57 protein-coding genes (1 of these 57 only partly in view) are annotated in these 55574 nt (G+C 62.6%); 24 read left to right on the forward strand and 33 right to left on the reverse strand.

Annotated features, from left to right (window positions below; genetic code table 11):
- The first annotated feature begins 232 nt into the window (after positions 1 to 232).
- The 3 genes from gltB (at position 233) to JQ628_RS07490 (ending at position 8532) form a co-directional block, all read left to right on the forward strand.
- Positions 233 to 4966 (forward strand): glutamate synthase large subunit, encoded by a 4734-nt coding sequence (gltB, locus tag JQ628_RS07480; RefSeq protein ID WP_212221452.1) that lies wholly within the window; start codon positions 233 to 235, stop codon positions 4964 to 4966.
- Between the two features lie 245 nt (positions 4967 to 5211).
- Positions 5212 to 6663 carry a glutamate synthase subunit beta gene (locus JQ628_RS07485; protein ID WP_212221454.1) on the forward strand — a complete coding sequence of 484 codons (1452 nt, stop codon included), beginning with the start codon at positions 5212 to 5214 and terminating at the stop codon, positions 6661 to 6663.
- 153 nt (positions 6664 to 6816) lie between these two features.
- A complete protein-coding gene (locus tag JQ628_RS07490; protein ID WP_212221456.1) occupies positions 6817 to 8532 on the forward strand; it encodes a DUF262 domain-containing protein in 1716 nt (571 codons plus the stop codon).
- A gap of 45 nt (positions 8533 to 8577) precedes the next feature.
- Here the strand turns inward: JQ628_RS07490 and JQ628_RS07495 are convergent, their stop codons facing one another.
- Positions 8578 to 10302 (reverse strand): outer membrane beta-barrel protein, encoded by a 1725-nt coding sequence (locus tag JQ628_RS07495; protein ID WP_433996115.1) that lies wholly within the window; start codon positions 10300 to 10302, stop codon positions 8578 to 8580.
- A 183-nt stretch (positions 10303 to 10485) separates the two neighbouring features.
- On the opposite strand from JQ628_RS07495, the gene JQ628_RS07500 reads away from it, so the two are divergent.
- Entirely contained in the window at positions 10486 to 11481 is a 996-nt protein-coding gene (locus JQ628_RS07500) for a KpsF/GutQ family sugar-phosphate isomerase (RefSeq protein ID WP_212221468.1), read from the forward strand.
- Positions 11482 to 11623: 142 nt separating this feature from the next.
- Here the strand turns inward: JQ628_RS07500 and JQ628_RS07505 are convergent, their stop codons facing one another.
- From JQ628_RS07505 to hemH, 4 genes are all read right to left on the reverse strand, one after another.
- Positions 11624 to 12163, reverse strand: a complete 540-nt coding sequence (locus tag JQ628_RS07505) for a carboxymuconolactone decarboxylase family protein (RefSeq protein WP_212221470.1) — start codon at positions 12161 to 12163, stop codon at positions 11624 to 11626.
- Positions 12164 to 12431: 268 nt separating this feature from the next.
- The gene (locus tag JQ628_RS07510) at positions 12432 to 12878 is read right to left on the reverse strand and encodes an NfeD family protein (protein ID WP_212221472.1); all 447 of its coding nucleotides are present in this window, start codon (positions 12876 to 12878) and stop codon (positions 12432 to 12434) included.
- A 25-nt stretch (positions 12879 to 12903) separates the two neighbouring features.
- Complete coding sequence (locus JQ628_RS07515; protein WP_212221473.1) at positions 12904 to 13902, reverse strand: SPFH domain-containing protein; 999 nt, start codon at positions 13900 to 13902, stop codon at positions 12904 to 12906.
- 227 nt (positions 13903 to 14129) lie between these two features.
- Positions 14130 to 15164, reverse strand: a complete 1035-nt coding sequence (gene hemH, locus JQ628_RS07520) for a ferrochelatase (protein WP_433996119.1) — start codon at positions 15162 to 15164, stop codon at positions 14130 to 14132.
- A gap of 90 nt (positions 15165 to 15254) precedes the next feature.
- On the opposite strand from hemH, the gene JQ628_RS07525 reads away from it, so the two are divergent.
- Positions 15255 to 15653, forward strand: coding sequence for an MAPEG family protein (locus JQ628_RS07525; protein WP_212221477.1), 399 nt, complete (start codon positions 15255 to 15257; stop codon positions 15651 to 15653).
- 103 nt (positions 15654 to 15756) lie between these two features.
- Here the strand turns inward: JQ628_RS07525 and JQ628_RS07530 are convergent, their stop codons facing one another.
- From JQ628_RS07530 to JQ628_RS07555, 6 genes are all read right to left on the reverse strand, one after another.
- Positions 15757 to 18138 carry an FG-GAP repeat domain-containing protein gene (locus JQ628_RS07530; RefSeq protein WP_212221479.1) on the reverse strand — a complete coding sequence of 794 codons (2382 nt, stop codon included), beginning with the start codon at positions 18136 to 18138 and terminating at the stop codon, positions 15757 to 15759.
- A 137-nt stretch (positions 18139 to 18275) separates the two neighbouring features.
- Complete coding sequence (locus JQ628_RS07535) at positions 18276 to 19196, reverse strand: DUF1127 domain-containing protein (RefSeq protein WP_212221481.1); 921 nt, start codon at positions 19194 to 19196, stop codon at positions 18276 to 18278.
- Between the two features lie 203 nt (positions 19197 to 19399).
- A complete protein-coding gene (locus tag JQ628_RS07540) occupies positions 19400 to 20488 on the reverse strand; it encodes a helix-turn-helix transcriptional regulator (RefSeq protein ID WP_212221483.1) in 1089 nt (362 codons plus the stop codon).
- 39 nt (positions 20489 to 20527) lie between these two features.
- Positions 20528 to 21604, reverse strand: coding sequence for a nickel/cobalt transporter (locus JQ628_RS07545; protein WP_212222216.1), 1077 nt, complete (start codon positions 21602 to 21604; stop codon positions 20528 to 20530).
- Positions 21605 to 21666: 62 nt separating this feature from the next.
- Complete coding sequence (locus JQ628_RS07550) at positions 21667 to 22302, reverse strand: DUF1007 family protein (RefSeq protein ID WP_349628040.1); 636 nt, start codon at positions 22300 to 22302, stop codon at positions 21667 to 21669.
- A 4-nt stretch (positions 22303 to 22306) separates the two neighbouring features.
- Positions 22307 to 24397: a M3 family metallopeptidase gene (locus tag JQ628_RS07555; RefSeq protein WP_212221487.1), complete on the reverse strand. Its 2091-nt coding sequence runs from the start codon at positions 24395 to 24397 to the stop codon at positions 22307 to 22309.
- A gap of 128 nt (positions 24398 to 24525) precedes the next feature.
- Here JQ628_RS07555 and JQ628_RS07560 point away from each other — a divergent pair, with 128 nt between their 5' ends.
- The 7 genes from JQ628_RS07560 (at position 24526) to JQ628_RS07590 (ending at position 29892) form a co-directional block, all read left to right on the forward strand.
- Entirely contained in the window at positions 24526 to 24786 is a 261-nt protein-coding gene (locus JQ628_RS07560; protein ID WP_212221489.1) for a hypothetical protein, read from the forward strand.
- Between the two features lie 654 nt (positions 24787 to 25440).
- Positions 25441 to 26583 (forward strand): type III PLP-dependent enzyme, encoded by a 1143-nt coding sequence (locus JQ628_RS07565; RefSeq protein ID WP_212221491.1) that lies wholly within the window; start codon positions 25441 to 25443, stop codon positions 26581 to 26583.
- A gap of 120 nt (positions 26584 to 26703) precedes the next feature.
- Positions 26704 to 27303, forward strand: coding sequence for a GNAT family N-acetyltransferase (locus JQ628_RS07570; RefSeq protein WP_212221493.1), 600 nt, complete (start codon positions 26704 to 26706; stop codon positions 27301 to 27303).
- Positions 27304 to 27314: 11 nt separating this feature from the next.
- Positions 27315 to 27485 (forward strand): hypothetical protein, encoded by a 171-nt coding sequence (locus JQ628_RS07575; protein ID WP_212221495.1) that lies wholly within the window; start codon positions 27315 to 27317, stop codon positions 27483 to 27485.
- 72 nt (positions 27486 to 27557) lie between these two features.
- Positions 27558 to 27947, forward strand: a complete 390-nt coding sequence (locus tag JQ628_RS07580; protein ID WP_212221497.1) for a RidA family protein — start codon at positions 27558 to 27560, stop codon at positions 27945 to 27947.
- A gap of 88 nt (positions 27948 to 28035) precedes the next feature.
- Complete coding sequence (locus tag JQ628_RS07585) at positions 28036 to 29478, forward strand: homospermidine synthase (protein WP_212221499.1); 1443 nt, start codon at positions 28036 to 28038, stop codon at positions 29476 to 29478.
- A 141-nt stretch (positions 29479 to 29619) separates the two neighbouring features.
- A complete protein-coding gene (locus JQ628_RS07590; RefSeq protein ID WP_212221501.1) occupies positions 29620 to 29892 on the forward strand; it encodes a hypothetical protein in 273 nt (90 codons plus the stop codon).
- Between the two features lie 108 nt (positions 29893 to 30000).
- Here the strand turns inward: JQ628_RS07590 and JQ628_RS07595 are convergent, their stop codons facing one another.
- From JQ628_RS07595 to JQ628_RS07645, 11 genes are all read right to left on the reverse strand, one after another.
- Positions 30001 to 30741, reverse strand: coding sequence for an acetoacetate decarboxylase (locus JQ628_RS07595; protein WP_212221502.1), 741 nt, complete (start codon positions 30739 to 30741; stop codon positions 30001 to 30003).
- 127 nt (positions 30742 to 30868) lie between these two features.
- Positions 30869 to 31204 carry a hypothetical protein gene (locus tag JQ628_RS07600; protein WP_212221504.1) on the reverse strand — a complete coding sequence of 112 codons (336 nt, stop codon included), beginning with the start codon at positions 31202 to 31204 and terminating at the stop codon, positions 30869 to 30871.
- Positions 31205 to 31306: 102 nt separating this feature from the next.
- Positions 31307 to 32023, reverse strand: a complete 717-nt coding sequence (locus JQ628_RS07605) for an MgtC/SapB family protein (protein WP_212221506.1) — start codon at positions 32021 to 32023, stop codon at positions 31307 to 31309.
- Positions 32024 to 32050: 27 nt separating this feature from the next.
- Positions 32051 to 33067: a WD40 repeat domain-containing protein gene (locus JQ628_RS07610; RefSeq protein WP_212221509.1), complete on the reverse strand. Its 1017-nt coding sequence runs from the start codon at positions 33065 to 33067 to the stop codon at positions 32051 to 32053.
- Positions 33067 to 34119 (reverse strand): CobW family GTP-binding protein, encoded by a 1053-nt coding sequence (locus JQ628_RS07615; RefSeq protein WP_212221511.1) that lies wholly within the window; start codon positions 34117 to 34119, stop codon positions 33067 to 33069. The genes JQ628_RS07610 and JQ628_RS07615 overlap by 1 nt, the downstream gene beginning before the upstream one ends.
- A 55-nt stretch (positions 34120 to 34174) precedes the next feature.
- Entirely contained in the window at positions 34175 to 35044 is an 870-nt protein-coding gene (locus JQ628_RS07620; RefSeq protein ID WP_212221512.1) for a metal ABC transporter substrate-binding protein, read from the reverse strand.
- A 202-nt stretch (positions 35045 to 35246) separates the two neighbouring features.
- A complete protein-coding gene (locus JQ628_RS07625) occupies positions 35247 to 36116 on the reverse strand; it encodes a metal ABC transporter permease (protein ID WP_212221514.1) in 870 nt (289 codons plus the stop codon).
- A 5-nt stretch (positions 36117 to 36121) separates the two neighbouring features.
- Positions 36122 to 36880 carry a metal ABC transporter ATP-binding protein gene (locus tag JQ628_RS07630; RefSeq protein WP_212221516.1) on the reverse strand — a complete coding sequence of 253 codons (759 nt, stop codon included), beginning with the start codon at positions 36878 to 36880 and terminating at the stop codon, positions 36122 to 36124.
- Between the two features lie 2 nt (positions 36881 to 36882).
- Positions 36883 to 37071 (reverse strand): hypothetical protein, encoded by a 189-nt coding sequence (locus tag JQ628_RS07635; RefSeq protein WP_212221518.1) that lies wholly within the window; start codon positions 37069 to 37071, stop codon positions 36883 to 36885.
- A 626-nt stretch (positions 37072 to 37697) separates the two neighbouring features.
- On the reverse strand, positions 37698 to 37895 hold the full coding sequence (locus JQ628_RS07640) for a zf-HC2 domain-containing protein (RefSeq protein ID WP_212221520.1): 198 nt from the start codon (positions 37893 to 37895) through the stop codon (positions 37698 to 37700).
- A 91-nt stretch (positions 37896 to 37986) separates the two neighbouring features.
- On the reverse strand, positions 37987 to 38709 hold the full coding sequence (locus tag JQ628_RS07645) for a hypothetical protein (protein WP_212221522.1): 723 nt from the start codon (positions 38707 to 38709) through the stop codon (positions 37987 to 37989).
- A gap of 228 nt (positions 38710 to 38937) precedes the next feature.
- Here JQ628_RS07645 and JQ628_RS07650 point away from each other — a divergent pair, with 228 nt between their 5' ends.
- The gene (locus tag JQ628_RS07650; RefSeq protein ID WP_212221524.1) at positions 38938 to 39318 is read left to right on the forward strand and encodes a hypothetical protein; all 381 of its coding nucleotides are present in this window, start codon (positions 38938 to 38940) and stop codon (positions 39316 to 39318) included.
- A gap of 80 nt (positions 39319 to 39398) precedes the next feature.
- Here JQ628_RS07650 and JQ628_RS07655 read toward each other — a convergent pair whose 3' ends face one another.
- From JQ628_RS07655 to JQ628_RS07665, 3 genes are all read right to left on the reverse strand, one after another.
- Positions 39399 to 39614 carry a hypothetical protein gene (locus JQ628_RS07655; protein ID WP_212221526.1) on the reverse strand — a complete coding sequence of 72 codons (216 nt, stop codon included), beginning with the start codon at positions 39612 to 39614 and terminating at the stop codon, positions 39399 to 39401.
- A gap of 262 nt (positions 39615 to 39876) precedes the next feature.
- The gene (locus tag JQ628_RS07660; protein ID WP_212221528.1) at positions 39877 to 40017 is read right to left on the reverse strand and encodes a hypothetical protein; all 141 of its coding nucleotides are present in this window, start codon (positions 40015 to 40017) and stop codon (positions 39877 to 39879) included.
- Positions 40018 to 40211: 194 nt separating this feature from the next.
- Positions 40212 to 40610, reverse strand: a complete 399-nt coding sequence (locus JQ628_RS07665) for a RidA family protein (RefSeq protein WP_212221530.1) — start codon at positions 40608 to 40610, stop codon at positions 40212 to 40214.
- A gap of 336 nt (positions 40611 to 40946) precedes the next feature.
- On the opposite strand from JQ628_RS07665, the gene JQ628_RS07670 reads away from it, so the two are divergent.
- The 3 genes from JQ628_RS07670 (at position 40947) to JQ628_RS07680 (ending at position 43425) form a co-directional block, all read left to right on the forward strand.
- The gene (locus tag JQ628_RS07670; RefSeq protein ID WP_212221532.1) at positions 40947 to 41789 is read left to right on the forward strand and encodes an ABC transporter substrate-binding protein; all 843 of its coding nucleotides are present in this window, start codon (positions 40947 to 40949) and stop codon (positions 41787 to 41789) included.
- 45 nt (positions 41790 to 41834) lie between these two features.
- Positions 41835 to 42275: a VOC family protein gene (locus JQ628_RS07675; protein WP_212221534.1), complete on the forward strand. Its 441-nt coding sequence runs from the start codon at positions 41835 to 41837 to the stop codon at positions 42273 to 42275.
- A gap of 676 nt (positions 42276 to 42951) precedes the next feature.
- Complete coding sequence (locus tag JQ628_RS07680; RefSeq protein WP_349628033.1) at positions 42952 to 43425, forward strand: hypothetical protein; 474 nt, start codon at positions 42952 to 42954, stop codon at positions 43423 to 43425.
- A 38-nt stretch (positions 43426 to 43463) separates the two neighbouring features.
- On the opposite strand, the gene JQ628_RS07685 is transcribed toward JQ628_RS07680, so the two are convergent.
- Positions 43464 to 43916 carry a universal stress protein gene (locus tag JQ628_RS07685; RefSeq protein WP_212221535.1) on the reverse strand — a complete coding sequence of 151 codons (453 nt, stop codon included), beginning with the start codon at positions 43914 to 43916 and terminating at the stop codon, positions 43464 to 43466.
- Between the two features lie 248 nt (positions 43917 to 44164).
- Here JQ628_RS07685 and JQ628_RS07690 point away from each other — a divergent pair, with 248 nt between their 5' ends.
- The gene (locus tag JQ628_RS07690; protein ID WP_212221537.1) at positions 44165 to 45001 is read left to right on the forward strand and encodes a hypothetical protein; all 837 of its coding nucleotides are present in this window, start codon (positions 44165 to 44167) and stop codon (positions 44999 to 45001) included.
- Between the two features lie 32 nt (positions 45002 to 45033).
- On the opposite strand, the gene JQ628_RS07695 is transcribed toward JQ628_RS07690, so the two are convergent.
- The gene (locus JQ628_RS07695; protein WP_212221539.1) at positions 45034 to 45684 is read right to left on the reverse strand and encodes a glutathione S-transferase family protein; all 651 of its coding nucleotides are present in this window, start codon (positions 45682 to 45684) and stop codon (positions 45034 to 45036) included.
- A 345-nt stretch (positions 45685 to 46029) separates the two neighbouring features.
- Between JQ628_RS07695 and JQ628_RS07700 the strand changes: the two genes are divergently transcribed.
- Positions 46030 to 46536, forward strand: coding sequence for a nuclear transport factor 2 family protein (locus JQ628_RS07700; protein WP_212221541.1), 507 nt, complete (start codon positions 46030 to 46032; stop codon positions 46534 to 46536).
- 321 nt (positions 46537 to 46857) lie between these two features.
- A complete protein-coding gene (locus JQ628_RS07705; protein ID WP_212221543.1) occupies positions 46858 to 47571 on the forward strand; it encodes a hypothetical protein in 714 nt (237 codons plus the stop codon).
- A gap of 390 nt (positions 47572 to 47961) precedes the next feature.
- Here JQ628_RS07705 and JQ628_RS07710 read toward each other — a convergent pair whose 3' ends face one another.
- The gene (locus JQ628_RS07710) at positions 47962 to 48501 is read right to left on the reverse strand and encodes a TetR/AcrR family transcriptional regulator (protein ID WP_249127601.1); all 540 of its coding nucleotides are present in this window, start codon (positions 48499 to 48501) and stop codon (positions 47962 to 47964) included.
- Between the two features lie 155 nt (positions 48502 to 48656).
- Between JQ628_RS07710 and JQ628_RS07715 the strand changes: the two genes are divergently transcribed.
- On the forward strand, positions 48657 to 49394 hold the full coding sequence (locus JQ628_RS07715) for an SDR family oxidoreductase (protein WP_212221545.1): 738 nt from the start codon (positions 48657 to 48659) through the stop codon (positions 49392 to 49394).
- Positions 49395 to 49573: 179 nt separating this feature from the next.
- Entirely contained in the window at positions 49574 to 50008 is a 435-nt protein-coding gene (locus JQ628_RS07720) for a cupin domain-containing protein (RefSeq protein WP_212221547.1), read from the forward strand.
- A gap of 45 nt (positions 50009 to 50053) precedes the next feature.
- Here the strand turns inward: JQ628_RS07720 and JQ628_RS07725 are convergent, their stop codons facing one another.
- Positions 50054 to 50308, reverse strand: a complete 255-nt coding sequence (locus JQ628_RS07725; RefSeq protein WP_212221549.1) for a hypothetical protein — start codon at positions 50306 to 50308, stop codon at positions 50054 to 50056.
- 89 nt (positions 50309 to 50397) lie between these two features.
- Complete coding sequence (locus JQ628_RS07730) at positions 50398 to 51216, reverse strand: hypothetical protein (RefSeq protein ID WP_212221551.1); 819 nt, start codon at positions 51214 to 51216, stop codon at positions 50398 to 50400.
- Between the two features lie 359 nt (positions 51217 to 51575).
- Here JQ628_RS07730 and JQ628_RS07735 point away from each other — a divergent pair, with 359 nt between their 5' ends.
- From JQ628_RS07735 to JQ628_RS07745, 3 genes are all read left to right on the forward strand, one after another.
- A complete protein-coding gene (locus JQ628_RS07735) occupies positions 51576 to 53162 on the forward strand; it encodes a hypothetical protein (RefSeq protein WP_212221553.1) in 1587 nt (528 codons plus the stop codon).
- A 76-nt stretch (positions 53163 to 53238) separates the two neighbouring features.
- Positions 53239 to 53751, forward strand: coding sequence for a hypothetical protein (locus JQ628_RS07740; RefSeq protein WP_349628034.1), 513 nt, complete (start codon positions 53239 to 53241; stop codon positions 53749 to 53751).
- A 250-nt stretch (positions 53752 to 54001) separates the two neighbouring features.
- Positions 54002 to 54211 (forward strand): cold-shock protein, encoded by a 210-nt coding sequence (locus tag JQ628_RS07745; protein ID WP_212221554.1) that lies wholly within the window; start codon positions 54002 to 54004, stop codon positions 54209 to 54211.
- 97 nt (positions 54212 to 54308) lie between these two features.
- Here JQ628_RS07745 and JQ628_RS07750 read toward each other — a convergent pair whose 3' ends face one another.
- From JQ628_RS07750 to crcB, 3 genes are all read right to left on the reverse strand, one after another.
- Positions 54309 to 54809, reverse strand: coding sequence for a hypothetical protein (locus JQ628_RS07750; RefSeq protein WP_212221556.1), 501 nt, complete (start codon positions 54807 to 54809; stop codon positions 54309 to 54311).
- On the reverse strand, positions 54806 to 55408 hold the full coding sequence (locus JQ628_RS07755) for a permease (protein ID WP_212221559.1): 603 nt from the start codon (positions 55406 to 55408) through the stop codon (positions 54806 to 54808). The genes JQ628_RS07750 and JQ628_RS07755 overlap by 4 nt, the downstream gene beginning before the upstream one ends.
- Before the next feature lie 116 nt (positions 55409 to 55524).
- Positions 55525 to 55574: the 3' portion of a fluoride efflux transporter CrcB gene (gene crcB / locus JQ628_RS07760; RefSeq protein ID WP_212221561.1), read on the reverse strand. Its footprint extends 325 nt past the window's final position; the window shows 50 of its 375 coding nt (coding positions 326-375); the start codon falls outside the window, past its right edge — the gene reads right to left on this strand; it ends in the stop codon at positions 55525 to 55527.

Consider the following 55574-nt stretch of genomic DNA (forward strand, 5'->3'; position numbering starts at 1 on the left):
TCCCTGTCTCAATTTTTGTGGCTTTCCCGGCATAGGGATTGCAACGAAAACCCGGCCCTCTGACGCCGGGAAGTGCAGGCAAGGCCGTTCGCCGGGGACGTTGAACGCCCAAGCCTGAATTTAGGACATTGCGGCTCGCGAGGACGAGCGGTGGCCCGGTGGGTGCCGCAAGCGCCCAAGGTGCGCCGGGAGACGACGGTGAGGCCCTTGCCGAACTGAGAGGACGAAAGAGATGAGCGGGTCGGAATTCGAGCGCGAGAGCATGCCCAGCAGTGCAATGTCGTCGGCTACGGATTCGAAACCGGCCGACACCACGCGCGAACATACTTGGCGTCCGCCGGCCGAGGGCCTTTACGACCTCAGCCTGGAAAAGGATTCCTGCGGCGTCGGCTTCATCGCCAACATCAAGGGCCGCAAGTCGCACCAGATCGTTTCAGACGCGATCAACATCCTCTGCAATCTCGAGCATCGCGGCGCGGTCGGTGCTGATCCGCGCGCCGGCGATGGCGCGGGCATCCTGGTGCAGATCCCGCACGCTTTCTTCTCGCGCAAGGCCGCCGAGATCGGTTTTCAGCTGCCGGCGCCCGGCGAATACGCGATCGGCGCGCTGTTCATGCCGCGCGACGCCGCATGGCGCAACGTCATCAAGAGCATCGTCGCCGAACAGATCAAGGCCGAGGGCCTGATGCTGCTCGGCTGGCGCGACGTGCCGACCGACAACTCCTCGCTCGGCGTCACCGTCAAGCCGACCGAACCCAACCACATGCAGGTGTTCATCGGCCGCAACGGCGCTGCGAAGACCGAGGACGAGTTCGAGCGGCGGCTCTACATCCTGCGCAAGTCGATCTCGCAGGCGATCTACCAGCGCCGCGACCGCGGCATGGCCGGCTACTACCCGGTGTCGTTCTCGTGCCGCACCGTGATCTACAAGGGCATGTTCCTCGCCGACCAGCTCGGCAAGTATTATCCCGACCTGCACGAGCCGGATTTCGAGAGCGCCCTTGCGCTGGTGCATCAGCGCTTCTCGACCAACACCTTCCCGACCTGGTCGCTGGCGCATCCCTACCGCTTCATCGCCCATAACGGCGAAATCAACACGCTGCGCGGCAACGTCAACTGGATGGCGGCGCGGCAGGCGTCCGTGCATTCCGAGCTGTTCGGCAAGGACATCTCCAGGCTCTGGCCGATCTCCTATGAAGGACAGAGCGACACCGCCTGTTTCGACAACGCGCTCGAATTCCTGGTGCAGGGCGGCTACTCGCTGCCGCACGCCGTGATGATGATGATTCCGGAAGCGTGGGCCGGCAATCCGCTGATGGATGAAGAGCGCCGCGCCTTCTACGAATATCATGCCGCGCTGATGGAGCCGTGGGACGGCCCGGCGGCGATTGCCTTCACCGACGGCCGCCAGATCGGCGCGACGCTCGACCGCAACGGCCTGCGCCCGGCGCGCTACCTCGTCACCAAGGACGACCGCATCGTGATGGCGTCCGAAATGGGCGTGCTCAAGATTCCGGAGGATCAGATCGTCACCAAGTGGAGGCTCCAGCCCGGCAAGATGCTGCTGGTCGACCTCCAGCAGGGCCGGCTCATTCCCGACGACGAGATCAAGGCCTCGCTCGCCAAGAGCCATCCCTACAGCGAGTGGCTGCATCGCACCCAGATCGTGCTGGAAGAGCTGCCGGACGCGGCGACCAAGAGCGTGCGCTCGAACCTGCCGCTACTCGACCGGCAGCAGGCGTTCGGCTATTCGCAGGAAGACATCAACATCCTGATGACGCCGATGGCTGCGACCGGCGAGGAAGCCGCGGGCTCGATGGGCAACGACACGCCGATCTCGGCGCTGTCTGATCGGCCGAAGCAGCTCTTCACCTACTTCAAGCAGAACTTTGCGCAGGTCACCAACCCGCCGATCGACCCGATCCGCGAAGAGCTCGTCATGAGCCTCGTCTCGATCATCGGGCCGCGGCCGAACCTGTTCGACCTTCAGGGCCTTGCCTCGACCAAGCGGCTCGAAGTGCGCCAGCCGATCCTGACTGATGCAGACCTCGAAAAGATCCGCTCGATCTCAGAGGTCGCCGACACCCATTTCAAGTCGCGCACGCTCGACACCACCTTCCACGCCGGCTTCGGCGCGGCGGGCATGGAGCAGGTGCTCGACGAACTCTGCGGCCGGGCGGAAGGGGCGGTGCGCGAAGGCGTCAACATCATCATCCTGTCCGACCGCATGGCGGGTACCGACCGGATCCCGATCCCCTCGCTGCTGGCCTGCGCCGCCGTGCATCATCATCTGATCCGCACGGGCCTGCGCACCTCGGTCGGCATCGTGGTCGAGTCGGGCGAGCCGCGGGAGGTGCATCACTTCGCGTGCCTCGCCGGCTATGGCGCCGAGGCGATCAATCCGTATCTGGCGTTCGAAACCATCATCGCGATGAAGGACCGCCTGCCCGGCGCGCTCGACGACTACGAGATCGTCAAGCGCTACATCAAGTCGATCGGCAAGGGCCTGCTCAAGGTGATGTCCAAGATGGGCATCTCGACCTATCAGTCCTATTGCGGCGCGCAGATTTTTGACGCCGTCGGCCTGAAGGCCGATTTCGTCGCCAAGTATTTCGCCGGCACGCATACCCGCATCGAGGGCGTCGGCCTCGCCGAGATCGCGGAAGAGACCGCGCGGCGTCATACCGATGCGTTCGGCGATGCGCAGGTCTACAAGAGCGCGCTCGACGTCGGCGGCGAATATGCCTACCGCACCCGCGGCGAGGACCACGCGTGGACGGCCGAATCCGTCTCCGCGCTCCAGCACGCCGTGCGCGGCAATTCGCAGGAGCGCTACCGCGCCTTTGCAAAAATCCTCAACGAGCAGTCCGAACGGCTGCTGACGCTGCGCGGCCTGTTCCGGATCAAGACGGCCGAGGACGAGAAGCGCAAGCCGGTGCCACTCGACCAGGTCGAGCCGGCCAAGGAAATCGTCAAGCGCTTCGCTACCGGCGCCATGAGCTTCGGCTCGATCTCGCGCGAGGCGCACACCACGTTGGCGATCGCGATGAACCGGATCGGCGGCAAGTCCAACACCGGTGAAGGCGGCGAGGAAGCCGACCGCTTCAAGCCGATGGCGAACGGCGATTCCATGCGCTCGGCAATCAAGCAGGTCGCCTCCGGCCGGTTCGGCGTGACGACGGAATATCTCGTCAACTCCGACATGATGCAGATCAAGATGGCGCAGGGCGCCAAGCCCGGCGAAGGCGGTCAGTTGCCCGGCCACAAGGTCGATGCGACGATCGCGCGTGTGCGGCATTCGACGCCGGGCGTCGGCCTGATCTCGCCGCCGCCGCATCACGACATCTATTCGATCGAGGATCTGGCGCAGCTCATCTACGACCTCAAGAACGTCAATCCGGACGGTCAGGTCTCGGTCAAGCTGGTGTCCGAAATCGGCGTCGGCACGGTGGCCGCGGGCGTTGCGAAGGCACGCGCCGACCATGTGACCATCGCCGGCTTCGAGGGCGGCACCGGCGCCTCGCCGCTCACCTCGATCAAGCATGCCGGCTCGCCTTGGGAAATCGGCCTTGCCGAAACCCACCAGACGCTGGTGCGCGAGCGGCTGCGCAGCCGTATAGTCGTGCAGGTCGACGGCGGCTTCCGTACCGGTCGTGACGTCGTGATCGGCGCACTCTTGGGCGCGGATGAGTTCGGCTTCGCCACCGCGCCGCTGATCGCGGCCGGTTGCATCATGATGCGCAAGTGCCATCTCAACACCTGCCCGGTCGGCGTCGCGACGCAAGACCCCGTGCTGCGCAAGCGCTTCACCGGCCAGCCCGAGCACGTCATCAACTACTTCTTCTTCGTCGCCGAGGAAGTCCGCGAGATCATGGCGCAGCTCGGCTACAAGAAGTTCGACGACATGGTCGGCCAGACCCAGATGCTCGACCAGTCCACGCTGGTGGCGCACTGGAAGGCCAAGGGCCTCGACTTCTCAAAACTGTTCGTGCGGCAGAAGGAAGAGAAGGGCCAGAAGATCTATCACTCGGAAGCCCAGAACCATCATCTGGAAGCCGTGCTCGACCGCCGCCTGATCGCGAAAGCGCAGGCTGCGCTCGACCGCGGCGCGCCGGTCAGGATCGAAGAGGAGATCAACAACACCGACCGCAGCGCCGGCGCGATGCTGTCGGGTGCGGTGGCCAAGATCTATGGCCATGCCGGACTGCCGCTCGACACCATCCATGTCAGCTTCAAGGGCACCGCCGGACAAGCATTCGGCGCGTGGCTGGCGCACGGCGTCACCTTCGACCTCGAAGGCGAAGGCAACGACTATGTCGGCAAGGGCCTTTCCGGCGGACGCCTCATCGTCAAGCCGCCGCGCGACGGCGGCATCGTGCCGGAAGAGAGCATCATCGTCGGCAACACCGTGATGTACGGCGCGATCGAGGGCGAATGCTATTTCCGCGGCATTGCCGGCGAGCGCTTTGCCGTACGCAATTCCGGCGCGGTCGCGGTGGTCGAGGGCGCCGGCGATCATTGCTGCGAATACATGACCGGCGGCATCGTGGTGGTGCTCGGCAAGACCGGGCGCAACTTTGCGGCCGGCATGTCCGGCGGCATCGCCTATGTGCTGGACGAGGCCGGCGATTTTGCAAAGCTCTGCAACCTGTCGATGGTCGAGCTCGAGCCGGTGCTCTCGGAGGAGATGATCAACGCCAACACTTATCATCACTCGGGCGACCTCGAGGCGCATGGCCGTGTCGACGTGTTCCAGAACCTGCTCGATTCGGATGTCGAGCGGCTGCATGTCTTGATCACCCGTCACGCCAAGCTGACGGGCTCGCGCCGTGCCGCCGAGATCCTCGCGAACTGGAAAACGTGGCTGCCGAAATTCCGGAAAGTGATGCCGGTGGAGTACCGCCGCGCGCTGAAGGAGATGAAGGCGAACGCCGACGCCGAGCCGAAGATCGCGATCGGGGCGTAGTCGAATATCCTCATGGTGAGGAGGCGCGCAGCGCCGTCTCGAACCACGAGGCCACCGAACGGGCCTTCATCCTTCGAGACGCGCCGCACGCGGCGCTCCTCAGGATGAGGAGTTAGAGTTAAGCGTCATTCCGGGCGCGCGAAGCGCGAACTCCGGAATCTCGCAAGACGATATCGAGGTTCCGAATATGCGCCTGACGGCGCATCCCGGAGCGACGGAACGAGATGCAAGGGCGTCAGGGTTTTATGGGCAAGATCACAGGTTTTCTCGAGATCGACCGGCACGAGCGCAAGTATGAGCCGGTCGCCGAGCGCGTACAGCATTACCGCGAATTCGTCATCCCGCTGAGCGAGAAGGACACCCGCGACCAGGCCGCGCGCTGCATGAATTGCGGCATCCCCTATTGCCACGGCACCGGTTCGGTGGCGCCGGGCACGCCGGGCTGCCCGGTCAACAATCAGATCCCCGACTTCAACGACCTCGTCTATCAGGGCAACTGGGAAGAAGCCTCGCGCAACCTGCACTCGACCAACAATTTTCCGGAATTCACCGGCCGCATCTGCCCGGCGCCGTGCGAGGCGTCCTGCACGCTCAACATCGACGACAATCCGGTCACCATCAAGACGATCGAATGCGCCATCGTCGACCGCGCCTGGGACAATGGCTGGCTGAAGCCGGAAGTCGCTCCCGAAAAGACCGGCAAGAAGGTCGCCATCATCGGCTCCGGCCCGGCGGGCCTTGCCGCCGCCCAGCAGCTCGCGCGCGCCGGCCATGAGGTGCATGTCTACGAAAAGTTCGCCAAGGCCGGCGGGCTGCTGCGTTACGGCATTCCCGACTTCAAGATGGAAAAGCACATCATCGACCGCCGCGTGGCGCAGATGGAAGCTGAGGGCGTGACCTTTCACTACGGCGCCCATGTCGGCGCCAATGGCTCGGTCGATCCGCGCGAACTGGTCAAGCAGTACGACGCCATCGCGCTGACCGGCGGCGCCGAGGCTCCACGCGACCTCCTGATCCCCGGCCGTGACCTGGCCGGCATCCACTTTGCGATGGATTTCCTGCCGCAGCAGAACCGCCGCGTTTCCTCCGAGCCGCTGGGCGGCGCCGCCGACATCCTGGCCGGCGGCAAGCATGTCGTCGTGATCGGCGGTGGCGATACCGGCTCGGACTGCATCGGCACCTCGTTCCGGCAGGGCGCAAAATCCGTCACCCAGCTCGAGATCATGCCGGCCCCGCCCGAGCATGAAAACAAAGGCATCACCTGGCCGAACTGGCCCTTGAAGATGCGAACGTCCTCGAGCCAGGCCGAAGGCGCCGGCCGCGAATTCGCCGTGCTGACGCAAAAGTTCTCCGGCGCGAACGGCAAGGTCGCAAAGCTTCACTGCGTCAAGGTCGACGAAAAGTTCAAGCCGCTCCCCGGCACCGAATTCGATCTCGACGCCGAGCTCGTACTGCTCGCGATGGGTTTTGTGCACCCCGTGCACGAAGGCCTGCTGAAGACGCTGGGCGTCGATCTCGACCCCCGCGGCAACGTCCGCGCCAATTTTGCGGATTACCAGACCTCGCTGCCAAAAGTGTTTTCGGCCGGCGACATGCGCCGCGGCCAGTCGCTGGTGGTGTGGGCGATCCGCGAAGGCCGGCTGTGCGCGCGGTCGATCGACACGTTCCTGATGGGAAAGACAGATTTGCCGAGGTAGGTCCTTGCGACGCTTGAAATCGCGCTAAAGGGGGCATTGCCCGGCAGACGTCGTGATCGACCAATTCCCATAGGTTCAGCTATCGCGCCCAGTCGCCAAAGAATACCATCTCTGCTAGAGTTTAGTCTTTAACACTCGCAGATATGAGTTCTTATGGTGGAAGCTTTTTCAGAATCGCCCACATTCGGCATAGCTAAAATCTTGCAAGAAGGTCGCTTCGTCGTCCCATCTCATCAGCGAGATTACTCTTGGACAGTCGACGAAGTTCAGCAGCTATTCGACGACGTCGCAGACGCTCTTGAAAAGAAGGGAGATGCTTATTTTCTTGGGCTGCTAGTTTTCCTCACCGAAGGTGAGCACTTCACAATTCTCGACGGCCAGCAAAGGCTAGCGACGACCATTATTATTTTTGCTGCAATCCGCGACTGGCTCCGTCAATACCCGGACCAGCACGACGAAGCTCGAAAGATTCAAGATGCCTATATTGGCGGTAGCGAACTTGGCGAAAAGGAGCCAACTCCGAGACTTGTACTTAACCAAGCAAACAATCAGAATTTTGTCGATTTTGTCGTCAAGGGCGCGGCGGTCGAAGATGTTATTACAGCGCTCAAGAAATTAAAGCGTCACGATTCCAATCGCGAGCTACTAGAAGCGATTATCTATTCGCATGGGCGGGTAAAGGAGATAGCCTCGAAGATTGGCGACCCCACGAAATCGGCTGCCTATTTTTTTGAAACCATCAAATTCTTCAGAGATCGTGTTCGAACAGTTCGCTTGACGGTCGCAGATGAAAATTCGGCGTACACGCTGTTCGAGACTCTAAATGATCGCGGCGTTGACCTTTCTCCTCTTGATCTAGTGAAGAATTTCCTCTTCAAGAAGGCAGCCGGACTTTCGCCGGCTGTCTTGAAGGATATGCAATTCCGCTGGGTTCAGATGATTGCTGCCCTTTCGAATGTCAAAGCGTCAAGCTTCTTAAAGGTTTTTTGGACGTCGCGTCACGGTCGAATAAGGACCAATCTTCTATTCGATACGTTTCGCACAACATACAAAGACTCCAATAAGGCAGTGAACCTTTCCAAAGATCTGCTCGGCGCGGCTGAGCAATACGCAGCTCTCGACTCTCCTGACGATGCTGTTTGGTCATCGTACTCGGCTGAAGCAAGGAGCACAGTCGTATCCCTTAAGTTGATTGGGAGCCAGCAAACTCACCCCATAATCCTTTCTGCACTAGCTCGATTTAGCGCTACTGAAATGCCACGATTGCTGAGACTACTGGAGGTCAGCATTGTCAGGTTTTTGCTGGTAGGCGGAGGAAATCCCGGTCGTTTTGAGCCGACATGTGCTCGAGTTGCTGAATTGATATTCAAAGGATCTATCACAAATACAGCAGGCGTCTTGGCCGAATTCAAATCGTCCGGAGTTTATCCATCTGATTCGGATTTTGAATCGGCATTTCGCCTCAAGACAGAGAGAAATAGCCAGAAGGCACGATACTTTCTTCGAGCTCTTGAGAGAGACGCGCAAACTCTCAAAAAAGGAAAAATGGCAAACGAGTGGGAGCCCGGCGCACTTACGTTAGAACATGTTCTACCGAAGAAGCCAAACGACGACTGGAAGCAGATATTAAAAGCAGACAAAGAGATTGTCGATGATTGCGCCGCACGATTGGGAAACATGTGCCTTCTAACGAAAATCAACAAAGATCTTGGTTCGAAGGGATTCTCGGCAAAAAAGCCGACTTATAATGCGAGCGATCTCAAGACAACGAAGGACTTGGCATCATTCACCGTTTGGGACCGAAAGGCCATCGACAAAAGGCAGGAGCAAATGGCGAAGCGCGCTCGATCTATATGGCGTTTCCCGTAAAGCGGCATCCGAACTCACACGATAATGCGGCAAGTAATGCCCACCTTAATTCTGCAACCTCACGCCCAACAGCACCACCGTCGACTTCGAGCTCGATCCGGGCGAGCTCGAATCCAGCAGGCTGTGCGTCACGTTGCCCTTGATCCAGACGTGCCGGTTCAGCTTGTAGATCAGGTCGCCGGAGAGCGTAAATATCTTGTCGGTGCGGTTGTCGCCCTGGTACTCGAGCGTGCCGTAGGTGAATTTGCCGATGGCGGTCAGCCAGCGGCGGAAGTCGTGATCGACTTCCAAAGTATGGGTGCGGACCAGCACGCCTGACGTGCCCGGCAGCGTGGTCTCCGCGAGCTGGGTGTCGGAATAGTATTTTGCCGTCGTCAGCGGCGTTGCAGTCCACACCAGCGAGGCGGTGGTAAGCAGGCCCTGTAGCCTGGGCAGGCGCGGATCGACATAGTGACGCTCGGCCCAGCCGACCGCGAATTCGCCGGTGAGAAGCCGCGAGAATTCGAACGACGAACCGGCCTTGACGTAGCCGCCGCTCGAATTGCGCGCGAAATTGTTGCGGTCGAGATAGAGGTCGTGGAAGCGGCTGTCGCCCTGCACTTCCGCGAACGGCTTCAGGCCCGGCATCACCTCATAGCTGATGCGGCCGACGCCGCCAAATTGCGAATAATTGCGGTCGTTGTTGTCGGTCGACGTGCCGTCGGTCAGCTTCGACCATTGATAGTCGGTGCGGTCGACCGTGGCGCCGGCGGAGACCTGAAGGCGGTTGAAGGTCTGGTCGATGCCGAGCGTAGAGCCGACCGTGGTGTAGATCGGATAGCGCTGCAGGCCGGCCTGGATGTTCGGGCTGCCGGGATTATCCGTCGAGACCAGCAGGCGGCCCTGGCCCAGCAGCCGCGTATCGCGCGACACGTCGAGTCGCCCATCGATATGGCCGACAAAATTCGGCCGGTCGATATCGAGCGGCGCCGGCAACGGCGTGCCGTCGGCGTTCGGCGTCAGGTTTTGGGTGTAGCCGCTGAAGGAGCCGCGCAGATCCGCAACGACGGCGTGCCGCTCCCAGTCCGACACCGCCAAAAACTCCGGCGCGATCACATAGACCGGCCTGCCCTGCGGCTTGTCGAGCCGCCCGGGGTTGGTGTCGTAGCCGACCGACGTTTCGATCGCGCCCTTGATCAGGAATGCGCCGACATAATCGCCGACCGCGCCGAACGGATCGTCGTCGATCTTGAGCCGCTTGCGCGGCGGCTGGCCGACCACCCTGCCGGCCATCGCCGGCGGCAACGGCGTCTTGTTGGCGGTCTCCGACGGCGGCACCGAGAGGCGCACGCGCCCGTTCGGATTGGCGGCGACCGGCGGCGCGGGCGTGCCCGGCCCCGGCGGCGGCTTGGGCCTGGCCTGCCCCGGATAATATTTCGGCTTCTTGCGCTTGCGGTTGAGCGAGTCGTAGCCGGAGTCCGAAGCGCCGCTCGCCGCCGGAAGACCGTAGGTCGGGATCTGGCCGACGCGCGAAGGCGCGGGCGTATCGGGACTACGCAGCCGCGGGTCGCTGGAGGGATCTGGCGGCGCCTGGCCGGTCCGATCAGGCGTCGGACGCAGCGGGGAATCCTGCGGGGCGATGAAGCCGCCGCGCACCGGGCGCAGCATGTCCGGCGTCAGGGTCTGGGCGTGGCCGGAAGTTCCACTCAGGGCGGCAAACGCAAGGCATGGCAATAGCGCGCGGACCGCAGCCGCGCGCCTTCTTTGGCCCCTTGCTGGACCCAACCCCACGATGACTAAACCTCAACTTATTCAAATACTTATCGGACGCGTTCAAACAGCACGCGAAAACGTCGTTAATGGAGTTAAAACAATTATGGTTAATGACCCGTTGCGCGGTCTTGCGCGCGTCGCCCTGTCCGTTTCGCCGTGGTAAGCAAGGGCCCGGGCGTCAGCCTCCTTCGAGACTCAGACATGGCCAATCCGAAACCGCTGATGCAGGACGTATCCCACGACGCCGTGCAATCGGCGCTCCGCACGCTCGATGCCGGCAGCAACGGCATTGCGGCGCTATCCGTCGCGCTGCGCGGTCCGCTGGGAACGCCCTTTGTCTCGGCGGTCGAGCTGATCCGGCAGGCCAGGGGCCGCGTCATCGTCACCGGCCTCGGCAAGTCCGGCCATATCGGCCGCAAGGTCGCCGCGACGCTGGCCTCCACCGGCACGCCCGCCTTTTTCGTGCACGCCGCGGAAGCCAGCCACGGCGACCTCGGCATGATCACGCCCGATGACGTGATCCTGGCACTGTCATGGTCCGGCGAGCAGCCGGAGATGAAGAATCTGGTCAACTACTCGGCGCGCTTCGCGATCCCGATGATTGCGATCACCTCGAACGCGGAATCCTCGCTCGGGTCGGCCGCACAGATCGTGCTGGAGCTGCCGAAGGTGCGCGAGGCCTGCCCGCATAATCTGGCGCCGACCACGTCCACGCTGATGCAGGCCGCCATCGGCGACGCGCTCGCCATCGCGCTTTTGGAAAGCCGCGGCTTCACGGCGGTGGAGTTCGCCAAATTCCATCCCGGCGGCAAGCTGGGGGCGATGCTCAAGCACACCAGCGATTTCATGCATACCGGCGAGGCCGTGCCGCTGAAGCCGCTGGGCACGAAAATGTCGGAAGCGCTGGCCGAAATCTCAGCCAAGGGTTTTGGCTGCGTCGCGATAACAGACGCGCGCGGCCATATTGTTGGCATCATCACCGACGGCGACGTGCGCCGGCACATGCGGCCCGACCTGATGGACGCGCTGGTCGACGACGTCATGACGCGAAACCCGAAGGTGATCGCCAGCAATTCGCTCGCGAGCGAAGCGCTGAAGCTGATGTCGTCGAAGATCAGCTCGCTGATCGTCACCGACGCCGACAGGCCGGTCGGCATCATTCATCTGCACGATCTCCTGCGCGCCGGCGTGGCGTAGCTTTCCCGTCGTCCCGGCGAACGCCGGGACCCATAACCTCAAATCTTTATTGCTGCGACGTGCGGGCAGGAAGGCAACCTACACCTCCTCTCTCACGAAGCCGCGGCGTATGGGTCCCGGCGTTCGCCGGACGACGATGGGGCTAGATCGGAAACCTCGCCCCCTTTTCCTCCAGCGTCAACGCCAGGCCGTTCGCGATGTATGACACGGTGTGATAGAAGCCACACAGCAGCATGATCTCCAGGATTTTCGCATCGTCATAATGCGCGCGTAGCGCCGTAAATTCGGCATCGCTCAGCCTCGCGCGGTGATGCAGCGCATCGACCGCCGCGATCAGCGCCTGCTCGGCGGACGACCAGCACAGTGCGTCCGCGCCGCCGCGCACGGTGGCGCGGACCTGCTCCTCGGTCAGATGCGCGGCCTGCGCAAAGGTCGTGACATGCACGCCCCATTCATATTCGCATTTTGTCAGCGCACAGGTGCGGTCGATGACAATCTCCCGCTCCCTCAGCGACAGCGGCCCGCGGTCCAAAAGGCTGCCGGCGGTGAATTTCTGCCAAGCCCGCGGACTGCCGGCGATCGCACGAAACAGCAGCAGCGGCGGCGCACCTTTCATGATGCGGTCGAACTGCTGCTGGAGTTCCGGTGCATAGGGCGGATCGAGTGGCGCGATGCGGGACATGAGGAACCTCGCTACAATAATTATAGCAATATGCTATAATATTTATAGCATTACGCAAGGGCTTTGGCGTGGAAACAGGATGGTGGAGGCAGCCCTTCCCTTCTCCCCTTGTGGGAGAAGGTGGCGCGGACGCAGTCCGCGACGGATGAGGGGTTCTATCCGCGGATACAGCAAAATCTGACGGAGAGAATCCGCCCGCGGAGACAGACCCCTCACCCGCGCTCGCTTTGCGAGCGCACCCTCTCCCTCAAGGGGAGAGGGTATTCTTTCAAGCCGCCGCCACCGTCAAACTGGCTCCGTCCGCGCTGACGATCTTTACGCGGCTACCGGCGGGGGCGTCGGGGCCGGCGATGCGCCAGATGGTGTCGTCGATCCGCACTGTGCCGGTGCCGTCGACGATCGGCTTTTCCAAGGTGAACACCCGGCCGACCAGCGCGTCGGTGCGCCGGTTGAGGAACGGATTGCTGGTGCTGGCGGCGCGGCTGGTAACCGCGAAGCGGCGCCATAGCGGGACGGCGGCGACCGCGAACACCGCGAACATGAGAAGCTGCGTCTGCCAGGATGGCTGGATCACAAACGACAACAGGCCGACCAGCAGCGCGGCGAGCCCGAGCCAGAACAGGAAGACACCCGGTGCCGCCAATTCGAGCGCCATGAGGATGAAGCCGAAAATCAGCCAGTTCCAGGTGCCGAGCGTGGTGAACATTTGGGCCATGCTGACCTCTCTATTGCTTGCGCTCTCAGCGCTGCGGCGCGATCGGCGGCGGCGTGGGGCCGGCATTCGGCACCGAGCCGCGCCGCGCGGCCGCCGCCGCTGAAGTCGCGCTTTCGCCGAAGGTAGCCTTTGCGATCTCGCCGATGCCGGCGAGCGAGCCCAACATGCCGGTGGCCTCGATCGGCAGCATCAACACCTTCTGGTTCGGCGATTCCGCAAGCTGGCCGAACGCCTTGATGTATTTGTCGGCGATAAAGTAGTTCAGCGCGGCGATGTCGCCCTTGGCAATGGATTCCGAGACCATCTGGGTTGCCTTGGCCTCGGCTTCGGCGAGGCGCTCGCGCGCCTCGGCGTCGCGGAAGGCGGCTTCGCGGCGGCCTTCGGCCTGCAGGATCTGGCCCTGCTTGGCGCCCTCGGCGCGCAGTATCTCCGACTGGCGCTGGCCTTCGGCCTGCAAAATGTCGGCGCGCTTGACGCGCTCGGCCTTCATCTGCCGGCCCATCGCCTCGACGAGGTCGGCCGGCGGCACGATGTCCTTGATCTCGATACGGTTGACCTTGAGGCCCCACGGCGAGACCGCGGCATCGACCACGCGCAAAAGGCGCTCGTTGATCTCGTCGCGGTGCGACAGCACCTGGTCGAGGTCCATCGAGCCCATCACCGAGCGGATGTTGGTCATGGTCAGCACGATGATCGCCTGCTCGAGATTGGCGACCTCGTAGCTCGCTTTCGCGGCGTCGAACACCTGGAAGAAGGCGACGCCGTCCACCGTCACGGTGGCGTTGTCCTTGGTGATCACTTCCTGCTCGGGAATGGAGATCACCTGCTCCATCATGTTCATCTTGCGCCCGACGCGGTCGAAATAGGGCACGATCAGATTGAGGCCCGGCGAGAGCGTGCGGGTGTATTTGCCGAAACGTTCGATGGTCCAGTCATAGCCTTGCGGCACGGTCTTTACACCGGCGAACAGTGTGACGATGACGAGAAGTACCAGTGCAATCGCGAAAATGTCGAAACCGCTCATAAACCCTCCAAGGCGGGAAAGGGATTTTTCCCGCACCATGTCCCCGTCAGACATTGCGTAACGGATGCCGTTTCTTTTGTCTGCCTAGCGCAGGGCCGGTTCAGCCGGCTGTTATTGCTTCTATAGGTATGGAAGCGTTTGCAAACCTGCCAGATGTACCTGCGCCAGGCGGAAGACTTATTCCCGGCAATCTGCTTGCAGTGCGGCAAGTGCTGGATGCGAGCGCATCAAATCCAGCCCTGAAGCTCGCGCAGCACGAGCTGGCGGATGACATCCATGCCGGCGTCGCTGTCGTTCAGGCAGGGGATCGCGGCAAACTGCTCGCCGCCATTGTGCCGGAAAATCTCGGCGTTCTCCTGCGCGATTTCCTCCAGCGTCTCCAGGCAATCGGCGGAGAAGCCCGGCGTCACCACCGCGATGCGGCGGATGCCGTCTTTCGCAAGCTGCTCGATGGTCTTGTCGGTGTAGGGCTGTAACCATTCGGCATTGCCGAAGCGCGACTGGAAGGTGAGCAGCAGTTTTGAGGCATCGAGCCCCAGCCGCTTGCGCAGGGCTTCCGTGGTGGCAACGCATTGCGCAAAATAAGGATCGCCCTTGTCGACATACGCTTTCGGCATGCCGTGGAAGGAGGCCACGATCAATTCGGGCTGAAACGGCAGCGTCGCCAGATGCGCGTTGATGGAGACCGCGAGCGCCTCGATGTAATCGGGATCGTCGTAATAAGGCGGCGAGATCCGCAGCGTCGGCTGGGCACGCATGCCGGCCAGCGCGCGAAACGCCTCGTCGCAGACAGTGGCGGACGTGGCGGCGGAATATTGCGGATAGAGCGGCACCACCAGGATGCGATCGCAGCCCTGCGCGGCCAGCGCTTCCAGCCGCGAGCGGATCGACGGATTGCCGTAGCGCATCGCCCAATCGACCGCGACGTGATCGTGGTCGGCGATCGCTTCGGCCAGTTTTTCCGCCTGCGAGCGCGTGATGGTCTTCAGCGGGGACTCGTTCTTCTCGTTATTCCAGATCTTTGCGTAGTCCTTTGCCTTTCGGGCGGGGCGGATTCGCAAAATGATGCCGTTGAGGATCAGCTTCCAGAGCAGGCCCTGGTCCTCGATCACGCGCGGGTCGGACAGGAATTCCTTCAGGTAGACTCGCACGCCCGCGGCGTCACAGGTATCGGGGGTGCCGAGATTGACCAGCAGCACGCCGACGCGCTGCGGCCCTGCTGCGACGGCCGCCTTGGAATTTTGATTGCGTACCGGGGTCATCATGCGAGTGGCTTCGCGCCTCGGGCCATCCTTGTCAAGATAATGGCACCTTCGCTACCCTGCCCCCAATTGCCGCGCGTCGGGTGAATCATGACGATTGCCGATTTCTGCATTTTCGGGGCGGTTGCGCTCTATCTCCTGACCATCGTGCCGATCAAATGGATCGGGCACCGCAACTACGACAATTCCAAGCCGCGCGATCCCGCCTTCTATGGCGATCCCCTGCGGGCGCGCGCTCTCGCCGCCCATCAAAACGGCATCGAGACGTTTCCGTTCTTTGCCATAGCGGTCATCTTCGCCGAATTCCGCGGCGCGCCGCAGCACCTGATCAACGAACTCGCGGTGCTGTTCCTGATCGTGCGGATCGCCTATGTGCTGACCTATATCGGCAACCGCCCGCGGCTTCGCTCGATCCTCTGGAACATCGGCTTCACCATCAACATCGCGATCTTCTTCCTGCCGCTGTGGCGAGGCTGGCTGCCGGTCTAGTCTAGAGCAGGATGACTTTTCTTCGAATCGTCATCCCGCTCTATCTTTTTGTTTGAGCATGATCTTTCTCGGAAAACCGGTACCCACTTTTCCGGATCATGCTCTAGGCGATGACGTGCCAGTTGTTCGGCACCGCGCCGAGCGCATGGGCGGTGGTTATCGCTCCGTCGTCCATTTCCCAGAGTTGGGTCACGCCATTGGTCGTGTTGCGCCAGAGAATGTCGGCGCTGGTGTCGCCGGTGTAGTCCGCGACATCAAGGGCGTCCCAGTTGGATGGAATGTTCCCGAGATTACGGGTACTCAGGATCGTGCCGTTGTTCATGTTCCAGACCGTGGTCACGCCGGTGCTGTCGTTGCGCCAGAGGAAGTCACTCCTGCCGTCGCCGTTGAAGTCGCCGATCCCCTCGATCTTGAAGTTTGAGGGAATGGCTCCGAGCGAATAGGCGTTCAGGATGGTGCCGTTGTCCATGGTCCAGATCTGGGTGACTCCGGTGCTGCTGTTGTGCCACACCAGGTCGGTCTTGAGGTCGGCATTAAAGTCGCCGGAGCCCTCGTACCGCCAGACCGCAGGCATCACGCCGAGATTTTGCGCGCCCAGGATGGTGCCGTTGTCCATGTTCCAGATCTGAGTGATGCCGGTGCTGTCGTTGCGCCACAGGATGTCGCTGAGGCCATCGGCATTGAAATCGCCGGTGTCGAGGACTTTCCAGGCCAGCGGAACCACGCCGAGCGAATACGCGTTCACGACCGTGCCGTTGTCCATATTCCAGATCTGGGTGACGCCGGTGCTGTCGTTGCGCCAGAGCAGGTCATCCTTTCCATCGGCGTTGAAATCCCCGGTGCCGGCTATCGTCCAGTTGGTGGGAACGGTTCCCAAGGGACTGGTGCCAAGCAGAGTGCCTCCGGCCATGTGCCAGATTTGAGCCGTGCCGGCGTCGTTGCGCCAGAGAATGTCGCTGAAGCCGTCGGCGTTGAAGTCCTTGGGAGGCCCGATGAGCGCCGCAGTCGCAATCGTACGGTTGCTGAACTGGAAGAACTCAGCCCCGGTGACCTTGTCGGTGCCGTCGTCGAAGCCGTTACTGGCGGCACCAAGCTTGTCGGTAACCGTAAAGGTCTTCGTGGGGGTATCGTAGCTGATGAGATAGTCGGACTGATTGGAGCTAAAATAGACCGTGTCGGTTCCACCACCGCCACCAAGCGTGTCGTTGCCGCCAAGACCTACCAAAGAATCGTTGCCACCGCCGCCGCTGAACGAGTCGCGCAAATCGTCACCGATCATAAGGTCGTTGGCGCCGTCGCCGGTTGAAGTGCGCAGCAATTCCGTGACGCTGTAGCGTATCGAGCCATCGTTGCCAGCGTCGGCGATCGTACTCGACCGCACGCTTAGCACTTGTCCGTTGTTAAGCGCGACCAGTTCGTTCTCGATCACGGCGCTGGCATCCCAAAGCTCTGTTCCGGCGATCGCCGCTCCATTGGCCGTGAAGGCCTTCTGGTAGTCAAAATTGCCGGGACCCGACCAGCCGACAACGATAAAGCCGTTGTCAAGCTGCGTCAGGGTCGGGTTGTACTGATCGCCGGCAATGGCATCGTTGACCATCACAAAGTTCGATCGCGGACTCCCATCGCTGTTGAATATCTTCAGCATGATCTCGGTGCTGCCAGTTTTCCAGCCATCGGAGGTGTAGGCGACGGCAAAGCCGCCGTCGTCGAGAGCGATCACCTGGATATCTGTTCCTGCACCGTCGATCAGGACAGAACGGGCATCCAGCGCCGTTCCCGATGCGCTGAAGCGCAGGAAGCGAACTTCCTGATTGCCGCCCCCGGCCGGCCCCTGCTGCCAGGCGACCACGAAATTACCGCCTGTCAGGCCTGCAACCGACGCGTAGTCCGCGCTAAACGTCGCACTTCCTTCGATGAAAATGGTATTGCCCACCAAACCGGCGCCATTGACGATCTGGGCGCGCAGATCAGTGTCGGTGCTGTAGACGCGTGTCCATGTCACGACGTAGTTGCCATTGGCGAGCGCGGCGACATCGGCCGAACGGTCGGGAAAAGCGTCGCCTGTGATGATGATGTCAGTCCCGCTGGGCGAACCGGAAGTGTTGATGAGCCGTGCGTGAATATCGCCACCTGAATCCACGCTGGTGTCGGTGAACGCGAACACGACGCGGCCGTCCTTCAGAAGCGCACCTGCGGGATCGGTCTGAATATTGGTCGTGGTTGCGTTGAGGAGAAACTCGCTGCCGACCGGCGCCGAAGCGGTGTTGAAAACCCGCGCCCTGATATCGCCCGGCGCCATTCCGTCATTCCACGCCGCCGCCCATCCGCCATCCCCAAAGCCGACGGCAGCCACCGAGTTCTGGGCGCCGACCGTGGTGAGATTATTGACGAAGTTGCCGGTGACGACGGTGCTCCAGTTATATGTCGTCGTTATGGCCACGATTCTTCTCCCTCTTGGAAAGGTTGTTTCTGATAATTGGAACAATTAGGTCGTGTATCCATAAAGCCGTTGGCGTGACGCGACTGAGGCTACGTCCATATCTGGACTTGTGTGCGCGCATGTCCCGTCTTGCTCCCGCGCGAGGCGGAGAAACGAAGCGACACAAAATCGAATGGCACATACTACCTGACGAATGCAGCGGGCCCTGCGGCGTTGGATAGGTTGGGCCGAACGAACACAAAACGCGACGTTACTGGTACTTCCAGATCGTCTTGGCCGTCCTGGCCGATGAGAATGAGGCCCGCTCCGCCATTGGCCACCGTCAAGATGACCGGTTCACCCGCCCATGTCCTGATCGGCTCCATGGCGATCACGAGAAACTCACCGATTGGCTGGTCGAAATACTGAAGCCTTAGCTGCGGAGCGACTTCGGCAGGTGAGAGTCGAAGACCCAGCCGTTGTGCGTGCGCATAGATGTCCCGCAGCGTTGCCGTTTCGCCCCGGAAGCCAAGTTCGGCCGGCGATACCGCAACAAGCTCGACCTCGGCTTTCTTGCCGCTGAGGGTGAAAGCGGGTCGTGCGAGGATCTCGTCAGCCGAGTTGCCCATGCTGCAGCCCACGGCAGCCATGGCGCTGCGGAGAGCGAACAAATCCGTGAAGGTCCCTATTGCAATCGTCTTCCACACCGGAATATCGGCGGCGGTCCTGACTGAAGTCCGCGGGCCGAGCGGCGGCGGAGCCGCCTTGAGCGCGAGGTGATTGCGCAGGACATCCTGCGCAGCGCATTGAGCCCTGGCCTCGTAAGCGGGTAGGAGGATAAACGCGCAATAGAGCAAGAGGCGAACAAGCGCATTGCCGCTATACCCGTCTGTCGAACGATGTGGCTTAACGATGCTTCGCTGCGAAGAGGGGTAGTCGATCTCGCCCTGCGATATACCGATGTCCACCAGTTCGCTGTCACTCTGCCGAGAAAGTTGGCTTCGCAGTTTCTGGCGTCTACGCCACCTCAGAAATGCATCCCAATAGACTTCAAGAGGGCTATAGGCCTGCCGCTTTGCGGTTGCTGATCCAAGCTCAGTGGTTCTGTGGATTGAGCTCGCCATGGCACTTAAGGTCCGGCTTGGTATCTCCGGCCGCCATTTGGACCCGCGCCGCCGTGCGGCTCCCCATCCATTTTGGGGGGCTTACCAAATATTTTCGGTTCGGCTGCTTCCGGAGGCGCGGAGGGCAACTGGCACCTCGGGAATCAACTCACAGCAGTCCGGAGCCGACCGGACGGCCCCACTCTAAGGGGGCATATGTTATCTCAAGGGTCGTTCGCGTAGCCGGGCGGCTGCAGTCCATTCAACAACGCCACGACGTCAGACTGCCGGTTGTAGCCCATTTTGCTCATTACAACTTTGACGTGCCAACGAACGGTATTCGTCGATGTGCCGCTTTCCGTCGCTATCGCCTTGACCGTCTGGCCGGCCGCCAAGCCTCGGGCGATGCGCGCCTCGGTGGGGGTTAAGTCAAAAAGGGATCGTATGAGGTCGACCGACGGAGCCTCCGGCCTGGTCACGGGTGTCAACATCAGCAGGGCGGCGCATCGGGAAAATGTGTCGCGCGCCGAACCGCGTATGGGCACGACATGCGCAATCATCGTGGAGCTGACATTGCGGACGGGAAAGGACCTTACACTTGGGGTGTCATCCCGATCCGCCGTCGCGATGGCGTCGCGCAACAGCGCGTCGGCGCGCACGTCGCTTAGCGCGATACGATCATTCATCCGCCACAAGACCAAGCCGCTCAACGCTTCGATTAGCTGATTTGCAGCGAGGACTTTCCCACTTTCCGAGAGCACGAGCGCTGGAATGCCAAGCATAGCGAGCGCCTCGCTGGCGGCCCGTGCGCGCTCCAACTGCATGCGGGCCGCAACAAACGAGGCCCTGGCCAAATGAGAGTGCACCTCGTTGAGGCTTTCGAGCACGGCAGGCGGCGCCGATCCCTGATCGTATGCCCGTTCCAACGCGATCACCATGTCGTCGCCCGTCGGCAGCGCTATCGCGGTCGCCGAGGCCCACCCCATACCGCGGGGATACAGCATGTCCCTGTAGGCCGGATCATTGCGCATTTCTTCGGGCGTATAGAGAATACTGTCCGGAATGAAACCCGTCTGTTTCGCGCGCAGCAGCCGGTTGAAGCGTTCAGATCGCGTAATCCATCCGCTCTCCATCAATGGCCGCAAGTCGTTCCTTGCCTCCTGGCTCGAAGCGGACCACCGGATGACGTTTCCGTTCGAGATACACAACCAGCCGGATAGCGCGCCGTCGATATGCACCAGTTCCGCCAGGATCTCCGGCCAAAGCTCGGGTACAAAGGCGCATTCGTAAATCCGGTCGACGAGGCGGGACATCGCTTACCCTCTTGGCGCGCGGACGCAACGATCACCCACTCAGAGACAGGTCACCCGTTCGGCGGCGAGATAGCCGAACAGCAGGCCGATTCCGAACAGCAGCACGAGGCCGGCGGCGCCGAACTCGATGCCGCGCATGATCAGCGCACCGCCGCCCTCGCTCGCGCTGCTCAGCCGGCGCGCGAGATCCTTGGCCGACACCGCGATCACCGCGATGGTCGCGACCGTGATGGCGGTGCCGAGCCCCATCACAAAGGTCGCGGCGATGCCGGCCCAGAACAGGCCCTGCGCCAGCGAGAACACCAGCACCAGGATCGCCCCCGAGCAGGGCCGCAAGCCCACCGCAAAGATGGCGCCGAGGCCGCGCTGCCAGCCGCCGGGACCGGCAAGCTGGTCCGGCGTCGGCCCGTGGGAGTGGCCGCAATGCTCGTCGTGGACATGGCCGTTCCCATGATCGTGATGATCGTGGCCGTGATCATGGTGGTGGTGGTGATGATCATGGCCATGGCCGTGATCATGGGGATGAGCGTGGTCATGGTGATGACCGTGGTCATGGTGGTGACCGAGATCGTGAGGCGCCCCGGCAAGCGCGACCGCCGGCGCAGCGCGGGGAGCCTGAAGTGCGCGAATAAAGCCGCCGCCCTTGGTCCAGACCAGGCGCGCGCCAAAGGCGGCGATCAGCGCGTAGCTGGCGATCTCGATCGCCTTCTCCGCCCCGCACATGGTCTTTGCCGTCGCATTGAGCAGCCAGGCGCTGATGCCGACCAGTACCACCGCAACGAGGGCCTGCAACAGCGAGGAGGCAAAGGACAGCACGATGCCGCGCCGGGCCGTCTCCTGGTTGGCGACCAGATAGGAGGAGATCACCGCCTTGCCGTGGCCCGGCCCGGCGGCGTGGAATATCCCGTAGGCAAAGGAGATCGCGAGCAGCGTCCAGACCGCCGAGCCGTCGGATTTGGCGGCGCGGATGGTCGTGGACATCTCGCGGTAGAATTCCGACTGTTTTGCCAAAATCCAGCCGACGATGCCGCCGACGGGTGGCTGGCTAGCTGCGCCCGGTCGCGGGCCGCCGAAAGGATTTTGTGCCAGCAGGGCATGCACGGCGCTGTCAAGCATCAGGACGGCAGCCGCCACGGCAAGGCAGACGGCAAAACTGCGCACCGCGCCTGACTGGACGCTCACGGGCAGTCCACCGTGATCTTGTTGGCGAACATCGCGCCGTAGTTCGAGTTGTCGCCGTCCATGAAATTATTCTCGCTGAGCCGCTTGGCGTTGGCGGTGGCGTCATTCGGCCGCTCGAATTTCATCTGGCAGGCGGCGGGCGCCCCAACCAGCTTGATCGGGTCCTTGTCGGCGAAACTGAAGTCGATGAAATAGCTCGGGTCGAACACCTCAAGCGCCAGTTGCTTCGGCTTCGCCGGAGTCTTCAGCGGCAGCGTGAAATGCAGCGTCAGGGATGAATCCTTGTATTCGAGGTAATAGTCGACCGGCTCCTGAAACTTCTCCTTCTTGCCGTCTGCCTTGGCGAAGGTGAAGTAGGCGAATTCCTTGAGCGACTCAACATTGACCTGCGCCAGCGGCGCGAGCTGCTCGCGGCTGTACTCCCCCTTGGTCTTGGTCTCGATGCCTTGCAAGGCATAGGTCGTGAACATGTCGTCAAAGGTCCAGGCATGACGGACGCCGGTGATCGAGCCGTCGGCGGCATAGATCAGCTCGCTGTTGCCGGTGATCCAGACATGCGGATGCGCCTCTGCCTGCGGCACGCCAAGCGCCATCAGGCTGGACAGCGCGAAGAGTAGTTTCCTGATCGATATCACCTTATGCCGCCTCTGAGGTTTCAAGCAGGCCACGTCGGCGCAGCAGCGCGTCGGGCTCGGGATCGCGGCCGCGGAAGGCGACATAGGCCTCCTCCGGATCGCGCGAGCCGCCGGACGAATAGATATCGTCGTGCAGCCGCTTGGCCGTGGCGGGATCGAAGATGTCGCCGGCCTCCTCGAACGCGCCGAACGCATCCGCGTCCATCACCTCCGACCACATATAGCTGTAATAGCCGGAGGCATAGTGGTCGCCGGAGAAGATATGGCCGAACTGGGTCGGCCGGTGCCGCATCGCGATTTCCGCGGGCATGCCGATCTTCTCCAGCTCCGCCTTCTCGAACGCGGCGACATCGCGGCTGGCGTCAGCCGGCTGGGTGTGGAATTCGAGGTCGAGCAGCGCCGAGGAGACGAACTCGACGGTGGCAAAACCCTGGTTGAATTTTCGCGCGGCAAGGAAGCGCTGGAGCAGGTCGTCCGGCAGCGGCTCGCCGGTCTGGTAATGCCTGGCGAACTGCCGCAGCACCTGCGGCTGCTCCTGCCAGTGCTCGTAGAGCTGCGAGGGCAGCTCGACGAAGTCGGTAAACACGGAGGTGCCCGACAGCGACGGATACGTCACATCCGAGAGGATGCCGTGCAGGGCATGGCCGAACTCATGGAACAGCGTCCGGGCGTCATCCGGCGAGAGCAGCGGCGGCTGGCCGTCGGCGCCCTTGGCAAAGTTGCAGACATTGATGATCAGGGGCGCGATCGCGCCGTCGAGCTTTTGCTGGTCGCGCAGCGAGGTCATCCAGGCGCCGGAGCGCTTCGAGGGCCGCGCGAAGTAGTCGCCATAGAACAGGCCCTTGTGACTGCCATCGGGATTTTTGATCTCCCAGACCCGGACGTCGGGATGCCAGACCGGGATATCCCTGCGCTCGGCGAAGGTGATGCCGAACAGGCGGGTGGCGCAGTCGAAGGCGGCCTCGATCATGTGGTCGAGCACCAGATATGGCTTGATCGCGGCGTCGTCGAAATTGGCCTTTCGCTGCCGCAGCTTTTCCGCGTAGTAGCGCCAGTCCCAGGGGGCGAGAGCGAAATTGCCGCCCTCCTCGGCGATCAGAGCCTGTAGCTCGTCGCGGTCGGCGAGCGCCCGCTCGCGTGCGGGCTTCCAGACCCGCTCCAAGAGGCCGCGCACGGCGTCCGGCGTCTTGGCCATGGAGTCTTCGAGACGGTAGGCGGCATAGGTCGGAAAGCCCAGAATCTTCGCGCTCTCCTCGCGCAGCGCCAAAATCTCGACGATGGTCTCGTTGTTGTCGTTGGCATTGCGGTTGTCGCCGCGGGCGGTGAAGGCCCGGTAGACCTTTTCGCGCAGGTCGCGGCGGACGGAGCTCTTCAGGAAGGGTTCTACGGAAGAGCGCGATAACGTCACGATCGCCTTTCCGGCCATGCCGCGCTCGTCGGCCGCGGCCTTGGCCGCCGCCACGAAGGAATCCGACAGACCGGCGCGGTCGTCCTCGCCAAGCTCGAGAAACCACTCCTGCTCGTCGCCCAGCAGATGGTGGCTGAAGGCGGTGCCAAGATGGGCCAGCCGCTCGTTGATCTCGGCCTTGCGCGTCTTGGCGGCCTCGTCGAGCCCGGCGCCGGAGCGGTGGAAACGGGTATAGGTCCGCTCCAAGAGCCGCATCTCTTCGCCGGTCAGACCGAGGTTCTTGCGGTTCTCGTGCAGCATGGCGATGCGGCCGAACAGCACCGCGTTCATCATAATGGGATTCCAGTGCCGGGCCATCCGGAGCGACACTTCCTTGTCGATCTCCAGGATCGCCGGATTGGAGTGCGCCGAGACGAGGTCGTAGAACACGGCCGCGACCTTGGAGAGCAGCTTTCCCGAGCGCTCGAGCGCGGTGATGGTGTTGGCGAAATCGGGCGTGGCCGGATCGTGCGTGATGGCGGCGACCTCGGCGGCGTGGTCGGCAAAGGCCTGTTCAAAGGCCGGCAGGAAGTGTTCCGGCGCGATCTCGGCAAAAGGCGGCGTCTCGAACGGCGTCTGCCACGGCTGCAAGAGCGGGTTGGCCTGCGCTTCCGAGGGGGCCGTTTCTTCAAGGGTTTCCGACATCACAAATCCCGTTTTCACCGCAAAATGACGGGTGAATCTATATCACGCGATGCGGCATTTTTGGGCCTTTTAAGCTTGTAAGAGAGGGCCATTTCAGAGAGATTGCGGCCCTCGAAAAGGAACTGACCATGAGCCTCCAGCCCACCTCGACCGGATCCCGCCAGATCGTCTGGCCGAGCGTCGTCACCGTGATCTCGGCGGCGATCCTGATCGGCGCGGAAGTGTTCGGCGCGGCATTTGCCGGCGGCTGGGCGCTCGCGATTCTGTTCGGGCTCTCCGATACCGGCGCGCACATCCTGCAAGCCGTGCTGTTCGGGCTCGGCGTCCTCATCATGATCGCGTTCATCCGCGCCGCGCAGCGCGTCGAGCCGTTCACGCGCCGCGGCTGATCCGCTCAAGTCCAAGTTAGCGCTGTGCCGCAGGCACAACTTTGATCGCGCGAGCGCTCTAAAATCTTAACGTCTGTTCATCTTTCACAAGCGAAGCGCGCCTCGCGCACGAGATCGCAAGCTCGTGTTAGGGAAATTTTCGCGCACGCTAAAAAAATTCTTGCGAAGCGAAGTCAAAAGCCTTATTTGCACCCTTGCCCAATTTCGCACGTGCCTGTGGTCGTGTGTCAGTCGGTAGGTATCCGGACAAGAGGCCGGACAGCCGCCAAGGGATGAAGGACCGAGGGTCGCCTCGCTTAGAGCGGCCAGCATCTCTCTCAAGAGATGCCGATGAAGGTCTCTCCACCCCTTGCAACCGTGACTGGCAGCCGGAGGCGAACCGGCGCACCCCGCTCTCAACGGGGGACGCGACTTAAAGCAACGACGGATCGGGCTTTTTTGGTCTCTACCGGCATTCCACCGCCGGCGCGGGCTACTGAAAAGGCTTGTCCTTCATTGCCAGGTGTGCGGGCGGGAAATTCCCAACCAATCCACGGCAGCACAAACGGTCTGAGTTCGAGGCTACGTCGCGTCTCCATCGTGCGACTGCGCCACGTCACTCATGGCCGAGATCATTTTGAACGGGTCCCGTCGCTGGGCCGTTTGGAGGGTGCTATGACCGATCGTATCCAGGAATTCCTGCGCAACCGCCGCAGCGAGGGCCTCGACACCGAGCCGTGCCTCGTCGTCGACCTCGAAGTCGTGCGCGACAACTACCAGACCTTCGCCAAGGCACTGCCGGACAGCCGCGTGTTCTACGCGGTCAAGGCTAATCCTGCGCCCGAAGTGCTGTCGCTGCTGGCTTCGCTCGGCTCGTGCTTCGACACCGCGACCGTCGCGGAGATCGAGATGGCGCTGGCCGCCGGTGCGACACCGGACCGCATCTCCTACGGCAATACGATCAAGAAGGAGCGCGACATCGCGCGTGCCTTTGCGCTCGGCATTCGCCTGTTCGCGGTCGACTGCGCCGCCGAAGTCGAGAAGGTCGCTCGCGCCGCCCCGGGCGCCAAGGTGTTCTGCCGCATTCTCTATGATTGCGCAGGCGCCGAGTGGCCGCTGTCGCGCAAGTTCGGTTGCGATCCGGAGATGGCGGTCGAGGTGCTCGACCTCGCCAAGCGGCTGGGACTGGAGCCTTGCGGCATCTCGTTCCATGTCGGCTCGCAGCAGCGCAAGGTGAAGGCGTGGGACCGTGCCCTGTCGATGGCCTCGACGGTGTTCCGTGACTGCGCCGAGCGCGGGATCAACCTGTCCATGGTCAACATGGGCGGCGGCTTCCCGACCAAGTACCTGAAGGACGTTCCTCCGGTCGTGCAGTACGGCCGGTCGATCTTCCGTGCGCTGCGTAAGCACTTCGGCAACCAGATCCCGGAGACCATCATCGAGCCGGGTCGCGGCATGGTCGGCAACGCCGGCATCATCGAGACCGAAGTCGTCCTGATCTCCAGGAAGAGCGACGAGGACGAGGTGCGCTGGGTGTACCTGGACATCGGCAAGTTCGGCGGCCTCGCCGAGACGATGGACGAGTCGATCCGCTACGCCATCCGCACCCCGCATGACGGTGCGGACATGACGCCGTGCGTGCTCGCTGGGCCGACCTGCGACAGCGCCGACGTGCTGTACGAGAAGATGCCGTATCCGCTCCCGGTTACGCTCGAGATCGGCGACAAGCTGCTGATCGAAGGCACCGGCGCCTATACGTCGACCTACTCGTCGGTGGCTTTCAACGGCATCCCGCCGCTGAAGACTTACCACATCTGATCCGCCTCGCTTCGAGGCCCGACTAGCGGGAGCCGGTCCGCCGGCTCCCTTCCCTGCCATTTCTGGACTGACAACGCTGCCGCGGCCTCACCCGCCGTTGGCAGTGAGGACTGACGTGCCATGACTGCTTTGCGGAAGATCCCTGTTGCCCTCACCCCGAAAACCGCTCCGTTCGCGATCCGTGCGGAGCGGGCTTCGGACGTCGTCGCGCGCGAAGCGCTGCTGGATGCCTGCTTTGGCGAAAACCGCCATACGCGCACCTGCCAGCGCCTGCGCGACGGACGGGCGCCCGCCGAGGGCCTTGCCCTGTCGGCGGTTCGCGAGGGCCGGCTGATCGGAACCGTCCGGTTGTGGCACGTCAGCGCCGGGGGCATCCCGGCGCTCGTGCTCGGCCCGCTCGCGGTTGAGGCCAACTCCCGCAAGCTTGGCGCCGGAGCCGCGCTGATGGACCACGCGCTCGCGGCGGCGAAGGCGCGTGGCCATCGCGCGGTGCTCCTTCTGGGCGATGCGCCCTACTACGCCCGCTTCGGCTTCTCGGCGGCGAAGACCGCCGAGTTGTCGCTGCCGGGCCCGTTCGAGCGCGACCGCCTGCTGGCGGTCGAGTTCGCCGAGGGCGCGCTCGACGGCGCCTGGGGCATGATCGTGCCGACCGGCGCGCCGGCGTCGAAGCCCAGGGCCCTGCGCGCAAGGAAGGCGCTACAGCCGGTTCTGGCGGCTTGAGCGGCACGGCCATGCCCGAGAGCTTTCCCGTCCCAAGCAATGGCGTGCGTCCCCGCTTCCGCGGCATCATCAGCACGGTCCTCTTGATCCTGATCTCGGTCATGATCGTCAGGGACATCCTGGTGCGCCGCTGGACGCAGCCCTCACCGCCGGCTTCCGGCGTGACAGAGCGTTCCCGCTGATATAGCTGGGACACGCGCAATCGGCGCGAAGAGTTCGCAAATCCCGCCCCGCCCCCAGGAATGGAGGTACCGATGCCACGCCGTCTTGTTTCCACCGGATCGCCCTTTGAAAAGGCTGCCGGGTACAGCCGCGCCGTCCTCGACGGCGAGTGGGCCTTCGTTGCGGGCACCACCGGCTACGACTACGCCACCATGACCATTCCGGGCGATGTCACAAGCCAGGCACGAAACTGCTTTAGGACCATCGAGGCCGCCCTGAAGGAAGGCGGCTTTGCGATGACCGATATCGTGCGTGCGACCTATTACATCACCGACATTGCGGATGCCGAACCTTTCCTCGCGGTCTGCGGCGAAGTCTTCCGTGACATTCGCCCGGCCACCACCCTCCTGGTGGTCGCGGGTCTCTACAAGCCCGAGATGAAATGCGAGATCGAAGTGACCGCAAAACTGCGTTCCGATTGATCCAGGTTCGCCGCCCGGCGGACTCTCTCGGCCGGCCGGCATCCGATCACCGTATCCTCCACCCTGCCCGTTCTCCTGGAGTAAATTGATGAGCCCCTCCTCGCAGATCCACGCGAAAATTTCCGGCCCCATCGTCATGGTCGGCTTCGGTTCGATCGGCAAAGGCACATTGCCGATGATCGAGCGGCATCTCGATTACGACAAGTCGCGCATCACCGTCATCGATCCCAAGGACGAGGGTCGCAAGGCGCATTGCGAGAAGCACAATGTACGCTTCATCCAGAAGGGCGTGACCAGGGACAATTACCGCGAGTTGCTGACCCCGCTGCTCACCGAGGGCGGCGGCCAGGGTTTTTGCGTCAATCTCTCGGTCGACACCGGCTCCACCGACATCATGGAGCTCTGCAACGAACTGGGCGCTCTCTACATCGACACCGTCAACGAGCCCTGGCTCGGCTTCTATTTCGACGCCTCGAAGGGCCCGGAGGCGCGCTCCAACTACGCCCTTCGCGAAGTGACGCTGGCCGCCAAGAGGGCGCGCCCGGCGGGCTCGACCACGGCCGTCTCCTGCTGCGGCGCCAATCCCGGCATGGTCTCCTTTTTCGTCAAGCAGGCGCTGCTCAACGTCGCCGCCGACCTGAAGCTCAATGCCCCCAAGCCGAAGACCAAGGCAGAATGGGCGGATTTGATGCGGCAGGCTGGCATCAAGGGCATCCACATCGCCGAACGCGACACCCAACGCTCCAGGTCGCCGAAAGAGCCTGACGTCTTCGTCAACACCTGGTCGGTGGAAGGCTTCCTGTCTGAAGGCGTGCAGCCGTCCGAACTCGGCTGGGGCACCCATGAGAAATGGATGCCCGAGAATGCGCGTACCCATGAAGCCGGCTGCGGCGCAGCCATCTATCTGATGCAGCCCGGCGCCAATACGCGCGTACGTACCTGGTGCCCGACCCGCGGCGCACAGTATGGCTTCCTCGTCACCCACAACGAGTCGATCTCGATCTCCGATTATTTCACGGTGCGTGACGCATCTGATACGGCGATCTATCGGCCGACCTGCCACTATGCCTATCATCCGGCCGACGATGCGGTGCTGTCGCTGCATGAAATGTTCGGCCGCGCGGCGAAGATGCAGGAAAAGCACCACATCCTCGATGAGAACGAGATCGTCGACGGCATCGACGAACTCGGCGTGCTGCTGTTCGGCCATGACAACAATGCCTACTGGTACGGCTCGCAGCTTTCCATCGAAGAGACCCGCAAGCTCGCGCCCTATCAGAACGCCACCGGTCTGCAAGTGACTTCCGCCGTGCTCGGCGGCATGGTGTGGGCGCTGGAAAACCCGAACGAAGGCATCGTCGAAGCCGACGAGATGGATTTTGATCGTTTGCTGGAAATCCAGATGCCCTATCTCGGACCGGTGAAGGGTTACTACACCGACTGGACGCCGCTCACCGACCGGCCGGGACTGTTTCCGGAAGACATCGACACCTCGGATCCGTGGCAGTTCCGGAATATTCTGGTGCGGTGATTCGTCGGGGAACTGCGGTCGCGCGATTTGTTGCCGCAACCACACAATCCACAACTATGCAAACGGCGGTGATGACGCACGCGTCACCACCGCGTTATGATTCGGCTTGGTAGGTGATGTGATTCACCGGGCGGGAATGCAATGAAAAATACGTGGTCGCTTCTCAATCCGTTCAGCCAGAATCAGGAGCCGGCCAAACAGGCCAGAGCTTCCAGCATGCGGCTCGCCAGCCGAAATGCGACGCGGGCGACGCCGGTCTGCTCGACCTGCCGCTCTGACGACATCATCGCGCATGCCACGATCCAGTGGAGCAACGAATCCCAGGATTGGGAACTGGCCAGCACGTTTGGCCGTCCGACGCATTGCAATCAGTGCAACTGCGCCTGCGAGATCACCTGGCTGCCGCTGAACTGATTCCGAAGGAATCATCCCGGAATGCGCGCCGAGCGCATATCCGGGATCTCGAAATGCGAGGCCCGAGATTCCGGGTTCATCGCTGCGCGATGCCCCCGAATGACTTCGTCACTTCGCCAGATAATCGAACGCTACCGTTCCTAGGCCCAGCGTCAGGTCGGTCCTGAAATGCACCGCGGAGACCACTTCGCGCACCGGCAGGCGCGCGACATCGGCCAGTGCGTGTGGAAATAGCCCGAGCGCGGCCGGGCCGGTCCAGGCTTCCTTCAGCGTGATGTCCTCGAGATAGTAGCGGACCAGCTCGCAGATCCGCGGGCTGCCGTCGACATGCGGGATGATCTTCAGCATGAAGTTCGGCGCCTTCAACGATTTCAGCAGCGTGTCATGATCGACAGAGCGGTGCTTGTAGCCCATGGTGGCGCTGACGCAGAGCACCGAGCCGTAATGCAGCGTGCCGACCAGCACGTCGCTCTCGATCTCGATCTTCGGCCGCGCCAGCTTTTTTGGAAATCCCCACAGCTCGCGGCCGCCGGCGATCGGGCCTTCGTCGTCCAGATACATCGAGTGGACGTAGCTGCCCTCTTCGCCCCTGAAGCGCACCGGGATCACCTGACCGGTCTCGGTGTAGTCGCCGAAGCCGGTGGAATCGGGCATGCGGATGAATTCGTATTTGACGATGGGATCGGTGACCTCGAGCGGCTCCGGCACCACGGCGGCGAGCGCTTCGGGATCGGTCCGGTAGGTGATGACGAAAAATTCGCGGTTGAAGAATCGATACGGCCCCGGCGGGAAGGCCGGGTTGGTCAGCGGCATGGAATAGGCGGTTCGCCTGACGTCGTCGATTTTCATGGACTGCCCCTGTTGTCGCGCGATGGTGCGATTATGGGGCAACCGGGCGCGGCGGGCGAGGCTGCAATATCGGGGCGACCGTCAAATCAACGTCATGTGTCGTCATCCGCGACGCGCCAAACCGGGATCACCGCTCCTTGATCGGCGGCGCGGTCTTTTCGGCGGGCGCCGGCGGCAAAGCGGGCTGGGCGCCGGATTTTTGCGCATCCGCATCCGGGCGCGCGGGCTGCGGGGCCGGCGTGGTCGGACGCTCGCCACCGGGCTTTGACTCGGCAGGTTTTTCGTTCGTTGGAGTTGCACCAGGTGTCGACTGCGCAGGCTGCGTCGCCTGCGCCATCTCTCTCGGATTGTCGGCGGAAATCTCGCGTAACGACAGGCCCGCGATCACCAGTCCCGCCACGACCATCGCAGCGGCGATCAGCAACTGCGTCTTGTAAGCATTCTCGCTGTCATCGACGGGCATGTTTTTTCACCGCGAACTTGTTCGCGATATCAACGGATTTGATCGGGCAAGGTTCCCGCTTTGCCCGCGAGGGAATAGCGTGAACGCGTCCGGAAGGCGCCCCTAGTCGGCGGTGTTGACTTCCCAGGTGGCGTGGCGAACGCCGCTCTGCTTCTGCATCTCGAGCGCCACTGCATTGAGCTCGTTCGGGTCCGCGGCGGTCGGCACCAGCTTGGCGACGATCTCGAGCTGGCCGTCGCCGATCTCGGCCACTTCGACATCGGCGACCGGATAGTGGGCCGCCTCCAACTGTTCGACGAGGCGATCGCGCATCGCCGGCAGTGCATGCGAGGTCACGGCGAGCTTGAAATAATAGGTTGCTTCGGTGGCTTTCTCGTTGAGCGGAATGCGATTGATGGCGTTGACCAGCGGCCGCAGCAGCGTGTTGCCGGCGAGCACGAAAATCGTCAGCGCGGCCGCCTGCGCGACCATGTCTGCGCCGGCGCAGGAGCCGACGGCGGCCGAAGCCCACAGCGTCGCCGCGGTGTTGAGGCCGCGCACGTCCATGCCCTGTTTCATGATGACGCCGGCGCCAAGAAAGCCGATGCCGGACACCACATAGGCGATCACGTGGACGCCGCCGTGCGTGCCGTTAAGGTGCATGGCGAGATCGACAAAGGCGGCCGCGCCCACCGCCACCAGCACGTTGGTGCGAAGGCCCGCGGTGCGCTGGCGGTATTGCCGCTCGGCACCAATCAGCGTTGCGAGCACGAAGGCGACGCCGAGGCTGACCAGCGTGTCGAGAAAATCGCCGAGTTGGAAAGTCGTCAGGAATTTCATGAACGCCCCCGGATGCCCGACGATCTACTACAATTCCAGAAGGCCGCCGTCACCATCCTCCGCCGAAAATGCCAGCAGTGTGCCCTTGGCGTTCCAGGCCAGCGCCGCGACCGGCGTGCCGACATTCCGCCGCACCAGGATCTCCGCGCCGTCCTCCAGCCGCACCATCAGCACGGTGCCGTCGCCGTAGCCGCAGGCGAGGATGTCGTTCTTCGGATGGCAGGCGACCACGGTGACCTTTGTCTGCAAGGGCGCCAGCATCGCGGGCTCCTTGCCCATCGGCCCGTCCTTGCTGGCGAACGGCCAAACGATCACGGTATCCGCGCCCGACGTTGCCAGCCCCTTGCCGCCGGCGCTCCATGACATCGACCGGACGCGGCCGGGATAGCCGCTCATGCGCATGTGCCTGTTATCCGCGAGCCGCCAGCCATGCAGCGCCGGCTCGTGCATCGCGGTGACCAGGAATTTGTTGTCGGGGCTGAAGGTGACAGCGAGATGCGAGCCGGCCCATTCCAAAAATTCGGGTTTTGCCGCCATGTTGGGAAACCACAGCGTCACACCATTGTAATGGGCGACCGCAAGCCGCAGGCCCTTGGGTGCGAACGCCAGCCCGCCGACGGTCGAGGGCGCATCGAAGGATTTTTCCTCCGCCTTGCCGCTGCGAACAAACGCGGTCTTGCCGGCCGACCACGCGAACGCGCCATCGGGATGCAGCGCCACGCTGTCGATCCAGCGCCGCTTGGCGTCGGTCGCCAACGTCGTGACTTCGCCCTTGGCGCTGAGCGCATTCACCTTGCCGTCGTCGCCACCGGTGACGATGCGCTTTCCATCCGAGACCGAGCACAGGATGGCGCCGCCGTGAACAGCGACTTGCGAGATGTCGCCGTCGGCATCGACGACAGCGACATTCTCCTCGGCGCCGACGAAGCAGGCGCGCTCGCCGAGGAAATGCACGGAGGACACGCCCATGCCGAGCGCGAGCGGCCGCACGCGGTCGGTCACCGAGACGATGGAGGCGGACTCGCCGGGGTCGAAATCAGTCATCACGAGGTGATGCAGTCCGCAAAGCCGTCGCGGATCAGTTGCTCCGGCAATTCGCGGCCGATGAAGACAACGCGGCTCTCGCGCGGCTCGCCGTCCTTCCACTTCCGCTGATGATCGCCTTCCAGCATCATGTGCACGCCCTGGAAGACGTAGCGGTCGTCATCGTCGGTGAAGGCCAGAATGCCCTTCGATCGCAAAATCTTCTGGCCCTCGCTGGCGACGAGGTTTTGCAGCCACGGCATGAACTTTGTCGGATCGAGCGGCTTGTCCGTCCGCAGCGACAGCGATTGCATGTCTTCGTCGTGGTAATGCTTCAGGCCGCCATGGCTGTGGCTGTGGCCATGCCCGTGATCGTGGTGATGATGATCATGGTCGTGGTGGTGATGATCGTGATCGTCGCCGGCTTCCAGAAATTCCGGTTCGATCTCCAGGATGCGGTCGAGATCGAACGCGCCGCGCTCCAGCACGTCAGACAGCGCCACCTTGCAGCGCTCGGTGCGATGCAGCTTGGCGTAAGGATTGATGCCGCGAATACGCGCCTCGACCTCGGCGAGTTCGGGCTTCGAGACGAGGTCGGTCTTGTTCAGCACGATGACGTCGGCGAACGCGATCTGGTTCTTGGCTTCGGGCGCATCCTTCAGGCGATCGCTCAGCCATTTGGCGTCGGCGACGGTCACGACCGCATCGAGCCGGGCGTTCTTCTGCACGTCCTCGTCGACGAAAAACGTCTGCGCCACCGGCGCCGGATCGGCGAGACCCGTGGTCTCGACGATGATGGCGTCGAACTTGCCCTTGCGCTTCATCAGCCCGTCCATGATGCGCACGAGATCGCCGCGCACGGTGCAGCAGACGCAGCCATTGTTCATCTCGAACACCTCTTCATCGGCGCCGATGATGAGGTCGTTGTCGATGCCGATCTCGCCGAATTCGTTGACGATGACTGCGTATTTCTTGCCGTGGTTCTCCGACAGGATGCGGTTGAGCAGCGTGGTCTTGCCGGCGCCGAGATAGCCCGTCAGCACGGTCACGGGAATTTTTTGCAGGTCAGACATAAGAACTCCAGAAACGGAATTGGGGCGCTCAAGCCGGCGGGGGTGGCCCCCTGCATTAAGCGCCGAGCGCGCGCGTCAGGGCCTTTATATTGTGCCTTACCATGTCAATGTAAGTGGGGGCATCGCCCTTTTCGCCGGTCAGACTGTCCGAATAGAGGGTCCCGCCGACCCTGGCGCCGGTCTCCTCCGAGATGCGCCGGATCAGCCGGGGATCGCTGATATTTTCGAGAAAAACCGCCGGAATTTTTGCCGATTTGATCTGGGTGATGATGGCAGCGATATCGCGGGCGCTCGGCTCGGATTCGGTCGAGACCCCCACCGGCGCGATGAACTGGATGCCGTAGGCCGCGGCGAAATAGCCGAAGGCGCTGTGCGTCGAGATCACCTTGCGGCGCCCTTCCGGAATTTTCGCGGTGGCCTCGCGGACGTCGCGGTCGAGCGCATCTAGTTTTGCCGAGTAGGCCTCTGCGTTGGACTTGAAAAATTCGGCGTCGGCAGGACTGGCCGCGCTGAGCGCGACGTGGACGTTGGCGACGTAGATTTTTGCGTTGGCGACGGACTGCCAGGCGTGCGGGTCGGCATCGGAGCCATATTTCAGCGGCGTAATGCCGTTCGTCGCGGTGACGATGGCGGCTTTTTTTCCGGCGGATTTTACCAGCCGCGGCAGCCAGCCTTCCATGCCGAGCCCGTTGACGAACACGAGTTTGGCGTCGGCGACCTTCCTGGCGTCGGCCGGCGACGGCGAATAGACGTGCGAGTCGCTGTCGGGGCCGACCAGGGTCGTGACATTGACACGGTCGCCGCCGACGTTCTTTACGAAGTCGCCGAGGATCGAGAAGCTGGCGACGACGTTCATGCGCTCCTGCGCGTGCGCGGGAGCGATGGCGGCGATGCATAACAGGCCGATTAACAAGACAAGCCGCATTGGTTTATCGATCCAGATTGGTCCCGCAGCCCATCCTTCGAGACGCCCGCCGGTGGCGGGCTCCTCAGGATGAGGACCTGTTGCGCGGCGATGAGGGCCTGTTACGCAGCGAACACTTGGACCCTCATGGTGAGGAGCGCCGCTTGCGACGCGTCTCGAACCATGGAGGCCGGCCAACATATGCGATACCAAATTCATCGCTCTATGCCTCCAGATGGCGGCCGGGGAACAACTGCCGTACCAAGCCGCTGACGCTGCCGAACAGCAGCGAGATGACGTAGAGCCCGGCTGCGACCAGGATGATCGCGGGGCCGGAGGGGATGCGGGTCTGGAACGAGAGCACCAGCCCGGCGTAGCCCGCCACCATCGCGCTCAGCACGGCGATGCAGATCATGCCGGTGATGTCGCGCGACCAGAAGCGAGCGATGCCGGCGGGCAGGATCATCAGGCCGACGGCCAGCAATGTGCCGAGCGCGTGAAAGCCGTTGACGAGATTGACGACGACGAGCGCGAGGAAGGCGAGATGCGCCGGGGCGCCGGCGCGGCTGACGGTGCGCAGGAATACGGGATCGACGCATTCGATCACGAGGGGGCGATAGATCACCGCCAGCACCAGCACCGTGATGGTGGCGTTGAAGGCGATGACGAACAGGGTCTGGTCGTCCATCGCGAGGATGTTGCCGAACAGCACGTGCAGCAGGTCGATATTGGTGCCCTTGATCGAGACGATGGTCACGCCCAGCGCCAGCGACACCAGATAGAAGGTGGCGAGCGCGGCATCTTCCCGCAGCTCCGTGGTGCGCGCGACGACGCCCGACAGGATCGCGACGGCAAAGCCTGCGATCAATCCACCCGCGGTCATCGCGAACAGGTTGAGGCCCGACAGCAGGAAGCCGATGGCCGCGCCCGGCAGGATGGCATGGGCCATGGCGTCGCCGACGAGGCTCATCCGCCGCAGCATCAAAAACACGCCGATCGGCGCGCCGGCGAGCGAGAGCGCGATCACCGCGGCGAGCGCGCGGCGCATGAATTCGAATTCGGTGAACGGCGCGATCAGCGCATCGTGGATCATCGGCGTCAGGCAGCGCGTGAGGACATATCGTCCACGGCGCAGGCGGCGGCGCGGTCGTCAAAGGCTTCGCACATCCGCATCGCCACCAACAGGTTTTCCGAGGTCAGGACCTCCGGCGTCGCGCCCCACGCCACCGGCCCGCGCGCCAGCAGCAGCGTGTCGGGGAAATGGCTGCGCACGGTGTCGAGATCGTGCAGCGCGGCCAGCACCGTGCGTCCCTCGCCGTGCCAGTGCCGCACGAGTGCCAGCAGGTCGGCCGAGGTTTTGGCGTCGATGGCGTTGAAGGGCTCGTCGAGCACGATCAGCCGCGCATCCTGGAGCAGCACGCGCGCGAACAGCATGCGCTGCATCTGGCCGCCCGAGAGCGTGCCGATCGGGCGGTTCTCAAAGCCGTTGAGGCCGACGGCTGATAGCGCTTCCGCAATGCGGTCGCGCTCGCGCTTGCCCATGCCGCCGAAAAAGCCGGTCATGCGCCACAGCCCGGTGCCGACGAAATCGAACACCGAGATCGGGAAGCTGCGGTCGATGTCGGCCGTCTGCGGCAGATAGGCGATGTCGCGGAATTTCAGCCCGCCCAGCGAGATCGATCCCGACAGCGGCTTCAAGATGCCGGCGATGCCGCGGAACAGCGTCGACTTGCCGGCGCCGTTCGGGCCGATCACGGCGAGCAGCGCGCCGGAGGCGACCTCGCCGTTGAGATGATGCACGGCCGGATGGCGGTCATAGCCCAGCGTGACGTCGCGGAATTGCAGTTGCGCGGCCATGCTCACCTCATCGCCAGCCAGACGATGCCCCACAGGCCGGCGCTGACCGCAAGCGCCGCGGCGAGGCGCGAGAGCACCGGCATCCGCAGGATCGACCAGTGCGTGGTCTGCGCCGGATGCGGGGAAGCCGGGCCGTGGCTGTGGGCATGGCCGTGATGGTGGTCGTGGCTGTGGGAATGAGAGTGAAGCATCCAAATATGTTATATTATAACATTACGGAAGTCCACGCGGACTGACACAGCTTCGCGATCTCGCGGCCGGTTTCGCCCGAGCTTTTGCATCGAATTCTCGCGCCTTCAAGGAGGGCGCGGGGAAGGCCGGGTGCACGCCGCACCCGAGGTCTCGTGCGCTGTGCTTGCGCAACAAAGAAATGCACACGAGCATACAGGTGAAGCGGAGGCAGTCCGGCCTTCCCTGCGCAATGGGTTTACGGCTTATGGCGCGCTCTCCCCGGTGAACGGCTCTTTTGCCACCGTCGCTCCGCGGGTTGCCCCGCAAAACTTGACGCCAGCACCGCGGCGCCAGGACCACACGCTTTTGCCGTCCGCTACGGTCACGCCTCGTCAGTCGTGCCGTCAGCGGCCACCGCATCCCACCGCACGTTTCGTGACGATCGCGAGCCGCCCCTCTTGTCGGGTGGGACGGGCGGAGTTGTACATTGATTTGGGATGAGAACAAAAGGGGAATATTTTTGTGGGAGGGGCTGGACCTAGGGGTGGCGTGATTTGGCCGGCGGGTGGCGCAGGGGGTGGTGGTCTGCCTCGGCTGCCGGGGAGCACTCCCTTCACGCGGAAGCGGTCCAAGGTTCGGGAGGGTCCTAGTTTGAATTTTCGCCGTCTTCTAATGTCCACAGGCGTTTCAGCAAGCCCTTCAGGTCAGCGTGGCAAGTCTCAAGGTGTTCACGGATTCCAGCTCGTTCTTCGGGGGAAAGGCGACCGGCGAGATCAATCCAGTCTAATTGCATCGAAGTGCGAAGCGTCTCGATGTCACGCAACAGCTTTTCAGTTTCGGTCATGTTGCCTTCGCTCTCCGTTCCGTCACGATTGCCGCCCGCACCGCATCCAAGTCAGCAAGAGTAAGGTAATGTTTTTGGAAGTGCGGTGAAGCTAATACGAGTCATTATGTTGGAAGCACAATTCCGCGTTAGCGGCATCCATATTTGCACCCGAAAATGACCAGCAGTATCGCGTACATCTCTGTGCCCCAAAGACATCTTTGTAATGGAGCGCACCCCAATAAACGAGAACGTAGTCGCCGCCTTTTTTGACGAGATCGACTTGCTCCTGAGATACGCCAGCAAATCCCTTGATGGTGAAATTCGATTCCTGCTGCGGAAAAAGGGTAAAGGTGTTCACAACTGCAGGCGCCGGCGTGCAATGCACGGGACCGAATTGTTGGCCTCTATTCAAAACAGCAATTGCGGGCGGTGCCATAAAGAGGTCCACAGCGGGAGTCAGACCGAAGTTCTTTCTCGTGATTTTCAGCGCCTGCTGGGGAGTACCGAAGTTCTCTAGTCCCTGTTGAACGACCCCAACGTAGGCCTTTAGCTGTCTCGTTTCTGTATCTCGCGCAACGGCAAGCTGCTCTTGACCGGTTTTCGCTTGATCACCAGCGTGCTTGGTCTGAAATACGCCCGCGATGAGTAGTCCAATCGTCAAGGCAATGTTGATGGCGACGCCGATCGCCAGAAAAACCTCAATTCGAAATCTGGTACCGTTTCGTCTTTCGTTTGCGGTCTGATCGGCTTGATATGACGAAACAAACTCTTTCAGGGTGCGATTCAAGGCGGAGGTTTCCTCCGCTGTGCTGCCAACCTTTTTATCCGCCACCAGCCACCCCCTCCCTAGTATAGCTGTTGCAAGCTACAACCAGAGTCAGGACGCGGTAAAGGCTAGCAAGCCAACCCAGGGGCTCTAATCGACCGTGGAAAACCGTGAGATATCCGCGAGGAGTTTGACCTCCACATGGGAAAGTCTAGCTCGTAGCGTAATCCGCCTTCCGTGTTAGGCTCATAGATGGCGGATTGCGCTATCGCTACCGCCCTGCGAACTGCGAAGATGCTACTGTATGTGGTCCCGATGCATCAGGTTGTTGCAATCCTCGCATTCCTAGTTTGCTACGTTATTGGATTTCAGATCGCATTGGCCGGACCCGGCAATCACGATGTGTTCGGGTGGGCTCTTTTGTTCGGGGTTGCCTTGAGCATTCCTTCGCTCTTTTTCGTCGGCCTTTCATATCTTCTGTTTATGCTGATCCGCTGGTGGGCCACCGTATTGCTTTCGGTAACTGCAATTGGAGTTTATGCTTATACATCGGGCCTTCTTTCAGAAGGCTGGAACATGGCATTTGCGGTAGTTATCGCAACTATCGTCTATCAGCTCGTTCTACTGCTATTGAGCCACGAAAAGCGGCCAGCCCGTAGCCATAAGGCGGATTAGCGCAGCGTAATCCGCCTCCCCTGTTGGCCCGCGTAGACGGCGGAGTACGCTATCGCAATCCGCCGTACGCGCTTGTCGCTCTACTTCGCCTTTATGCCGGAGTCGCGTTGATTTTTCTTGTATAGCTCGCGGTCGGCGGCACTGACCTGGCCCAACATGAACGGAGCTGCGGGACCTGTGGTCGTGGCGGCGGCAGCAGCAGGTGCTGCCTTCGGCTTCGCCGCTTTCTTGGCGGCCAAAGCGGCAGAGGTGGAGACAGCGAGGATAGCAAAACCAACAAGAATTACTTTCTTCATGCTCAGCTCCCTGCGTTGGAAAAGGACGCGCCGGCAGTCGAGCACAAAGCTCGCATCACGGCAAGCTGATGCCGAAGAGAGATGGCTCGCAGAGCGGATTGGCGTAGCGCAATCCGGCTCTCCCGCTAGCGCAAAGATGGCGGATTACGCTGCGCTAATCCGCACTACGGACTACGGACTGCTTTCGAGGGCCGAGCGGACATGATCTCGACGATCGGCGACGTCGGCAAATGGCTCGAAGCGGAAGTCACCCGTCCGCGATTCAAAACAGATAGAAGGTCCCGATCAGCAGGCCCGCGGCAAAGGACCAAAGCCCCAGGGTGCAGGCGGACACGAGGCGCACCAGGGTGCGAACCTGCACCTCGAACTCCTCATCCGTTTTCTCATGGAAGCGAGCTGTCATTGGCGCTGCCCTGCCTAGCAGGCACGGGCCGGATGTATGTACAAATCATGGTGAACGTGGGGCATTCACCGCCACAGCGATCACGATTGTTATCAGGATTGGGGCTCTCGCGCAGACATTCGGCTGCACCTGGACCGGTGCCGTCAGTCGCACAAGTGGCGGATTACGCTATTCGCTGATCCGCCCTGCGCGCTTCAGCTCCCGCCGAGATAGGCGACGGCTTCGATCTCCACCAACACTTCCGGTTTCGCAAGAGAGCGCACTTCCACCAGCGTGGAAGCGGGAAAATCGCCGGTGAAGAACTCGCGGCGCGCTCGCCAGACCTCGGTGTTTTTCGTGATGTCGACGACGTAGATCGTCATCTTCACCAGATTGTCCATCGTCCCGCCGGCCGCCTTGATGATGCGATCGATGCGGGAAAATATCTGCCTCGCCTGTTCGTATTCATTCTCTCCAACCATTTCCGTCCCGCCTTCGAAGGGACGCGCTACCTGGCCGGAGATGTACAGCGTGTCGCCGGCGCGTATGGCGTTCGACCACAGGCCGGGGCCGGCCTCGGCTACATCGGGGACGGGCAGCTTGGTCCTGGGCACGGCATTCCTCCCGTGAAATTATCGGATGCGTTTCGCCATCGGCTTATCGCAAATATCGGCAAGCCCGTCGCGGCTCCTTTGGCCGTTACGGACATCCACTTCGGCCGATGTAGGCGCCAGCGGACATGGGCCCCTAACGCCCAAAGGGCCTCGTATAAGCCCATCAAAACCGATATTATTTTTCGATCCTGAGCATTGGGGTAGACAATGCATCGCCGTCAATTTCTGCTAGTTTTTGCCGCAACGACAGTAACGCCTCAACTCGCAGCACAGGCACAGCCGACCGGCCGACTTTACCGCATTGGAATAATCGAACCGATACCGGCGCAACTCAACATGACCAACCTCGCTGCCTTGCGGCGTGGGCTGGAAGAACTTGGATATGCCGAGGGACGCAATTTCGTCTTTGACTATCGGTCGGCAGACGGCAATGCAGCGCTCTACCCCGGCCTTGTGGCCGAAGTGATCGGCCGCAATCCCGACCTGATCGTCGCCCGCGGCACACCAGCCGCGCTTGCCGTCAAGCGGGCGACGCGTACGATTCCCGTCGTCATGATCGTCGGCGAGCCGCTGCTCGTGGTCGACAGCCTTGCGCGGCCAGGCGGCAACATCACGGGCTTGAGCGGCGTGCAGCCCGAGCTTGAAGCCAAGCGAATGGAATTGCTCAAGGAGATCGCGCCTTCGACCACCGGCATCGCCGCGCTTCTCAACATGGGCAATCCTGTCACCGCACCGCAGCTGGAGGAGCTCAAGAAGGGAGCGCAGGCCCGAGGGTGGCGCTTTCGGTTGTTCGACGTGCGCAAGCGCGAGGACATCGAGCAGGCCTTTGCTGCGCTCGACAGGAGTTCGGACGCGATCATCGTAGGACTTGAGGCACTGACCCAGGCACACCGCGGTTTGATCGCGGATCTTGCCGCAAAGGGTCGGCTGCCGGCCATCTACGGTGGCCGGGAGTTTGTCGAAGCAGGCGGGCTGATTTTCTATGGGCCAAGTTTCCCCGATGTATATCGCCGGGCAGCGACTTACGTTGACAGAATCCTCAAAGGCGCAAAGCCTGCCGATCTGCCGGTCGAGCAACCGACCAAGTTCGAGATGATGATAAACCTCAGGGCTGCAAAGGCGATTGGCCTCGAGGTGCCGCCGTTGCTCCAGCAGCGTGCTGACGAGGTGATTGACTGACAAGCGCGCGGCCGCGTGCTGGCGTTGCTGACAGGGAGTGGCAGGATGATACTCAATCCGGATCATGTGACGATCGCGGTGGCGGACGCCGGCCCGGCGATCGCGTTCTTCGCGCTGCTTGGCTTCCGAAAGGATCACGTCGCGACGATCGACGGCGGCGTTCCCGCCCGCTACATGGGCATGCCAGCCATGAAGGCGCAGCACATCACCCTCGTGCTCGAAGGCGCGGATCCTCATTTCGAGATCCAATTGCTCGAATTCGATCCGCCCCCGGGGAGCGATCCCGGTGCGCACCCGACCAATCTGCGACAACTGGGCTTCAATCACCTCGCGTTCCGCGTCGACGACATCGAGGCTGTTACCGCGCACCTCGTGGCCAACGGCGTAACCATGCTGAGCGAGGAGATGGACTACATCAGCCGAAAGCTGCGGCTGTTCGAGGGACCCGAGGGCATCACCTTCGAGCTGGTGCAGCGGGACGACTGAAAACGCTTCCGACCAGCTCGCAAAGGCGGATTTGGCGCGTGCCGGCGTTCCGCGCGGCGTAGTGCTGCCATTAACTATCGCAGCGCTTTTCGCGGCGATCGCGCGACGCTTAATGCGCATTTAAGCTTTCTGCACGACAGCTAGTCGACCAGCGCAAATATCATCACGCAGCAAGAATTGCGGGCGGAGCCAGCCTCCTGGGGAGGATCGCTTGAGAACGCTTTGTGCTGTCGCACTGGCAGCGGCCCTGACCGGCTGTAGCAGTCAACCACCCCTGCATGTGCAAGCGGCCGCCGAATCCCGCGGCACGAACGGATCTACCCGCTTCGAACGGACGGCTGAGCCGACGATCAGGCTGGCGACATTCAGGACCACATCGCCGGCCGCCGGCACCAGATCCGCAGGTGCGCGCAGGACGGAAAAGCCGTCGTCTGCTCACGCCCGGCCTACCCCCCGGCCCAAGGCTCCACCCAAGGCTCGCCTCGCAGCAACGAAGTCGACGACGATCGCGGCAAAGGCCGAGCGGGCGACCGCCCGCATCCCGCTCCCGCGGAGTTCGCCGAAAACACAACGCCCCGGCAACGCGACTGAATCCGGAACGACCGACGACAACAATGCCGCGCGGAATCGCACAGCCGGCCGTGCCAATTCCGATACCAGAACGACCGAGGCGCGGGTGGCGGCCGCCACTGCGCTGGCCGAGCGTGTGACGGCTGCGACCGCTTCCGCCGCGCCGGACAAGAAGACCGACAGCACGGAGGGGTCCGGCCGCCTGGAAACGGCGATGTATGGCGCTATCGAAAAGCCCGGATCCGCGCCGGCCTACAGCAGGGAGCTCCCGGTCGCGGTCCTGATGGCTCGCCAGGACATGACATCAATATCCGATCTGGCCGACAGGACGATTGCGATCGACGACATGTATTCCGCCTCCAATAGGGCGATCAGCACGGCGCTTGGCGCGGCGGGAGCGCCTTCCGTCCAGCTCAGCGAGGGTCAGGGGACGGCGATCAATCGGCTGCTCGACGGAGAGGTATCGGCCGCCGTCGTGGCGCTGGTGTCGGCAGAAGCGGCACGGGGGTTTCCCGAAATCCCGGGCTTCCGGATCTTCCGCATTCCGCTTTCGGCGGCTTCCGTGAAGGCACGGCCGTAGAACTCGTGTAAGGCCCTACGCACGTTTCCGGATCATGCCTAGTGCACGACCAGCACCGGCACGCTGCCGTCCACCAGGACCTCCGATGTCTGACTCCCCAAGAACAGCTTCCGGAGGCCGCGACGCCCATGAGAGGCCATGACGATCAAGTCGCAGCCTCTGGACTTTGCTGTTTGGATAATCGCCGTGGCCGGATGCGCATTCGGGATATGCAGGAGCTCCACCGGTGTCCCGATCTTCTCTGCCATGACTCGCGCGTCGTGGAGCACCTTGCCCGCATGTTCTTCGCAGGCTGCATCGTAGCGATCAAACTCTTCCTGTGAAGGCATCCATCCGCCGGCATGTCCGCTGCCGTAGTCGACCGGCAGCGCTTCCGTCACGGTGATGACGGTCACCTTGGCATTCAGGGCCTTGGCCAGGGCAATCCCGTGCTCGATGCCTTTTTTCGCGATATCCGATCCATCCGTGCTCAAGAGGATATTGGCGTACATTCGGGACTCCCTTGCTCGTCGAACATTTCTCTCAAGAGCGCTCCTTGCCCATCATGGTCCGGTCGCCGCCATCCGTCCACGGGCAATCTCGAAGCGCATGGGGCGGATTGTGCTACCCTCCGCGTCGCCCTTATCTCCATGATACGGCCATTCTTTGGATAAGACTGCACGGAGTACGGGGATAACCGACCTGACGGATGGTCGACCGCCACCGTATGGATGACATTGGACGGAAAAAGGAATCGCCAATGAACTCCACACCGGACCCGAAGGCAAGCGAGCCCCGGGATGCCTCAGTCGCACGCGGCGATGAGCGGCTCTCGCATGCCTACGAAGAGATCGTGCGCGCGGATGAGCAGCTCGCGCGCCTGAGTGAACAGGTGGCAAGAATGGAGCGCAATGCCGCGCGCGCGCCTTCGGCCGGGGTCAGCCTGAAATCGCCGCCCGGACGGCGACGGCTCGGCGCCCTCGTCGGCTTGCCACTGGCGGCGTGCATCGTCGTCGCTGCGCTCGCCTTGCATTCGTCCTATGGCGGCGGGGCCAGGCCGGTTGCCGCCCCCTCGCCGCCGCAGCTCGCTTCGATTCCCACCTTGCCGGCGGAAAAATCATTGCCGGCGGAAAATTCGCCGTTGCCTGCGCAGCCCGCTCTGCCGGCCGTGGCCGTGGCGGAGGCCGCAGCAGCGCCGGCAACGCCGGTGGCCCAGGCCGCTCCGCAAGACGCCGCGCCGGCAGCTACTCTGCCTACTCCGCCTGTAGCTACCGCAGCATCTCCCGATCACACACAATTGCTGGAAACGATGGCGCGCGATCTCGCAAATCTCCAGCGAAGCATCGAGCAGCTCAAGGCGACCCAGCAGCAATCAGCCAGCGACAACGCAAAAGAGATTGCGCAGCTCAAGGCGAGCCAGGAAGAGATGAAGCGCACTCTCGCGAAGGTTTCCGAGCAGAACCTGGCGAGGACATCAGCGCCTGCAACGCAGCCGGCTCCGGCCGTGCGCAAGCCCGAGCGGACGGTCCAGTCGCCGCGCCCGCGATCGCGGCCGCGAATCCCGAGGGAGGATTGGTACTACTACGACGATTGGTAGACGCCGATGCGGCGGGCCGCCCTGCGACCTCGTCAGCCGGTCGGCGCGGCGGTGAAAACCGCCAGTTGCGCAGCGAACGCACGCCTGAAGGCCGGCCGCGCTTCGCCGCGCGCGACATAGGCGGAGAGGTTTTGATATTCCTTCAGCAGACCCGACGCGTGCAGCCGGCGCAGCACGGACACCATCAGAAGATCGCCGGCGCTGAACGTGCCGTCGAGCCAGTCGGCTTCGCCGAGGTGAGCCGAGAGTTCGCGCAGACGGTGACGGATGCGATCCTTCACCATCGGCAGGCGCTGCTCGTACCAGCTCTCGTTGCGCTCGATGATCACGGCCGTTCCGAGATCGACGATCGGCGGCTCCATCGTGCTGACCGCGGCGAACATCCATGTGATGGCGCGCGCCCTCGCGTTTGCATCTGACGGCAGCAGGCCGGAATAATGCTGCGCGAGATGCAGCACGATGGCGCCCGACTCGAAGAGGGAGAGGTCGCCTTCCTGATAGGTCGGAATCTGCCCGAACGGATTCAGCGCGCGATGCGCCGATGCCTTCATCTCGCTGAACGAGACAAGGCGAACGTCGTACGGCCGGCCGACTTCCTCGAACGCCCAGCGAACGGGCATGTCGCGCGCCAGCCCCCTGCCGCGATCGGGCGAGCGTTCAAAGGCTGTGATGGTAGGGGACATGGGAGGCTCCGGGTGAGGCGCGACGCTGCCGAGGCCGGCATTCGGCGCTCGTCTTGTATCCCGAGGACGAACGGCCGGCACCGCTCCCGACAATCTGCTTCGTTTTCGCGAGATTTCCTGCGCGGGCTGATGTCACAAGGTGGTCTGCCGGTCGGCATGCGCGAACCGGCGCCGCTCACATCCGCGATGCCTGAGCGGACATCTTGTCGCTGTCTCCTGTCGCAATCTCCGCGGTTGCATTGTGCTAGTCAAACGCGGCGGCTCAATCCCACCAACGACGCGTTGGAGGCCGCCGCTGCCGCGGCGCAGACGACCCGTTCCATCACCGCGTGAAAGGAGTTACCCGTGACATATCATCTTGGTCTGCTTGTGGTGGCCGCCAGCCTCTTCCTTGCGAGCACCGTTTTGCCCGCGCAGGCAACGGCCGGCCCGCCGTCAGCGGAGGAAAGCAACAATCGTGCCCTGATCAGCCGCAGCTTCGATGCCTGGCGCGATGGAACCGGCGGTCCCTACGATCTGCTGGCCGAGGATGCCGTCTGGACCATCACCGGCAATTCGCTTGCGGCAAAAACATACCCGAGCCGCGAAGCCTTCATGAGCGAAGTCATCCGCCCGTTCAACGCGCGCATGCGCACCCGGCTCGTGCCGACCATGCGGCACCTCTACGCCGAGGGCAACACGGTGATCGCCTTCTTCGACGCCAAGGGCGAGACGCGCGACGGCCAGACCTATGTCAACACTTATGCATGGTTTCTGGAAATGAAGGACGGCCGCATTGTGCGGGCGCACGCCTTCTTCGATAGCAACGCCTTTGACGCGTTCTGGCGGCGCGTGACGCCGGAGGCGAAGTAGCAACCAGACAAGCTCGCAGCCCGGGCGGATCAGGCGGAGCCGTGATCCGCCCGATCCCTGGTGGCGGTTGACGCGATCGCCAATCCGCCCGTTGCGCCTGCGCGGCGCTCCGCAGCCCGCTCGGGTGAACGCCAAGCGGCAACCCGCGATAGAGCCGTCGCATGCGAATAACCGATAATTAATCATATAAGTCCATGATTTAGGACGAACTTGAATGGCCAATCGCGCGAGGGGCGTCGCTGGATCGTCCATGCGATAGCGCTTTGTTTGGCCGATCGGCGAGGGAAATGTTGCGACCGGGCTGACAGGTGGGGACCGCAGGTGGCCGAAGCACCGGAAAAGGATGGGCAAGGAGACAAGCAACCTGTTGCGGTTCAACAGGGAGTTTCGGGCCGCCGGACGGTGACGATGGTGTCCCTGGCCGCCCTGGCGATCATTGGCGCAGCCATTGCCAACTCCTTCCCGAAACTGGATCGCTTCGCCCTGCCGGATTTCGATCAGGTCTCGTTCCCGACATTCGATCTTTCGTCGTCATTGCCGAATTTCGATCACGTGTCCTTGCCGAATTTCTCCTGGCCGAATTTCTCCTTGCCGAATTTGTCCTGGGATTTCGTCTGGCCGAATTTCAATCGTACGGCGGCACTGCCTCCGCAAAAGGCGCCTCCACCCCCGATGCCGGATCCCGTCATCATCGCGGCGCTAACGGATATTCAGGTTGCGCAGCGGCAACAGGCCGCTGTATTGGCCTCGCTCACGGAGAGTTCGGCGATCCAGCAGTCGGATCTGAAAAGGATCTCCCGTCAGGTCACCTTGCTGACGGTGCAGGTGGATAGTCTTCGCGGCACGATGAGCCCGCTGACGACTTCCAGCATTCCGACTCCTTCCAGCACTCCGACTTCGAACGCCCGCGTGCGAATGGTGCGGACGTCGCGAAAAACCGCCCCTGCAACTCCTCCACTGCCCAAGCCTGTCGGCCCTGTTTCGGTCGGTGGCGCTCCGCTCGGCCCTGCGCCGGCAACGGGCGCGGGCGCGTGATCGCGCCCAGCAGGACGCTCGAATAGCGACCGCCGCCGGCCATTCAGTGGTTGCTAACGCGATGCCTGGGGCAGATCGGCCATTGCGGACCAGCGGTCGTCAAAATTCGCAGCCGGGGCCTGACCCGGATCAACCGTGGGCCCCTTTGACAGGGCCGAGCCGAAAAGGCCTTCGGCCCAAGGCGATTGCGACCAAGGCGAGTTCGACCGCATGGTGAACGCGGTTGCGGCGACAGCGACCAGAGCGACAGCCACGAACCCGGTAATCGTTCGATGCTTCGTCATCAGAACCTCCTGGTCCCCAAGAGCCTCCCTTAGTGTGAGTCATGAGAATTTCGGGAAGGTTCGCGGGGTGAGGCCATCGCTCCCGGATATGTGACTGGCCGCGATTTCACGCGACCGGCCAGGCCGCCATGGCGGCTGCGGCAACGCCTTTCAACTCCGCCGACGTGGCGCCGTCCTGCGCCTGAGTGGCCATTCCCTCGAGGACGCCGAAATACAGCCGGCTCAGGCCTTCGGTATCCGTCGAGTCTGGCAGTTCCCCTTTGGCCACCGCGGCCCGCAACCGCGCACGCAGCTTGCCGAGCAATTCGAGCCGGACCTTTCGCGCAACACGGGCGACCGCCGCCGGCCATTCGTCGCCGACGGCCCCCAGCAGCACCATGCAACCCGCCGGTGTCGCCCGGGATTTCGGCAGGAATCCGGCCCCTGCAAGCAGCATGTTCTCGACGCCGGCCCGGGCGGTCGCTCCTTCCGCAAGCCTGTCCCAGACCCGGGGGCCCTGAGTCCGGACGTAATGCTCGATCGCTTCGAGATAGAGCGCTTCCTTGCTGCCGAAGGCCGCATAGAGGCTCGGCGAGCCGATGCCCATGGCCTCGCACAGGTCGTGCATCGAGGCCGTCGCAAAACCCTTGCGCCAAAACAACAGCATGGCTGCCTCAAGCGCCGCGTCGCGATCGAATTCCCTTGGCCGGCCGATAATCGCCATCTCCGCACTTTCTGTAACGATCAACACATAAGGCCCTTGACGTTCCCGATCAAGGCCCCAGATGCTTCTGTGTCGATCGTTACAAAAAGGAGATTGCGATGACGCTGACGGGAAAACGGGCTCTGGTGACCGGAGCAAGCAAGGGCATCGGCGCGGCGATTGCCAAGGCGCTCGCCGCCGAAGGCGCTGACGTGGCGATCACCTACGAGAAATCCGCGCAGAGCGCCGCGGAAGTCGTCAGCGCGATCAAGGCGAAGGGACGCAGAGCCGTGGCGATCCAGGCCGACAGCGCCGACGTCGCCGCCGTTCAGGCCTCGATCGACAAGACGGTCGCTGAACTCGGCGGGCTCGACATCCTCGTCAACAATGCAGGGATTCTTCGCGTGGGCGAGCTCAAGGACATTTCGGTTGCCGACATCGACGCGCTGCTGAACGTCAATGTCCGTGCGCCGATGATTGCAAGCAAAGCCGCCCTGCCCCACCTTGCCGAGGGCGGCCGCATCATCACCATCGGAAGCTGCTTCGCAGACCGCGTGCCTGCGCCGATCGTCGGCGTGTATGCGGCAACGAAGCTGGCGCTGTCCGCGTTCACGAAGGCGTTGGCGCGGGAGCTCGGCCCAAAGGATGTCACAGTCAACCTCCTCCAGCCGGGCTCGATCGACACTGACATGAACCCGGCGAACGGCCCGTTCGCGGAGAGGCTCCTGCCGTTCATGGCGTTAGGCCGGTACGGCGCGACGGACGACATCGCCAATGCGGTGGCGTTCCTGGCGAGCGCCAAGGCCCAGTACATCACGGGCTCGACGATGACCGTCGACGGTGGCGCGAACGCCTAGAGCCTGGTCCGGAAGGAGACACCGATGTTGAAGCGCATCGGGCGGCATCGCTTTACGAAAAGCTTGGCTTCTCGATGCGGCAAACGATCCATCTTGTTGGTCTGAGGAGACCGCGCACCATCCCTTCCTAGCGACGAGATTGGGGGTGAAGCACCACGAAATTCAGACGGAGAAAGACAATGGAAGCCGGCATCACAACCAAATTCGAGCAGACTGATTTCGCCGGGATCAACGCCAGGATCATCAATGCGGATACAAGCCTGTTCACGATCCTGGACATGACGATCAAGCCGGGCTTCGGTGCACCGGCGCATATTTCGGCATCCGAGGACAAGCTGTTTGTCGTTCTGGAGGGGACGCTGAAATACCTGATCGGTGACAGGACGGAAGTCGCCGGCCCCGGAGCACGTGTGCAGGTCCCAAAAGGGATCGTGCATGGCTTTACCAATGTCGGCACCGGCGATGCCCGTCATATTCTCGTCTCGACGCCGCGACGGCACGAGGAATTTTTCCGCGATCTCCACAACATCCCCGAGCCGCGGGAACAGCATATGCATCTTCTGCCTGGAATCGCTGAACGGCACGATCAGACGATCGTTGGGCCTCTGCCATAATATTCCGTCGCTGACGCAATTGTGGAGAGAGGCCGCGACGACTAGTCAGTCGCGGGTCATCGAGATCAGCTTGAAATCCTTGTCGAGCTTGATGTCGTATTGCCCGTCCTTGCACCTGGCATCATCGACTTCAAAGTACCCGCTGGCCTCGCTCTCTTTTTCCATCTTGCCGCCCGTGCAGCCGAGGACTTCCAGGGCAGCCTTGATCTTCTCGGCCTCTGCCGGCGTCACGGGCGTGTCAGCAAACGCGGAGGTGCTGCTCACAAGTGCAGCAGCGAACACCATGAGGGAGGGCTTCATCTGTGCATTCTCCAGTTGAGCAAGCAAAACCAGCTCAAGCCCAGTCTGTTCCTGCCACCCGGATCGTCAGAAGCCCCAACCGCCAAGCCTCAATTGCGCAGGCCGAACATCGGCAGGAACGGCAGCGCCTGGGCATCCTGCACGGACGTGCCCTGTGCCCGGGCATCCTGTACGGACGGACGCTCTGCCTGCACGGGCGGGCGCTCTGCGTGTGCCCTTTGCGCGCGCCGGACCTGCCTTCGGAGATTTTGCGTGCGCATCTCTGCCCGCGCGTTGTGCACGGATCGAGCATGCCGGCGCTTTTGCACGAACCGATTTGATCCTCGAGCGCTCTCGGCCTCCTGTGCCGGAGCATTTTGTGGCGAAACATCTTGTGCCGGAACGCTTTGCGCCGGAGCGTTCTGTGCGGCCTGTGCCGGGGCATCCTGAACGGGCTGCACGGGCTCGGCACGTGCCTGCGCCTCTTGCTCCGCCGCCCAGGCCTGGAATTGCCTGAACAGGGCTTCAGATAGCGGCTCAGTGTTTTCCGTGCGATCCTTGCCGACCGGTTCTGATGCGGCAACTTCCTCGCGGGCCGGCGCGTCCTTTGTGGCCGGCGGCAAGGACTGCGCATCGGCGGTGGACGAAATCGGCGCCGGCGCATCGGCGGCAGATTGAATCGCCGGCGTCGGCGGCGGCGCGGAATCGCCGACCAGCGAAGCCGTCCCCCACGCAACGAGCGCCACCGGATCTCCCACTGCCAGAAACGCGATCGCGGCCGCCGCGACGGTTGCAATCAAGATACCCGCCTTGAAGGTCCGCGATGCGGGAACTGCCCCGTCGAATACATTGCCGATACCCTGCTCAGGCTGAACAGCGAGAAACTGAGGTAACGGATGGGCCGGATCAAAACCGTCTTTCGTCGGCATTGGGTGATGCTCCTCAATGGCTTCGGCGACCGTTACCCGGCTATCGAGGTGCAAAAGCGGAGGAATCTTGGTTTCACTTGGGCCCGGGAACCGCGCTGCGGCCTGTCGAGATCAACGCTGATGGCAATTCGGGCGGCGGCGTAAGGCGGCGTGCAGTCAGGCGAGGCCGATGGTTGACGCGAACCGGGCTTTTCGGCCGCGCGAAGAACAGCCGATCAGGTCCCACCAGCTCCGGTTGATGGATGATCTGATAGGTCAATTGAACTGCCACGATGCGCATATTCCGACAAAGCCGAGAAAGGAATATAGTGCAATCCATTTAGACCATCACTTTTCATTCTCGGACGAGGGAGGAATCCATGCGGAAGTCCCTGTTCCCGGTCACCGTCGCAGCTCTCACCCTATCATCCTCAGCGCCGCTGCTCGCGCAAAGCGACGTGGATCAACAACTCGGCAGCGTTCACTTCAAGACCTCCTGCAACGAAGTGGCCCAGCGCCGCTTCGATCGCGGGATGCGCTATCAGCACTCGTTCTGGTACCTCAACGCCAAGGAGGTCTTCGAGGAGGCCATCAAGGCCGATCCGACATGCGCGATGGCATATTGGGGCATCGCGCTCACGCTGATGGACAACCCTCACGGCGCAATCCCGCGGCCGAACCTTGCGCCGGGTCTCGCCGCGATCACCAAAGCCAAGGAAATCGGAGCCGCGACCGAGCGCGAACGCGACTACATCGACGCCTTGATGGTGATGTACACGGACTACGACAAGATTCCTCACGTCCAGCGCATGCGCGCGTGGCGCGACGCCCAGGCTAAGGTCGCAGCGAAGTATAAGGACGACGACGAAGCCCAGATCGCCTATGCCATCACGCTCAATACGTCGGCGGACCCGAACGACAAGACCTACACACAGCAAACCAGGGGCGCCGCAATCCTGGAGCCCATCTCCGTGCGGCTGCCGCAGCATCCGGGCGTGACGCATTACCTGATCCATCTTTACGATTATCCGGCGACCGCGCATAAAGGCCTCGACGCCGCCAATCGCTACGCCAAGATCGCGCCGGCTGCGCCGCACGCCCAGCACATGCCGTCGCACATCTACACCCGCGTCGGCTATTGGAAGGAATCAATCGCTTCCAACACAGCTTCCGTAAAGGCAGCGCGCGCCGAAAAATCGGTCGGCAATTATCTGCATGCGCAGGATTACATGGTCTATGCCCACCTCCAGCTTGGTCAGGACCAGCAGGCGCGCGCCGTCATCGACGACATGATGAAGGAAACCGACTTCAAGGCGACCGTCTTCGCGGCCGATTACGCGCTGGCAGCTTCGCCGGCCCGTTATGCTATCGACCGGGCGGACTGGGAAAGCGCTTCGCAACTATCCGTCAGGCCAAGTGGTTTGAACTACGCGATGGCGATAACGCACTTCGCGCGCGCGCTCGGCGCGGCGCATTCCGGCAAGCCGGAGGCCGCCAAAGCCGACGTCCAGAAGCTCGCCGAATTGAGCGACAAGCTGCGCGACAGCAAGGATGCCTATTGGTCGGAGATCGTCGACATCCAGCGTCAAATCGCCGTTGCCTGGGTGCTTCACGCGGAGGGCAAGTACGATGAAGCGCTGAAGGCCATGAGCGCCGCTGCGGATGCCGAGGACAGGACGGAGAAGCATGCGGTCACGCCGGGTCCTCTGGCGCCGGCGCGCGAGCTCTATGGCTTCATGCTGCTCGATCGCGGCCAGGGCAAGGAGGCCCTTGCGGCGTTCGAGGCCACCAAGGCCAAGGAGCCGAACCGCTTCCAGGGTTATGCGGGCGCCGCCAGGGCAGCCGACGCGCTCGGTGACAAGGAGACGGTAAGGCAGAACTATCAGCAACTCGTCGCCTTGACGGCGAATGCTGATACCGAGCGGCCGGAGATTGCGACGGCGAAAAAATATCTCGCCAGCAACTAGTGCTGCCTCGAGCAACGGCGGTGAAACGATGAGGAGAGCAACTGTTATCGCCGTTGCGGCAATCTCGCTCGGAAGCGTGCTGGCGGCAGCGCTGTTATGGTTCAGCCTGCCCCGGCGTGCCATTGCAACGGCGGCCGTGCCGGTATGGACCGAAGTGGCCTGGCCCTTCCCTGTCGATCAGTGGGGCAAGGGAAAGGCATTCCGGTGCAGGGCGTCGGACTGCGGCGCCGAGGTGAACGTTTACCTGCGAGCCAAGATCGGTTTTTGCAATTGCACGACAGGTGTCGCCGATGACGACGATCTGGACCGAATGGGAGATCTTGTTCTGTTCGGCACGGCCGCTCCTCGCGGCACCGGTCATCCGATCAGCGTCGCGTGGATGAAGGGGCGCAGCCGCGCCTATGTGCTCGATGCCGGCAGTCGATCCGGCAAGACAGCGATATCGATCGTTTTCAACGAACGATGCGACATGATCGCAGCGACGGCGGTGCTCGGCCACGACAGGCCGGAGATTGCCGAACCCGGCGTGATGGAGTTTCTCAACAGCAGCACAGTGATGCGCTGGGCCGAGGTAACGCTGGGACTCTAGGCAAGCGCGCTGGCAACGTGTCGGCTCGTTCGTCTCATTTGGAATCGAAAGCCCCTTACAGCGCGCTATCGCGAATCCGCCTTACGCGCTCCTTGCAAAAGGCCGCAAATGGTATATATCGTCGTCATTCGATTAGCCGCTGTGCCTTGTTGAATGCGCCCGCGGGCTCCTTTTCCAAAGACATCGACGAAGTTGAAATTGGTTCGCGCGATCACCGCGCGGAATGCGCTCGCGCGCTTTGGAGAACGGAATGACGACAGGTACTGTGAAGTGGTTCAATGGCCAAAAAGGCTTCGGTTTTATTCAGCCAAGTGACGGCGGCACCGATGTGTTCGTGCACATCAGCGCAGTCGAGCGGGCCGGTTTGTCCGGATTGGCGGAAGGCCAGAAGGTAACATTCGAAATCAAGACCGACCGGATGCGCGGCAAGGTCAGCGCAGAGAATCTTTCGCTGGCCTAAGCCGGTTACATCTTTCCACGGATGTACTGGAAAGGTGTTCATGCCCGCTCAGCCGAAGGGTTGAGCGGGTTTTGTCGTTCGGCGTGCCCTGCACGACTCACGGCTTGCCGATCAACATCGCGAGCGCCGCCGCGAGGAATGGAAACGGCAGCGACACAGCCGCGCGGAACCAGACGAACCTGGCCGGCATGAACGGGATTTCCCAGAGAATCATCCGCTGGAAGGCGAACAGCGCCCAGGCGATGACATAGGCAATCACTTGCGGCGGGCCGCCGCCGACCTTCAGCGCGACGGCCGCGATCGAAAAGCCGACCACCGGGCCGCCGGGCGTGAGCCCGCCAGCGATGGTGGCGGTCAGCACGCCGAACCAGCCGCTGTCCGGGCCGAGCCAGCCGGTGATCACTTCGGGCGGAATGACCGCGGCGATGAAGCCGGAGCCGATCACGCCAAGCGCGATGCGCGGCACGATGTTGATGAAATCCATGGTGCCTTCGCGCGCCGCTGAAACTGCCACCACGCGGCCGCGCCGCCACACCATGAAGCCGAGCACGGCGACCGAGCCCCACAGCGTGACGTCGATGATCAGGGCTGCGGTCATTCGTCCCTGCCCTTCTTTGGATACATCCGCACATAGACGATGCGACCGAGCGCGCCGGCAAGGATCGGGATCGGCACAGAGAGGATGATCCGCCACAGCGTGAAATCGGTGCCCAGGATCGGCAGCTCCCAGGCGATGGCGCGGCCGTAGCCGATCAGCGTCCAGCTCACCACCATGGCGATGGTCGCGCCGAAATCGGCGCCCACGGTGAGCAGGGCCGCGGCGACCGGATACGCCGTGAACGGCCCGCCCGGCAGGATCGCGCCGAAGGCGGTGCCGATCAGCAATCCCTTCAGGCCGGATTCCGGCCCGAGCGCGCGCGAGACTTTTTCATGCGGCAGGATTTCGGCGATGAAGGCGCCCAGCAGGCAGCCGGCCAGCACACGCGGCAGGATCTCGCCGAACAGCCAGATATCGCTGGAGAGAATTTCCGTGACGCCGGATGTGCCGTCGCGGCGCCAGACCAGCACGACGCAGACCGCGACCAGGACGCCGATGAAGATCATTGACCAGCCGACCGGCTTGCGCTGCTTGCGCGGCGCTGCCTCCGGCTCGGCCGTGTCGTCGGGCGGCGGTGGGTTCGCGGTGGGCTCTGACAATGAGGCGAGTCGGGGTTTGGAAAAGGACTTCCCTGCTTAGTCGCCGCGGCGAGGGGACGCAAACCGAAGGACGGCCTATCCCATGCGCCGCTCAGGGATGGCCATGCAGGCCGGCTTCAGGCGAAGTGCCGCACCAGCGCGAGGCCGGCAAACAGCCCGGCGATCG

Source organism: Bradyrhizobium lablabi (genome assembly GCF_018129385.1).
GTDB classification, from domain to species: domain Bacteria; phylum Pseudomonadota; class Alphaproteobacteria; order Rhizobiales; family Xanthobacteraceae; genus Bradyrhizobium; species Bradyrhizobium lablabi_C.

Bases quoted from the DNA above. Each gene is read 5' to 3' on its own strand.
- JQ628_RS07505 (WP_212221470.1), bottom strand. From the start codon at position 12,163: ATGTCCCGCATCGCGCCACTCGATCCGCCCTATGCACCGGAACTCCAG.
- JQ628_RS07660 (WP_212221528.1), bottom strand. From the start codon at position 40,017: ATGACAGCTCGCTTCCATGAGAAAACGGATGAGGAGTTCGAGGTGCAG.
- JQ628_RS07625 (WP_212221514.1), bottom strand. From the start codon at position 36,116: ATGATCCACGATGCGCTGATCGCGCCGTTCACCGAATTCGAATTCATG.
- JQ628_RS07575 (WP_212221495.1), top strand. From the start codon at position 27,315: ATGCCCGAGAGCTTTCCCGTCCCAAGCAATGGCGTGCGTCCCCGCTTC.
- JQ628_RS07715 (WP_212221545.1), top strand. From the start codon at position 48,657: ATGACGCTGACGGGAAAACGGGCTCTGGTGACCGGAGCAAGCAAGGGC.
- JQ628_RS07540 (WP_212221483.1), bottom strand. From the start codon at position 20,488: ATGTCCCGCCTCGTCGACCGGATTTACGAATGCGCCTTTGTACCCGAG.
- JQ628_RS07590 (WP_212221501.1), top strand. From the start codon at position 29,620: ATGAAAAATACGTGGTCGCTTCTCAATCCGTTCAGCCAGAATCAGGAG.
- JQ628_RS07545 (WP_212222216.1), bottom strand. From the start codon at position 21,604: ATGCTTGACAGCGCCGTGCATGCCCTGCTGGCACAAAATCCTTTCGGC.
- JQ628_RS07690 (WP_212221537.1), top strand. From the start codon at position 44,165: ATGAACTCCACACCGGACCCGAAGGCAAGCGAGCCCCGGGATGCCTCA.
- JQ628_RS07595 (WP_212221502.1), bottom strand. From the start codon at position 30,741: ATGAAAATCGACGACGTCAGGCGAACCGCCTATTCCATGCCGCTGACC.
- JQ628_RS07735 (WP_212221553.1), top strand. From the start codon at position 51,576: ATGCGGAAGTCCCTGTTCCCGGTCACCGTCGCAGCTCTCACCCTATCA.
- JQ628_RS07565 (WP_212221491.1), top strand. From the start codon at position 25,441: ATGACCGATCGTATCCAGGAATTCCTGCGCAACCGCCGCAGCGAGGGC.
- JQ628_RS07615 (WP_212221511.1), bottom strand. From the start codon at position 34,119: ATGTCTGACCTGCAAAAAATTCCCGTGACCGTGCTGACGGGCTATCTC.
- JQ628_RS07585 (WP_212221499.1), top strand. From the start codon at position 28,036: ATGAGCCCCTCCTCGCAGATCCACGCGAAAATTTCCGGCCCCATCGTC.
- JQ628_RS07670 (WP_212221532.1), top strand. From the start codon at position 40,947: ATGACCAACCTCGCTGCCTTGCGGCGTGGGCTGGAAGAACTTGGATAT.
- JQ628_RS07750 (WP_212221556.1), bottom strand. From the start codon at position 54,809: ATGACCGCAGCCCTGATCATCGACGTCACGCTGTGGGGCTCGGTCGCC.
- JQ628_RS07685 (WP_212221535.1), bottom strand. From the start codon at position 43,916: ATGTACGCCAATATCCTCTTGAGCACGGATGGATCGGATATCGCGAAA.
- JQ628_RS07655 (WP_212221526.1), bottom strand. From the start codon at position 39,614: ATGAAGAAAGTAATTCTTGTTGGTTTTGCTATCCTCGCTGTCTCCACC.
- JQ628_RS07640 (WP_212221520.1), bottom strand. From the start codon at position 37,895: ATGACCGAAACTGAAAAGCTGTTGCGTGACATCGAGACGCTTCGCACT.
- JQ628_RS07535 (WP_212221481.1), bottom strand. From the start codon at position 19,196: ATGGCGAGCTCAATCCACAGAACCACTGAGCTTGGATCAGCAACCGCA.
- gltB (WP_212221452.1), top strand. From the start codon at position 233: ATGAGCGGGTCGGAATTCGAGCGCGAGAGCATGCCCAGCAGTGCAATG.
- JQ628_RS07635 (WP_212221518.1), bottom strand. From the start codon at position 37,071: ATGCTTCACTCTCATTCCCACAGCCACGACCACCATCACGGCCATGCC.
- JQ628_RS07510 (WP_212221472.1), bottom strand. From the start codon at position 12,878: ATGGCCCAAATGTTCACCACGCTCGGCACCTGGAACTGGCTGATTTTC.
- JQ628_RS07555 (WP_212221487.1), bottom strand. From the start codon at position 24,397: ATGTCGGAAACCCTTGAAGAAACGGCCCCCTCGGAAGCGCAGGCCAAC.
- hemH (WP_433996119.1), bottom strand. From the start codon at position 15,164: ATGACCCCGGTACGCAATCAAAATTCCAAGGCGGCCGTCGCAGCAGGG.
- JQ628_RS07695 (WP_212221539.1), bottom strand. From the start codon at position 45,684: ATGTCCCCTACCATCACAGCCTTTGAACGCTCGCCCGATCGCGGCAGG.
- JQ628_RS07570 (WP_212221493.1), top strand. From the start codon at position 26,704: ATGACTGCTTTGCGGAAGATCCCTGTTGCCCTCACCCCGAAAACCGCT.
- JQ628_RS07620 (WP_212221512.1), bottom strand. From the start codon at position 35,044: ATGCGGCTTGTCTTGTTAATCGGCCTGTTATGCATCGCCGCCATCGCT.
- JQ628_RS07745 (WP_212221554.1), top strand. From the start codon at position 54,002: ATGACGACAGGTACTGTGAAGTGGTTCAATGGCCAAAAAGGCTTCGGT.
- JQ628_RS07720 (WP_212221547.1), top strand. From the start codon at position 49,574: ATGGAAGCCGGCATCACAACCAAATTCGAGCAGACTGATTTCGCCGGG.
- JQ628_RS07605 (WP_212221506.1), bottom strand. From the start codon at position 32,023: ATGAAATTCCTGACGACTTTCCAACTCGGCGATTTTCTCGACACGCTG.
- JQ628_RS07525 (WP_212221477.1), top strand. From the start codon at position 15,255: ATGACGATTGCCGATTTCTGCATTTTCGGGGCGGTTGCGCTCTATCTC.
- JQ628_RS07725 (WP_212221549.1), bottom strand. From the start codon at position 50,308: ATGAAGCCCTCCCTCATGGTGTTCGCTGCTGCACTTGTGAGCAGCACC.
- JQ628_RS07650 (WP_212221524.1), top strand. From the start codon at position 38,938: ATGCTACTGTATGTGGTCCCGATGCATCAGGTTGTTGCAATCCTCGCA.
- JQ628_RS07515 (WP_212221473.1), bottom strand. From the start codon at position 13,902: ATGAGCGGTTTCGACATTTTCGCGATTGCACTGGTACTTCTCGTCATC.
- JQ628_RS07675 (WP_212221534.1), top strand. From the start codon at position 41,835: ATGATACTCAATCCGGATCATGTGACGATCGCGGTGGCGGACGCCGGC.
- JQ628_RS07490 (WP_212221456.1), top strand. From the start codon at position 6,817: ATGGTGGAAGCTTTTTCAGAATCGCCCACATTCGGCATAGCTAAAATC.
- JQ628_RS07730 (WP_212221551.1), bottom strand. From the start codon at position 51,216: ATGCCGACGAAAGACGGTTTTGATCCGGCCCATCCGTTACCTCAGTTT.
- JQ628_RS07710 (WP_249127601.1), bottom strand. From the start codon at position 48,501: ATGCTGTTGTTTTGGCGCAAGGGTTTTGCGACGGCCTCGATGCACGAC.
- JQ628_RS07560 (WP_212221489.1), top strand. From the start codon at position 24,526: ATGAGCCTCCAGCCCACCTCGACCGGATCCCGCCAGATCGTCTGGCCG.
- JQ628_RS07630 (WP_212221516.1), bottom strand. From the start codon at position 36,880: ATGGCCGCGCAACTGCAATTCCGCGACGTCACGCTGGGCTATGACCGC.
- JQ628_RS07610 (WP_212221509.1), bottom strand. From the start codon at position 33,067: ATGACTGATTTCGACCCCGGCGAGTCCGCCTCCATCGTCTCGGTGACC.
- JQ628_RS07600 (WP_212221504.1), bottom strand. From the start codon at position 31,204: ATGCCCGTCGATGACAGCGAGAATGCTTACAAGACGCAGTTGCTGATC.
- JQ628_RS07485 (WP_212221454.1), top strand. From the start codon at position 5,212: ATGGGCAAGATCACAGGTTTTCTCGAGATCGACCGGCACGAGCGCAAG.
- JQ628_RS07580 (WP_212221497.1), top strand. From the start codon at position 27,558: ATGCCACGCCGTCTTGTTTCCACCGGATCGCCCTTTGAAAAGGCTGCC.
- JQ628_RS07500 (WP_212221468.1), top strand. From the start codon at position 10,486: ATGGCCAATCCGAAACCGCTGATGCAGGACGTATCCCACGACGCCGTG.